General features: G+C 74.2%; 51 protein-coding genes and 3 riboswitches (2 of these 54 cut by a window edge). Of the genes, 30 read left to right on the plus strand and 21 right to left on the minus strand.

Annotated features, from left to right (window positions below):
* On the plus strand, positions 1 to 543 hold the 3' portion of the coding sequence (locus tag ACFVVL_RS10750) for an Ig-like domain-containing protein (RefSeq protein WP_380294394.1). It extends 717 nt beyond the left edge of the window; the window shows 543 of its 1,260 coding nt (coding positions 718-1,260); the start codon falls outside the window, past its left edge; the stop codon is at positions 541 to 543.
* 7 nt (positions 544 to 550) lie between these two features.
* Here the strand turns inward: ACFVVL_RS10750 and ACFVVL_RS10755 are convergent, their stop codons facing one another.
* From ACFVVL_RS10755 to ACFVVL_RS10775, 5 genes are all read right to left on the minus strand, one after another.
* Positions 551 to 934: a GntR family transcriptional regulator gene (locus tag ACFVVL_RS10755; protein ID WP_380294393.1), complete on the minus strand. Its 384-nt coding sequence runs from the start codon at positions 932 to 934 to the stop codon at positions 551 to 553.
* Between the two features lie 127 nt (positions 935 to 1,061).
* Positions 1,062 to 2,720, minus strand: coding sequence for a cytochrome bc complex cytochrome b subunit (locus ACFVVL_RS10760; RefSeq protein ID WP_387673268.1), 1,659 nt, complete (start codon positions 2,718 to 2,720; stop codon positions 1,062 to 1,064).
* Positions 2,717 to 3,775 carry a Rieske 2Fe-2S domain-containing protein gene (locus ACFVVL_RS10765; protein ID WP_387673271.1) on the minus strand — a complete coding sequence of 353 codons (1,059 nt, stop codon included), beginning with the start codon at positions 3,773 to 3,775 and terminating at the stop codon, positions 2,717 to 2,719. Before ACFVVL_RS10765 ends, ACFVVL_RS10760 begins: the two co-directional genes overlap by 4 nt.
* Before the next feature lie 8 nt (positions 3,776 to 3,783).
* Positions 3,784 to 4,593 carry a c-type cytochrome gene (locus ACFVVL_RS10770; RefSeq protein ID WP_380294390.1) on the minus strand — a complete coding sequence of 270 codons (810 nt, stop codon included), beginning with the start codon at positions 4,591 to 4,593 and terminating at the stop codon, positions 3,784 to 3,786.
* 187 nt (positions 4,594 to 4,780) lie between these two features.
* A complete protein-coding gene (locus tag ACFVVL_RS10775) occupies positions 4,781 to 5,401 on the minus strand; it encodes a heme-copper oxidase subunit III (protein ID WP_380294389.1) in 621 nt (206 codons plus the stop codon).
* A gap of 393 nt (positions 5,402 to 5,794) precedes the next feature.
* Between ACFVVL_RS10775 and ACFVVL_RS10780 the strand changes: the two genes are divergently transcribed.
* The 3 genes from ACFVVL_RS10780 (at position 5,795) to ACFVVL_RS10790 (ending at position 9,096) form a co-directional block, all read left to right on the plus strand.
* Positions 5,795 to 6,220 carry a hypothetical protein gene (locus tag ACFVVL_RS10780; protein WP_380294388.1) on the plus strand — a complete coding sequence of 142 codons (426 nt, stop codon included), beginning with the start codon at positions 5,795 to 5,797 and terminating at the stop codon, positions 6,218 to 6,220.
* 157 nt (positions 6,221 to 6,377) lie between these two features.
* Entirely contained in the window at positions 6,378 to 7,454 is a 1,077-nt protein-coding gene (trpD, locus tag ACFVVL_RS10785) for an anthranilate phosphoribosyltransferase (RefSeq protein ID WP_387673276.1), read from the plus strand.
* Positions 7,455 to 7,562: 108 nt separating this feature from the next.
* Positions 7,563 to 7,680, plus strand: a riboswitch (SAM riboswitch).
* Positions 7,681 to 7,731: 51 nt separating this feature from the next.
* Positions 7,732 to 9,096, plus strand: coding sequence for an aminotransferase class V-fold PLP-dependent enzyme (locus tag ACFVVL_RS10790; protein WP_387673278.1), 1,365 nt, complete (start codon positions 7,732 to 7,734; stop codon positions 9,094 to 9,096).
* A gap of 40 nt (positions 9,097 to 9,136) precedes the next feature.
* Here ACFVVL_RS10790 and ACFVVL_RS10795 read toward each other — a convergent pair whose 3' ends face one another.
* Both ACFVVL_RS10795 and ACFVVL_RS10800 read right to left on the minus strand, forming a co-directional pair.
* A complete protein-coding gene (locus ACFVVL_RS10795) occupies positions 9,137 to 9,418 on the minus strand; it encodes an Lrp/AsnC ligand binding domain-containing protein (protein WP_350566755.1) in 282 nt (93 codons plus the stop codon).
* Positions 9,415 to 10,263, minus strand: a complete 849-nt coding sequence (locus tag ACFVVL_RS10800; RefSeq protein ID WP_380294385.1) for a rhomboid family intramembrane serine protease — start codon at positions 10,261 to 10,263, stop codon at positions 9,415 to 9,417. The genes ACFVVL_RS10795 and ACFVVL_RS10800 overlap by 4 nt, the downstream gene beginning before the upstream one ends.
* Positions 10,264 to 10,464: 201 nt before the next feature.
* On the opposite strand from ACFVVL_RS10800, the gene ACFVVL_RS10805 reads away from it, so the two are divergent.
* The 6 genes from ACFVVL_RS10805 (at position 10,465) to ACFVVL_RS10830 (ending at position 17,874) form a co-directional block, all read left to right on the plus strand.
* Positions 10,465 to 10,728, plus strand: coding sequence for a hypothetical protein (locus ACFVVL_RS10805; protein ID WP_380294384.1), 264 nt, complete (start codon positions 10,465 to 10,467; stop codon positions 10,726 to 10,728).
* Positions 10,729 to 11,097: 369 nt separating this feature from the next.
* Positions 11,098 to 12,399, plus strand: a complete 1,302-nt coding sequence (locus ACFVVL_RS10810; RefSeq protein ID WP_387673548.1) for an NYN domain-containing protein — start codon at positions 11,098 to 11,100, stop codon at positions 12,397 to 12,399.
* Positions 12,400 to 12,609: 210 nt separating this feature from the next.
* Positions 12,610 to 13,653: an NlpC/P60 family protein gene (locus tag ACFVVL_RS10815; protein WP_380294383.1), complete on the plus strand. Its 1,044-nt coding sequence runs from the start codon at positions 12,610 to 12,612 to the stop codon at positions 13,651 to 13,653.
* Positions 13,654 to 14,014: 361 nt separating this feature from the next.
* A riboswitch (cyclic di-AMP (ydaO/yuaA leader) is annotated at positions 14,015 to 14,167 on the plus strand.
* 10 nt (positions 14,168 to 14,177) lie between these two features.
* Entirely contained in the window at positions 14,178 to 15,353 is a 1,176-nt protein-coding gene (locus ACFVVL_RS10820; RefSeq protein WP_387673282.1) for an NlpC/P60 family protein, read from the plus strand.
* 251 nt (positions 15,354 to 15,604) lie between these two features.
* Complete coding sequence (locus tag ACFVVL_RS10825) at positions 15,605 to 16,669, plus strand: NlpC/P60 family protein (protein ID WP_380294381.1); 1,065 nt, start codon at positions 15,605 to 15,607, stop codon at positions 16,667 to 16,669.
* 200 nt (positions 16,670 to 16,869) lie between these two features.
* The gene (locus ACFVVL_RS10830) at positions 16,870 to 17,874 is read left to right on the plus strand and encodes a hypothetical protein (protein ID WP_387673285.1); all 1,005 of its coding nucleotides are present in this window, start codon (positions 16,870 to 16,872) and stop codon (positions 17,872 to 17,874) included.
* Between the two features lie 31 nt (positions 17,875 to 17,905).
* Here ACFVVL_RS10830 and ACFVVL_RS10835 read toward each other — a convergent pair whose 3' ends face one another.
* Entirely contained in the window at positions 17,906 to 19,369 is a 1,464-nt protein-coding gene (locus ACFVVL_RS10835; RefSeq protein WP_387673288.1) for a glycosyltransferase 87 family protein, read from the minus strand.
* Positions 19,370 to 19,623: 254 nt separating this feature from the next.
* Here ACFVVL_RS10835 and ACFVVL_RS10840 point away from each other — a divergent pair, with 254 nt between their 5' ends.
* On the plus strand, positions 19,624 to 20,760 hold the full coding sequence (locus tag ACFVVL_RS10840) for a glycosyltransferase family 4 protein (protein ID WP_380294378.1): 1,137 nt from the start codon (positions 19,624 to 19,626) through the stop codon (positions 20,758 to 20,760).
* Positions 20,761 to 20,837: 77 nt separating this feature from the next.
* On the opposite strand, the gene ACFVVL_RS10845 is transcribed toward ACFVVL_RS10840, so the two are convergent.
* On the minus strand, positions 20,838 to 22,631 hold the full coding sequence (locus tag ACFVVL_RS10845) for an AMP-dependent synthetase/ligase (RefSeq protein WP_380286887.1): 1,794 nt from the start codon (positions 22,629 to 22,631) through the stop codon (positions 20,838 to 20,840).
* Between the two features lie 341 nt (positions 22,632 to 22,972).
* Between ACFVVL_RS10845 and ACFVVL_RS10850 the strand changes: the two genes are divergently transcribed.
* The 5 genes from ACFVVL_RS10850 to ACFVVL_RS10870 all read left to right on the plus strand — a co-directional run bounded on the left by ACFVVL_RS10850 (position 22,973) and on the right by ACFVVL_RS10870 (position 27,185).
* Positions 22,973 to 23,428, plus strand: coding sequence for an SRPBCC family protein (locus ACFVVL_RS10850; protein ID WP_380286886.1), 456 nt, complete (start codon positions 22,973 to 22,975; stop codon positions 23,426 to 23,428).
* A 34-nt stretch (positions 23,429 to 23,462) separates the two neighbouring features.
* Positions 23,463 to 24,635, plus strand: a complete 1,173-nt coding sequence (locus tag ACFVVL_RS10855) for an ArsA family ATPase (protein ID WP_387673292.1) — start codon at positions 23,463 to 23,465, stop codon at positions 24,633 to 24,635.
* A gap of 98 nt (positions 24,636 to 24,733) precedes the next feature.
* On the plus strand, positions 24,734 to 25,108 hold the full coding sequence (locus ACFVVL_RS10860; protein ID WP_380286884.1) for a DUF5304 family protein: 375 nt from the start codon (positions 24,734 to 24,736) through the stop codon (positions 25,106 to 25,108).
* A gap of 192 nt (positions 25,109 to 25,300) precedes the next feature.
* The gene (locus ACFVVL_RS10865; RefSeq protein ID WP_380286883.1) at positions 25,301 to 26,245 is read left to right on the plus strand and encodes an ROK family glucokinase; all 945 of its coding nucleotides are present in this window, start codon (positions 25,301 to 25,303) and stop codon (positions 26,243 to 26,245) included.
* 181 nt (positions 26,246 to 26,426) lie between these two features.
* Positions 26,427 to 27,185, plus strand: a complete 759-nt coding sequence (locus tag ACFVVL_RS10870) for an endonuclease/exonuclease/phosphatase family protein (protein ID WP_380286881.1) — start codon at positions 26,427 to 26,429, stop codon at positions 27,183 to 27,185.
* 8 nt (positions 27,186 to 27,193) lie between these two features.
* On the opposite strand, the gene ACFVVL_RS10875 is transcribed toward ACFVVL_RS10870, so the two are convergent.
* Entirely contained in the window at positions 27,194 to 27,997 is an 804-nt protein-coding gene (locus ACFVVL_RS10875; RefSeq protein WP_387673295.1) for a hypothetical protein, read from the minus strand.
* A 10-nt stretch (positions 27,998 to 28,007) separates the two neighbouring features.
* Positions 28,008 to 28,802 carry an alpha/beta hydrolase gene (locus tag ACFVVL_RS10880; RefSeq protein WP_387673297.1) on the minus strand — a complete coding sequence of 265 codons (795 nt, stop codon included), beginning with the start codon at positions 28,800 to 28,802 and terminating at the stop codon, positions 28,008 to 28,010.
* A 266-nt stretch (positions 28,803 to 29,068) separates the two neighbouring features.
* Here ACFVVL_RS10880 and ACFVVL_RS10885 point away from each other — a divergent pair, with 266 nt between their 5' ends.
* The 3 genes from ACFVVL_RS10885 to ACFVVL_RS10895 are packed head-to-tail and all read left to right on the plus strand — an operon-like array spanning position 29,069 to position 31,956.
* On the plus strand, positions 29,069 to 29,905 hold the full coding sequence (locus ACFVVL_RS10885; protein WP_387673551.1) for a lysophospholipid acyltransferase family protein: 837 nt from the start codon (positions 29,069 to 29,071) through the stop codon (positions 29,903 to 29,905).
* A 38-nt stretch (positions 29,906 to 29,943) separates the two neighbouring features.
* Complete coding sequence (macS, locus tag ACFVVL_RS10890; RefSeq protein ID WP_387673300.1) at positions 29,944 to 31,194, plus strand: MacS family sensor histidine kinase; 1,251 nt, start codon at positions 29,944 to 29,946, stop codon at positions 31,192 to 31,194.
* 51 nt (positions 31,195 to 31,245) lie between these two features.
* The gene (locus tag ACFVVL_RS10895) at positions 31,246 to 31,956 is read left to right on the plus strand and encodes a response regulator (protein ID WP_380286875.1); all 711 of its coding nucleotides are present in this window, start codon (positions 31,246 to 31,248) and stop codon (positions 31,954 to 31,956) included.
* Between the two features lie 48 nt (positions 31,957 to 32,004).
* Here ACFVVL_RS10895 and ACFVVL_RS10900 read toward each other — a convergent pair whose 3' ends face one another.
* The gene (locus tag ACFVVL_RS10900; protein WP_387673303.1) at positions 32,005 to 33,987 is read right to left on the minus strand and encodes an anthranilate synthase family protein; all 1,983 of its coding nucleotides are present in this window, start codon (positions 33,985 to 33,987) and stop codon (positions 32,005 to 32,007) included.
* Between the two features lie 306 nt (positions 33,988 to 34,293).
* Here ACFVVL_RS10900 and ACFVVL_RS10905 point away from each other — a divergent pair, with 306 nt between their 5' ends.
* Entirely contained in the window at positions 34,294 to 35,631 is a 1,338-nt protein-coding gene (locus tag ACFVVL_RS10905) for a class II 3-deoxy-7-phosphoheptulonate synthase (protein ID WP_380286873.1), read from the plus strand.
* A 197-nt stretch (positions 35,632 to 35,828) separates the two neighbouring features.
* The gene (locus ACFVVL_RS10910; RefSeq protein ID WP_387673306.1) at positions 35,829 to 36,095 is read left to right on the plus strand and encodes a bacterioferritin-associated ferredoxin; all 267 of its coding nucleotides are present in this window, start codon (positions 35,829 to 35,831) and stop codon (positions 36,093 to 36,095) included.
* Positions 36,096 to 36,124: 29 nt separating this feature from the next.
* Here ACFVVL_RS10910 and bfr read toward each other — a convergent pair whose 3' ends face one another.
* Entirely contained in the window at positions 36,125 to 36,604 is a 480-nt protein-coding gene (gene bfr / locus ACFVVL_RS10915; protein ID WP_380286871.1) for a bacterioferritin, read from the minus strand.
* A gap of 257 nt (positions 36,605 to 36,861) precedes the next feature.
* Between bfr and ACFVVL_RS10920 the strand changes: the two genes are divergently transcribed.
* The gene (locus ACFVVL_RS10920) at positions 36,862 to 37,491 is read left to right on the plus strand and encodes a sulfite oxidase-like oxidoreductase (protein ID WP_380286870.1); all 630 of its coding nucleotides are present in this window, start codon (positions 36,862 to 36,864) and stop codon (positions 37,489 to 37,491) included.
* 50 nt (positions 37,492 to 37,541) lie between these two features.
* Here the strand turns inward: ACFVVL_RS10920 and pknB are convergent, their stop codons facing one another.
* The 4 genes from pknB to thiO form a co-directional block, all read right to left on the minus strand.
* On the minus strand, positions 37,542 to 39,329 hold the full coding sequence (gene pknB / locus ACFVVL_RS10925; RefSeq protein WP_387673554.1) for a Stk1 family PASTA domain-containing Ser/Thr kinase: 1,788 nt from the start codon (positions 39,327 to 39,329) through the stop codon (positions 37,542 to 37,544).
* A gap of 125 nt (positions 39,330 to 39,454) precedes the next feature.
* Positions 39,455 to 40,252, minus strand: a complete 798-nt coding sequence (locus ACFVVL_RS10930) for a thiazole synthase (RefSeq protein ID WP_380286869.1) — start codon at positions 40,250 to 40,252, stop codon at positions 39,455 to 39,457.
* A 3-nt stretch (positions 40,253 to 40,255) separates the two neighbouring features.
* Positions 40,256 to 40,477: a sulfur carrier protein ThiS gene (gene thiS / locus ACFVVL_RS10935; RefSeq protein ID WP_380284762.1), complete on the minus strand. Its 222-nt coding sequence runs from the start codon at positions 40,475 to 40,477 to the stop codon at positions 40,256 to 40,258.
* Positions 40,474 to 41,637: a glycine oxidase ThiO gene (gene thiO, locus ACFVVL_RS10940; protein WP_387673312.1), complete on the minus strand. Its 1,164-nt coding sequence runs from the start codon at positions 41,635 to 41,637 to the stop codon at positions 40,474 to 40,476. Before thiO ends, thiS begins: the two co-directional genes overlap by 4 nt.
* Positions 41,629 to 41,741, minus strand: a riboswitch (TPP riboswitch). It overlaps the preceding gene by 9 nt.
* Before the next feature lie 259 nt (positions 41,742 to 42,000).
* Between thiO and ACFVVL_RS10945 the strand changes: the two genes are divergently transcribed.
* The 3 genes from ACFVVL_RS10945 to thiE are packed head-to-tail and all read left to right on the plus strand — an operon-like array spanning position 42,001 to position 44,310.
* Complete coding sequence (locus tag ACFVVL_RS10945) at positions 42,001 to 43,230, plus strand: NAD(P)/FAD-dependent oxidoreductase (protein WP_387673315.1); 1,230 nt, start codon at positions 42,001 to 42,003, stop codon at positions 43,228 to 43,230.
* 58 nt (positions 43,231 to 43,288) lie between these two features.
* Positions 43,289 to 43,654, plus strand: coding sequence for an Rv2175c family DNA-binding protein (locus ACFVVL_RS10950; protein ID WP_380286865.1), 366 nt, complete (start codon positions 43,289 to 43,291; stop codon positions 43,652 to 43,654).
* Positions 43,651 to 44,310, plus strand: a complete 660-nt coding sequence (gene thiE / locus ACFVVL_RS10955) for a thiamine phosphate synthase (RefSeq protein WP_380286864.1) — start codon at positions 43,651 to 43,653, stop codon at positions 44,308 to 44,310. The genes ACFVVL_RS10950 and thiE overlap by 4 nt, the downstream gene beginning before the upstream one ends.
* A 121-nt stretch (positions 44,311 to 44,431) precedes the next feature.
* Here thiE and ACFVVL_RS10960 read toward each other — a convergent pair whose 3' ends face one another.
* On the minus strand, positions 44,432 to 45,538 hold the full coding sequence (locus tag ACFVVL_RS10960) for a polyprenyl synthetase family protein (RefSeq protein WP_380286863.1): 1,107 nt from the start codon (positions 45,536 to 45,538) through the stop codon (positions 44,432 to 44,434).
* A gap of 222 nt (positions 45,539 to 45,760) precedes the next feature.
* Between ACFVVL_RS10960 and metF the strand changes: the two genes are divergently transcribed.
* Positions 45,761 to 46,675: a methylenetetrahydrofolate reductase [NAD(P)H] gene (gene metF / locus ACFVVL_RS10965; RefSeq protein ID WP_387673319.1), complete on the plus strand. Its 915-nt coding sequence runs from the start codon at positions 45,761 to 45,763 to the stop codon at positions 46,673 to 46,675.
* Positions 46,676 to 46,797: 122 nt separating this feature from the next.
* Positions 46,798 to 47,667: a hypothetical protein gene (locus ACFVVL_RS10970; RefSeq protein WP_387673322.1), complete on the plus strand. Its 870-nt coding sequence runs from the start codon at positions 46,798 to 46,800 to the stop codon at positions 47,665 to 47,667.
* 1,089 nt (positions 47,668 to 48,756) lie between these two features.
* Here ACFVVL_RS10970 and ACFVVL_RS10975 read toward each other — a convergent pair.
* Positions 48,757 to 50,262, minus strand: a complete 1,506-nt coding sequence (locus ACFVVL_RS10975) for a phytoene desaturase family protein (RefSeq protein WP_387673325.1) — start codon at positions 50,260 to 50,262, stop codon at positions 48,757 to 48,759.
* A gap of 10 nt (positions 50,263 to 50,272) precedes the next feature.
* Positions 50,273 to 50,938, minus strand: a complete 666-nt coding sequence (locus ACFVVL_RS10980) for a DUF4126 domain-containing protein (RefSeq protein WP_387673328.1) — start codon at positions 50,936 to 50,938, stop codon at positions 50,273 to 50,275.
* A 486-nt stretch (positions 50,939 to 51,424) separates the two neighbouring features.
* Between ACFVVL_RS10980 and ACFVVL_RS10985 the strand changes: the two genes are divergently transcribed.
* The 3 genes from ACFVVL_RS10985 (at position 51,425) to ACFVVL_RS10995 (ending at position 53,739) form a co-directional block, all read left to right on the plus strand.
* Positions 51,425 to 52,069 (plus strand): SAV_6107 family HEPN domain-containing protein, encoded by a 645-nt coding sequence (locus tag ACFVVL_RS10985; protein WP_387673330.1) that lies wholly within the window; start codon positions 51,425 to 51,427, stop codon positions 52,067 to 52,069.
* A 97-nt stretch (positions 52,070 to 52,166) separates the two neighbouring features.
* The gene (locus ACFVVL_RS10990; protein WP_380286856.1) at positions 52,167 to 52,919 is read left to right on the plus strand and encodes a methyltransferase domain-containing protein; all 753 of its coding nucleotides are present in this window, start codon (positions 52,167 to 52,169) and stop codon (positions 52,917 to 52,919) included.
* Positions 52,920 to 53,349: 430 nt separating this feature from the next.
* Entirely contained in the window at positions 53,350 to 53,739 is a 390-nt protein-coding gene (locus ACFVVL_RS10995; protein WP_380286855.1) for a DUF3040 domain-containing protein, read from the plus strand.
* Positions 53,740 to 53,934: 195 nt separating this feature from the next.
* On the opposite strand, the gene ACFVVL_RS11000 is transcribed toward ACFVVL_RS10995, so the two are convergent.
* Positions 53,935 to 55,732 carry the 3' portion of a transglutaminaseTgpA domain-containing protein gene (locus ACFVVL_RS11000; protein WP_387673334.1) on the minus strand. The gene runs 665 nt beyond the window's last position, so the window shows 1,798 of its 2,463 coding nt (coding positions 666-2,463); its start codon lies beyond the right edge, outside the window; the stop codon is at positions 53,935 to 53,937.

Below are 55,732 nucleotides of genomic sequence, written 5' to 3' on the forward strand. Positions count from 1 at the left end.
CGCGTGGAGACGGTGGTGGACGCGGCCGCGCACGAGCTCACGCTCAAGCGCGACGGCCAGGCGGTCCGGACGATACCGGTGACCACCGGCAAGCCCGGCTTCGACACCCGCAACGGCGTCAAGGTGGTGCTGGGCCAGGAGCGCAAGGTCCGGATGAGCGGCGAGACGATCGGCATAGCGGCCGGCAGCCAGGAGTCCTACGACCTCGACGTCGAGTGGGCCACCCGGGTGACCTGGAGCGGCGAGTACGTGCACGCCGCGCCCTGGTCGGTGGGCTCCCAGGGGGTGGAGAACGTCAGCCACGGCTGCACCGGGATGAGCACCGACAACGCCCGCTGGTTCTACCAGAACACCAGGGTGGGGGACCTGGTGACGGTGGTGAACAGCCACGGCAAGTCGATGGAGCCGTTCGGCAACGGCTTCGGCGACTGGAACATCGCCTGGAGCGAGTGGGTCAGGCACAGCGCCCTGGGCGGGCCCGTCAGCACCACCGCCCCGGCCACCCGGGCGCCGGCCACCGGAATGATCGCCCCGCAGCTCTGAGGGCCGTTCAGCCCGCCGCGGAGTCGTCCCGGTACGCCACCCGCAGCGCGCCGTCCACGACGCGCAGGGCGTCGGCCGCCGGCACCCCGAGGCGCCGGGCCCGCTCGGCGTACTCGGCGGCCGCCGCGGCGGCCAGCCGGTGCGCGGAGTCGCCGGTCGCGGCGATCAGGGTGCCGCGCCGGCCGTGGGTCTCCACCACCCCGTCCGCCTCCAGCTCCCGGTAGGCGCGGGCGACCGTCCCGGCGGCCAGCCCGAGCCGCTCGGCCAGCGCGCGGACGGTGGGCAGCCGCAGCCCGGTGGCCAGCTCGCCGCTGCGGGCCTGCTCGGCGATCTGGGCGCGGATCTGCTCGTACGGGGGAGTGGCGGAGGCCGGGTCGACGGACAGCTGCACGAGGGGCTCCTGACGTGACGGTGCGGACGGCGGGGGAGGGGGAGCGGGTACGGCAAAGCCCGAGGGCCGCCGACCAGAAGAACTCTGGTCAGCGGCCCTCGGGTGCGACGCGGGGGTGCGTACGGGATCAGTGGTGGCCGTGGCCGCTGGTGATCTCGTGGTGTTCCTCGGCGGTCGGCTTGGGGATCTGGCTGCCCTCGCCGTAGAAGCCGCGGGAGAGCTTCGCCCGGGTCCGGGTGAGGACGCCGGCCTTGCGGGCCACGCCGTTCTCGTCCGTCGCGGCCGGCAGCTCGACCGGCTGCACCTGCTCGTGCGCGGTGAGCTTGTGCAGGTCCTGCTGCGGCAGCTGGGCGTGCACCTCGATGAACTCGCCGTGCGGCAGGCGCTTGATGACGCCGGTCTCGCGACCGTGCAGCACCTTGTCCTTGTCACGGCGCTGGAGGCCGAGGCACCAGCGCTTGGTGATGATGAAGACCACGACCGGGACGACGAAGAAGCCGACGCGGACGGCGTAGGTGACCGAGTTGATCGACAGGTGGAGGTGGGTGGCGAACAGGTCGTTGCCACCGGCCACCAGCAGGATCAGGTAGAGGCTGATCCAGGCGGCGCCCAGCGCGGTGCGGACCGGGGCGTTGCGCGGACGGTCCAGGATGTGGTGCTCGCGCTTGTCGCCGGTGATCCAGCCCTCGATGAACGGGTAGACCGCGATCGAGACCAGGACCAGCGGGAAGATCGCCAGCGGAACCAGGACACCCAGGTTGAGGGTGTGGCCCCACAGGCCGATCTCCCAGCCCGGCATGAGGCGGATCAGACCCTCGGAGAAGCCCATGTACCAGTCGGGCTGGGCGTCGGTGGACACCTGGTCCGCGCGGTACGGGCCGACCGACCAGACCGGGTTGATCGTGGCGATCGCCGAGATGACGGCGATGAGGCCGAACACCAGGAAGAAGAAGCCACCGGCCTTGGCCATGTAGACCGGCATCAGCGGCATGCCGACGACGTTCTTCTCGGTCTTGCCCGGGCCCGCCCACTGGGTGTGCTTGTGGTAGAAGACCAGGATCAGGTGGGCGACCAGCAGGCCCAGCATGATGCCCGGGATCAGCAGCACGTGGATGGTGAAGAACCGGGGCACGATGTCGGTGCCCGGGAACTCGCCGCCGAACAGGAACATCTGGATGTAGGTGCCCACCAGCGGGACGGCGAGGATCGCGCCTTCCATGAAGCGGATACCGGTGCCGGAGAGCAGGTCGTCGGGCAGCGAGTAGCCGAAGAAGCCGTCGAACATGCCCAGGATCAGCAGCAGGAAGCCGAAGACCCAGTTGATCTCGCGCGGCTTGCGGAACGCGCCGGTGAAGAAGACGCGCATCATGTGCACGAGCATCGCCGCCACGAAGACCAGGGCGGCCCAGTGGTGGATCTGGCGGACCAGCAGACCGCCGCGCACCTCGAAGCTGATGTCGACCGTCGAGGCGTAGGCCTCGGACATCGGGAGGCCCTTGAGCGGCACGTACGAGCCGTCGTAGATGACCTCGCCCATCGAGGGCTTGAAGAACAGCGTCAGGTAGACGCCGGTCAGGATGATGATGATGAAGGTGTAGAGGCAGATCTCGCCCAGCATGAAGGACCAGTGGTCCGGGAAGATCTTCCGCAGGTTGGCCTTGGCGAGGGAGTAGATCCCCAGCCGGCCGTCCGTCCAGTCCGCTGCCTGCTCCCACTTGTTCGCGGGCTTGGCGCGCGTGCTGGAGGGCTTGGCGGCGCCGGAGGTGGTGCTGCTCGCACTGCTCATCGAGCACGCTCCCAGAAGCTCGGGCCGACGGCTTCGTCGAAGTCGCCGTGGGCGACCAGGAAGCCCTTCTCGTCAGTGGTGATCTTCAGCTGCGGCAGCGGGTGGCCGGCCGGGCCGAAGATGACGCGCGCGCCGTCCGCCAGGTCGAAGGTCGACTGGTGGCAGGGGCAGAGCGCGTGGTGGGTCTGCTGCTCGTACAGGCTGATCGGGCAGCCGACGTGGGTGCAGATCTTGGAGTAGGCGAGGATGCCCTCGAACCCCTTCTCCTTGGACTTCTCGTCCTTGATGTCCTCCGGCGCGATGCGCACCAGCATGAGGGCGTCCTTCGCGATGCGAACCTGGAAGTCCTCGGAGTGCGTGGTCAGGCCCTCGGGCATCGCGAAGGTCAGCGACCCCTGGATGATGTCCTCGGCCTTCATCGGCAGGTTGGTGTTCATGTTGATCAGCTGCAGCGGCTTGGACTCGGTGGCCTCGTCCCAGCCGGTGTGCTGCAGCTTGTCCTCGGGCAGCGGGCCCAGGTCGCGGAGCAGGACCACGCCGGAGAGCGGGACCAGCGCCATCGAACCGATGAGGGTGTTGCGGATCATCTTGCGGCGGCCGAAGCCGGACTCCGCGGCACCGGTCTTGAACTGCTCGATGACGTCCGCGCGGACCTCGTCGTCGGCCTCGATCGGGTGACGCTCGGCCGGGATCTCGTGGTCCGACATCAGGGTGCGGGCCCAGTGGACCGCACCGGCACCGATGAGGAACAGCGCGAGGCCCAGGGTCATGCCGAGCGCGAAGTTCAGCGCGCTGACGTGGCCCAGCGGCCAGATGTAGACGATCTTGTCCGGGTCGATGGCCACGTACGAGGCGATGAAGCCGACGGTGGCGATCATCGACACGACGAACATCAGCGACACCTGGCGCTCGGCCCGCTTGGCGGCCCGCTCGTCGATGTCGGTGCGGCGCGGCTCGTGGGCCGGCAGACCGGGGTCGGCGAACGGGTCGCCGTGGGCGGCCACCTCGTGGTGCCCGGCGGAGCCGTGCGACTCCGGGAGCTTCTCTTCTGACATGTCGTGGCTCATGACTTCTTGGCCTTGGTGGTGTGGGCGGCGACCCAGATCGCGACCAGGATGAGCGCGCCGAGACCGAAGATCCAGCCGAACAGGCCCTCGGTCACCGGACCGAGGCTGCCGAGCGTGAGACCGCCGGGGTTGGGCTCATCGTTGGTGGTGTGGCGGACGAAGGCCACGATCTGCTTCTTCTGCTCCTCGGGCATGGTGCTGTCCGGGAACGACGGCATGTTCTGCGGGCCGGTCTGCATGGCCTCGTAGATGTGCTTGGCGTCCACGCCCTCCAGCGACGGGGCGTACTTGCCCTGGGTGAGGGCACCGCCCTGGCCGGAGAAGTTGTGGCACTGGGCGCAGTTGGTGCGGAACAGCTCGCCACCCTTGGCGAGGTCCTCGGGGTTGGTCGAGGTGAGCTGCTCGTCGGTGGGCGTCACCGGGCCGGGGCCGAGCGAGGCGACGAAGGCGGCGAGCTGGTCGATCTCCGCCTGCGAGTAGATGTTCGGCTTGCGCGGCACCTGGGCGCCGGGCTGCTGGGCCGGCATGCGGCCGGTGCCCACCTGGAAGTCCACCGCGGCGGAACCGACGCCGACCAGGCTCGGACCGTCGCTGGACCCCTGGCCGTTCAGGCCGTGGCAGGAGGAGCAGCCCACGGCGAAGAGCTTCTTGCCCTCGTCGATCGCGAGCGACTGCGCGGCGACGTCGGCCTGCGCCTTGTCGGCGGGCGCGAACGCGGCGTACAGCCCCCCGGTTGCCGCCAGGGCGAGAAGTAGGACGACCAGCGCCGCCAGTGGGTGGCGCCGTCGTGCGGAGAGCTTTTTCACGGAATAACCCCGGTGTCAGGATCTGGTCGACTGGTGGGTGCACCCGGCGGCCGGTCTGGCCGGCACGAGGCTGCCTGTCTAGGGCTGCGCGCGCGGTCGGTCGGTGGGAGCGTCGGCACCGGCGAAATCGGGCCGTCGCCGGTGAGGGCGGGACCCGAGGCCGGTGGCCAGCGACCTGATCAGCTGGTTACTTGATCAGGTAGATGGTCGCGAACAGGCCGATCCACACGACATCGACGAAGTGCCAGTAGTACGACACCACGATGGCGGCGGTGGCCTGCTCGTGAGTGAAGCGCTTGGCTGCGTACGTCCGTCCCAGGACCAGCAGGAAGGCGATCAGACCACCCGTCACGTGCAGACCGTGGAAGCCGGTGGTCAGGTAGAACACCGTGCCGTACGGGTCGGAGGACAGCGAGAGGCCGTCCTTCTTGACCAGCTCGGTGTACTCGAAGATCTGGCCGCCGATGAAGACCGCGCCCATCACGAAGGTCAGGACGAACCACGAGCGGAGCTTCTTCACGTCCCCGCGCTCGGCGGCGAAGACGCCGAGCTGGCAGGTGAGCGAGGAGAGCACCAGGATCGTGGTGTTGACCGAGGAGAAGGGCACGTTGAGGGCGTGCGCCTTCTCGGTCCAGAACTCCGGCCCCTTGACGGAGCGGAGCGTGAAGTACATCGCGAAGAGGGCCGCGAAGAACATCAACTCGGAACTGAGCCAGACGATCGTTCCGACGCTGACCATGTTCGGCCGGTTGACCGATCCGTGCGCGTGCCCGGTTTCTACTGCTGTTGCTGTCGCCACGACGGACATTATGTCGGTCCCTTATTCCGTCTTCACGCCGGGGGGTGTCCCTCGGAGTGTCCGGTGCGTGCGATATGCCCCCCTGGCACCCGGACGGCTGTGCGTACCCCTGCTGAGCAGCCCGGTGTCCCTTTTCTGACGGTTCCTCGAAGGGGCCCTTCAGGGCCCCCTGCGGCGTGTCGCGGCGGGCCCGCGGGGCCGTCGGTAGTAAGGGGAGAGACCACCCGTCCGCCGTACGGGTGGTCCGTGCGGGTGGGGGTGACGCGCCGTGCTCCGCCCGGACCAGTGGCGGGCGCGGCGGGTCGGGAGGGATCTCGCGGGAAGGGCTCGGCGGCGGGTGATCGGGAGTAGCATCCGGGGAGAGGCGAACGTGGTCCGGATCACACGTGAGGGAGCAGGCCCATGGCGTACACGACCGACGAGACGTTGACCGTTCTGGTCTACAGCCACGACCGCACCACCCGCGAGCAGGTGCTGACCGCTCTCGGCCGGCGGCCCGCGGAGGACCTTCCGGAGCTGGCGTACCTGGAGTGCGCAACCACTCCGGCGGTGCTCAAGGCGCTGGAGAAGGGCGGCATCGACCTCTGCGTCCTGGACGGCGAGGCGGTGCCGGCCGGCGGGCTCGGGCTCGCGCGGCAGCTGAAGGACGAGATCTACGGCTGCCCGCCGCTGCTGGTGCTGATCGGCCGGCCGCAGGACTCCTGGCTGGCGGCCTGGAGCCGGGCCGACGCGGCGATCTCCCAGCCGGTGGACCCGGTGGCGCTGGCGGAGGCCGTCGCGACCCTGCTGCGGGCCCGGATGGCCAAGCGGGCGCCCGCCGCGCGCTAGGCCCGCAGCCCGGGGGTCCCGCCCGGCGTCCCACCCCGGCGTCTCACCACAAGAGAAGAAGGGTGAACGGCGGGGCCCCGGCACCCCGCCGCTCGATAGGCTGACCGACGTCCCTACGTCCTTCCCCGTCCGCGGGGAGCGAGAGCTGGAGTCAGCCATGGTGAACGTGAACCCTGCGAACGGCGGTAGCGAGCCCGCGCAGGTGGTCCGCACCTGGCCGGACATCCTGTCGGCGCTGCTGAGGGGGGAGGACCTCGACCGCTCGGCCACCGCGTGGGCGATGGACCGGATCATGAGCGGGGAGGCCTCCCCGGTGCAGATCGCCGGCTTCATGGTGGCGCTGCGGGCCAAGGGCGAGACGGTCGACGAGATCTCCGGCCTGGTCGACTCGATGTACGCGCACGCCGAGCCGCTGACCATCCCCGGCCCGGCGGTGGACATCGTCGGCACCGGCGGCGACCGGGCCAAGACCGTCAACATCTCGACGATGTCGGCGATCGTGGCCGCGGCGGCCGGCGCCAAGGTGGTCAAGCACGGCAACCGGGCCGCCTCCTCGGCCAGCGGCTCCTCGGACGTGCTGGAGAAGCTGGGCATCAGCCTGAACCTGCGGCCGCGCCGGGTCGCCGAGGTGGCCGAGGAGGTCGGGCTCACCTTCTGCTTCGCGGCGACCTTCCACCCGTCGATGCGGTACGCCGGCCCGGCCCGCAGCGAGCTCGGGGTGCCGACCGCCTTCAACATCCTCGGCCCGCTCACCAACCCGGCCCGGGTGACCGCGCACGCCGTCGGCTGCTTCGACACCCGCCTCGCCGGGCTGATCGCCGGGGTGCTGGCGCAGCGCGGAGCCAGCGCACTGGTCTTCCGGGGCGACGACGGGCTGGACGAGCTGACCATCACCACCACCTCGCGGGTCTGGATCGTCCGGGACGGCGAGGTCACCGAGACCTCCTTCGACCCGCGCGAGGTCGGCATCGAGCCGGTCGGCATCGAGGCGCTGCGCGGCGGGGACCCGGTGTACAACGCGGACGTCGCGCGCCGGCTGCTGGCCGGGGAGCGCGGGCCGGTGCGCGACGCGGTGGTGCTGAACTCGGCGGCCGCGCTGGTCGCGCTCGACCTGACCGGCGCGCCGCTCGCCGAGCAGCTCGGGGCGGCGATGCGCCGCACCGCGGCGGCCATCGACTCGGGTGCCGCGCAGGACCTGCTGAAGCACTGGTCCGAGGCCACCGCCCGGGCGTGACACGGGAGTCGGGGCCCGCCGGGAGTCCTTCCCGGCGGGCCCCGACCCATGTCCGGGATGCGGACGCCCGTTTGACCGCGGGACGGCCGCGACCTAGAGTCTTCGCCAGGTCATGAGCGACAGCGTCAAGCCCCAGCTGGCTGTCCGGCAACCCTCCGTCCGTGGCGGGGTGCCCTGGGTGAGGACCGGGTCACGTGGCGATGGGTCCGCGTGGCAAGCGCGGACGCCGGACAGATCGCACTCCCGGGGTCCCTGACCCGTACAGGAGTGCATCCTCATGTCCCTCTCGACCTCCCTCTGCGCCCCCCTCGCCGTCCTCGGCCACGACGTCCAGGTCCCGCTGGCCAACGGCGAGAAGGTCGACTACGCGGCGCTCGACTACGCCGCCAGCTCCCCGGCGCTCCAGCGGGTCTGGGACGACGTCGCCGCCTACGCCCCCTACTACGGCAGCGTGCACCGCGGCGCCGGCTACCTCTCGCAGCTCTCCACCGACCTGTTCGAGCAGAGCCGCCGCACCGTCGCCGAGTTCCTCGACCTGCGCGAGGGCGACCAGGTGGTCTTCACCCGCGCCACCACCGACTCGCTCAACCTGCTGGCCGGCGCCGTCCCGGCCGGGACGCAGGTGTTCGCCTTCGAGACCGAGCACCACGCCTCGCTGCTGCCGTGGGCGCACGCCGGTCTGCCGGTCACCTACCTGCGCGCCCCCCGCTCGCACGCCGAGGCGGTCGCCGCCTTCGACGCGGCGCTCGCCCAGGCGCCGGAGGGCCCGAAGCTGCTCTGCGTCACCGGGGCCTCCAACGTCACCGGAGAGCTCTGGCCGGTCGCCGAGCTGACCCGCACCGCCCACCGCCACGGCGCCCGGGTGGTGCTGGACGCCGCGCAGCTGGCCCCGCACCACCGGGTCTCGGTGCGCGAGCTGGACGTCGACTGGATCGCCTTCTCCGGCCACAAGCTGTACGCGCCGTTCGGCGCCGGGGTGCTGGCCGGCCGGGCCGACTGGCTGGACGCGGCCGACCCCTACCTGGCTGGCGGCGGCGCCACCCGCACGGTGGCCCGGGAGGCCGACGGTTCGGTGGCCGTGCAGTGGCACACCGGTCCGGCCCGGCACGAGGCCGGCTCGCCCAACGTCATCGGCGTCTACGCGATCGCCTCGGCCTGCCGGGCGCTCACCGAGGCCGGGTTCGACGCCCTGGAGGCCCGTGAGCGCGCGCTGGTCGCGCGGCTGAAGGCCGGGCTGGCCGAGGTCCCCGAGGTCCGGGTGCTGAACCTGTTCGGCGCCGACTCGGACCGGGTGGGCGTGCTCTCCTTCGTCGTCCGGGGCTGGAACAGCTCGCACTTCTCGGCCGCGCTGTCCGCCGAGTACGGCATCGGGGTCCGCGACGGCCTGTTCTGCGCCCACCCGCTGGTGCGCACCCTGCTCGGCGACGAGGAGGCCGCGCCCTCGGAGTGCGGCGCCCCGGAGCCCTCGCTGCCCGGCGAGCGCAGCCTGAACGCGATCCGGGTGAGCTTCGGCGCCGGCACCCCGGACGAGCACGTGGACCGCTTCCTGAAGGCCGTCCGCGAGCTGGTCACGGACGGCGCGGCCTGGACCTACCGCAACGAGGGCGGCCGCTGCGTCGCGGACACCCGCCGGGAGGGCTGAGCGGCCCCGGCCCGCACTCGTCCCGGGCCACTTGTCCGGGTCACTCGTCCAGGCCGATCGCGAACGCGGCCTCCAGGTCGTGCTGGGAGTAGGTGCGGAAGGCGATCTGGGTCTCGGTGTGGGCCACGCCCGGGACCTTGTTGAGCCGGCCGGGGATCACCTCGGCGAGGTCGTCGTGCCGGCCCACCCGCACCATCGCGACCAGGTCGTAGCCGCCGGTCACCGAGTAGACCTCGCTGACGCCCTCGATGGCGGCGATCGCCTCGGCGATCTCCGGGATGCGGTCGACGCTGGTCTTGATCAGGACGATGGCGGTGATCACGGTGGCGTACTCCTTTGTGAGGTGCCGCCAGCGTATCGGGCGCCGCCGGTGCCGTCGCGGGGGCGGGTGGCGCGGGGACGGCGCCCGCCGAGGGTGCAGGCGTAGAGGAAACCGGACGCGAAGCCGATCACGTGCACCAGGTACGCGACACCGGGCCCGGCGGAGTGCACCGACCACCACTGGAGGGCGAACCAGAGCCCCAGCACCAGCCAGGCCGGGAAGCGCAGCGGCAGGAAGAGCAGCAGCGGGACGAGCGTGGTGACCCGGGCCCGCGGGTGGAGGCGCAGATAGGCGCCGAGGGCGGCGGAGATCGCCCCGGAGGCGCCGATCAGCACCCTGGTCGCGTCCGCCGAGTGCGCCTCGGCCAGGGCGAAGCCGTAGGTGGTGAGCGCCCCGGACGCCAGGTAGAAGAGGAGGAACCGGGCGCGCCCCAGCCGCCGCTCCACGGTCGGGCCGAAGACGTGCAGGAAGAGCAGGTTGCCGAGCAGGTGCAGCCAGCCGGCGTGCAGGAAGAGCGCGCTGAGCACCGACAGCGCCGGGTGCTTGCCCGGGGTGGGCGCGGCCGGGCAGCCCGGCACCGGGTCGGGGGCCTCGGCGAGCTGGCCGGCGGTCAGCGGGTGTCCGGTCAGCAGCTCGGCGGGGACGGCCCCCCAGCGCTGCTCGTAGCGCTGCTCCGCGCAGACCCGGCTCTGGCCGCGGCCGTAGAGCGGGTTGAGCCCGGCGGCCGGTCCGAGCAGGAACACCGCGGTGTTGAGCGCGATCAGGGCGTAGCAGACGGCCGGGGCACCGGCGGCCGGCCGGCCGCGGCGGGTGCCGGCACGGGCGGGCAGGACCGGGAGCGCCATGGGCCCCAGCATCCCTCCGGGAGGGGACGGGCACCGCGCGGTTGCGGCAGGTGGGCTACTGGTGGCGGCCGGTCGGCCGGTGGCCGTGAAGGTTGCCCCAGGCAATAGGCTTGGGGCGGGCATTCCCGCCTCCCGCCGCCGACGCCGGGGCTCCGGGGGGAGCGCCTGAGCCCATTCAGGGACCACCCGAGAGGACCCCCGATGACCGTCCCCGCTCTGACCGCCGAGACGCGCTGGCGCTGCACGCTCTGCGGCAACCTGACCCGCTTCGACGTGACCCGGACCGCCCGGGTCACCGAGTTCCTCCACTTCGACCTGGCCGGCGAGTCCAAGGTCGAGGAGACCCAGGTGCACAGCGAGACCGTCGAGTCGGTGCGCTGTCGCTGGTGCAACGCGGTGGACCAGGTCGAGCTGGTCGCCCGCCCGGGCGCGGCCGACGGCGCCGAGGCCGTCGAGCAGGCCTGACCGCCTGATCCGTGCGGCGGGCGGTGCGGGGCGTGGCCGCCCGCCGCACGGGACAATACAGAGAGAACGCACGGAGTGTGACGGGGGCGGCGGCCGGGGGCCGTACCCCGCTGGACCAGGATCGGAGCCGAGGACGTGGTGGACGCAGCGAAGGAGCCCGCCGGGCCGCAGGGGCGGCAGCCCGCTGTGGACGCGCAGGCGCCGGACGCGGCAGGGGCCGCCCCCTCCGGCACCGACGCCCCGGCCGAGCCGGCCGCCGGCGAGGAGTCCGGCACCGGTGAGGACCCGACGGCAGCCGTCGACGGGCGGGCGCCGCGGACGGCGGGCGCCGAGGCCGCCGGGGACGGCGCGGCGGGCAGCGCCGAGACGCTGGACCGGCCGCTGCCCGAGGGCGTGCGCCGGCGCGTGGTGGGTCTCGCCTCCGACGCGCTCGGCGGGCTGCCGCTCGGGGAACTGCCCCAGTCGCTGCGCCAGTACGCCAAGTTCACCCCCGCGCGCCGGGCCAAGTACGCGGCGACCGCGCTGGCGGCGGCGCTGGAGGCGGAGCCGGCCTTCCGGTCGCGGATAGCGGAGCGGCTGCGGCTGGGCCAGCCGGACCTCGTCAAGGCGCTGGAGTCGGGCACCGTGCCGGGCGCCGCCGACCCGATGGACGTGGCGGCGGCCGCCTATCTGGTGCGCTCCTCGGGGTGGAGCCGGCTGGTGGCCGCGGTCGGCGAGGAGGCCGATCGGGCGGGTGCCGAGGGCGCGGCGGCCGAGGCGGCCCGGCTGGTGGAGAAGCTGCAGGCCGAGCTGGCCGAGCTGCGCTCCGCGGCGCGGGCCGACCTGGAGCGCCAGCGGGCCGAGTCGGAGGACGTCCGGCGGGAGGCCGACTCGCTGCGCCGCCGGCTGCGTTCGCTGGAGAGCGACACCCGCCGGGCGCAGGCGGAGACCCGCAAGGTGACCGGCGAGCTGGAGGCGCTCAGGGCGCAGGCGGCGGCCGAGCGGAGCGCGGCGGAGACCGAGGCGCGCCGGCTGCGGCACCGGATCACGGAGCTGGAGAACACCGCCGAGCAGGGCCGCCGGTCGGCCCGCGAGGGGCGCAGCGTCGAGGACATGCGGCTGCGGCTGCTGCTGGACACCGTGCTGCAGTCGGCGCAGGGGCTGCAGCGGGAGCTGGCGCTGCCGGTGTCCCAGATCCGCCCGGCGGACCTGGTGGAGGCGGTGGTGCCGGGTGCGGCCTCGCCGCACGACGTGGCGCGCCGCGGCCTGGCCGAGGACGATCCGGCGCTGCTGGACCAGCTGCTGGCGATCCCGCAGGTCCATCTGGTGGTGGACGGCTACAACGTGACCAAGACGGGCTATCCGACGCTGCCGCTGGAGCAGCAGCGGATCCGGTTGCTGGGCGGGCTGGCGATGCTGGCGCAGCGCACCCAGGCGGAGGTCACCTGTGTGTTCGACGGCCAGGACCTGGACGTGCCGGTGATCATGGCGCCGCCGCGCGGGGTGCGGGTGCGGTTCAGCCGGACCGGGGAGACGGCGGACGAGCTGATCCGCCGGCTGGTCCGGGCCGAGCCGCAGGGGCGTCCGGTGGTGGTGGTCTCCACCGACCGGGAGGTCGCGGAGGGCGTGCGGAAGGCCGGCGCGCGCCCCGTCGCGTCGGTGCTGCTGCTCAACCGGCTGGCCCGGCCGTAGCCCGTTCCCGGGGCGGCCCGGCCGGTATGACGGCTGGTCAGCGCCGGGATTGCGGTGTTGTGCGTGTTTTGTGAAGTCAGATGGACGGTTCGGGTTCACGCGAACGGGGGAGTGGCGCGAAGCGTGGATCTTCACTAGGGTCTGGCGTCAAACCTATTTTCCGGATTCTCACCCGTTCGGGTGAGGCCATTGGAAGAAGGAGCCGGTCCCTTGGCCTCCCACCGCCGTCCCAAGCAGCCGAGCCGCGCGCGGGTCTCCGTGCTCACCGCTGCCGCTGCGACCGCGGTCGCCCTCTCCGCCCAGGTCGCCGCCCACGCCGCGCCCAGTCCGTCGCCCAAGAAGGACGACGTCAAGGCGCAGATCGACCAGTTGCAGGAAGAGGCCGAGCAGGCCACCGAGAAGTACAACGGGGCCAAGGAGCGCGCGGACCAGCTGCGCAAGCAGGCGGACCAGCTGCAGGACCAGGTGGCCCGCGGCCAGGAGCAGATGACCCAGCTTCAGGCCGGGCTGGCCGAGGTGGCGGGCGAGCAGTACCGCACCGGCGGCATCGACCCGTCCGTGCAGCTGATGCTCACCTCCGACCCGTCCGGCTACCTGGACAAGGCCTCCAGCGTCCAGCAGGCCAGCTCCAGCCAGGCCGAGGCGCTCAAGGGCCTCCAGGACCAGCAGCGCCGGCTCGACCAGCAGAAGGCCGAGGCGGCCGCCGTGCTGGCCTCGCTGGACAGCACCACCAAGGACCTGAACCAGACCAAGGCCGAGGTCAACAAGAAGCTCCGGGAGGCCCAGGAGCTGCTGAACTCGCTCAGCGCCGCCGACCGCGCGGCCCTGAAGGCGGCGCAGCAGCAGGCCGACCGCGCCTCCCGCGGCTCGGAGCGCACCGACCTGGGCAGCCTGCCGCAGGCGAGCGGCAAGGCGGGCTCCGCGGTCGCCCTCGCGATGAGCAAGCAGGGCTCGCCCTACGGCTGGGGCGACGTCGGCCCGAACACCTTCGACTGCTCCGGCCTGATGGTCTGGGCGTACGGCAAGGCCGGCGTCTCGCTGCCGCGCACCTCGCAGGCGCAGGGCAACTACGGCACCCGGGTGCCCTCCCTGGCCGAGGCCCAGCCGGGCGACCTGGTCATCTACCGCGACGACCGCAGCCACGTCGGCATGTACATCGGCAACGGCATGGTGGTGCACGCGCCGCGCACCGGTGACGTGGTGAAGGTGATGAAGGCCGACGCCATGAAGATCAACACGATCCGCCGGGTCTGACGGCGGGCCGTCTGACGGGTCGCCACGACACGCCCGGAGGCCCGTTCCGGCTCCTGTGATCAGCGCCACCCCCGGCCGGGGGTGGCGCTGACGTTTCGGCCGCGCATTCGAACGTCTGACGGAGAATGATCAGCCCGATGTGGGGATGTGATCACGTTCGGTCATTTTCACAAGGGAACTTGGGTATTCTTCCGACTTTTTTCTGACAAGGATTTGAACGGATCACGGATCTGTTACTAGGGTCGTGCCTCGAACCACGCACAGTCGATCACCCAGCCTGGGTGGCGGCGGGGTTCGCCGCCGAGTTCGTGAAGCAGCGGGAGGGCGCCTTCGGGTCGTCCCTCCGAGTGAAGGCCCAGCAGTCGGGGGTCCGCTGTGGAACGGAGCCGGGGAACCACGTTCCTCCGGGGTGAATCGGCGCCAGGCCGGCCGCGCGAGCGGCGGGTGAGGCGTCGTAGGGCACGCTTCCGCCCGAACCCGTCAGCTCACCCGGTAGGCGGATGAGGAAGAAGGAGTCCGCCTTCGTGGCGTCCCATCGTCGTCCCAAGCCCGCCGGCCGCACCCGTGTCTCGATCCTGACCGGTGTCGCCGCCGCTGCCGTCGCCCTCTCCGCGCAGTCCGGCGCCCACGCCGACCCGACGCCGACCAAGGACCAGGTCAAGGAGCAGGTCGACCAGCTCAACGAGCAGGCCGAGGTCGCCACCGAGAAGTACAACGGCGCCCAGGCCAAGCAGCAGGAGCTGCAGAAGCAGGTCGCCGAGCTGCAGGACAAGGTGGCCCGTCAGCAGGCCTCGGTCACCGAGGCGCAGGGCGGCCTCGCCGAGATCGCCGGCGAGCAGTACCGCACGGGCGGCATCTCGCAGACCGTCCAGCTGATGCTCTCCGCCAGCCCGGACAACTTCCTCAGCCAGGCCGACGCCCTGAACCAGGCCGGTTCCACGCAGTCCGGCGCGCTGAAGGAGCTCCAGGAGCAGCAGCGCAGGCTCGACCAGGACCGCACCGAGACCCAGGCCAAGCTCGCCGAGCTGGAGGTCACCACCCAGCAGCTGAAGTCCTCCAAGGAGGACGTCCAGGGCAAGCTGCAGAAGGCCCAGGACCTGCTCAACACGCTCACCGAGCAGGAGCGCCAGGCGCTGCGCGCGGCCGAGGAGAAGGCCGCCGCCGAGGCCAAGGCCAAGGCGGACGCCGCCAAGGCCGAGGCCGCCAAGGCCGCCAAGGAGAAGGCCGACGCCGAGCGCGCCTCCCGCGACGCCAACCGCACCAGCCCGAGCGCGCCGTCCACGGCCGCTCCGGCGGCCCCGGCCGCCACCGCCAAGCCGGCCGCCCCGGCGGCGCCCGCCGCCAACGGCTCGCGCGCCGCCGCCGCGATCGCCGCCGCGGAGAGCAAGCTCGGCTCCCCGTACGTGTACGGCGCCACCGGCCCGAACTCCTTCGACTGCTCGGGCCTCACCGGCTGGGCGTACGCCCAGGCGGGCGTGTCGCTGCCGCGCACCTCGCAGGCGCAGGCCACCGCCGGCACCCAGATCGGCTCGGACATCTCCAAGGCCCAGCCCGGCGACCTGGTGATCTTCTACGGCGACCGCCACCACGTGGGCATCTACGTCGGCGGCGGCCAGGTCATCCACGCCCCGAAGCCGGGCGCGTCGGTCCGCTACGAGGCCGCGTCCAACATGCCGGTCAACACCATCGTGCGCCTCTGACCCACGGTCGGCAGGCTCCGCCGGGCCCGGTTCCCCCGCACGGGGGGACCGGGCCCGCGGCATTCCCCGGCCCGCCGGGACGCTCGGTCCGCGAACCGATCTGATGTCCGACGGGTGTCCGAATATTCGGGTTCGGAGGGGTTTGGAATCGGTTGCCCCGACTCGCTAACGTCTGCCACCGGACGCCCGCTTCGACAGCCGCCCGCTCCGGTGCGGCGGCGGGCCGGGCCCAGGATCGGAGCCGACGTCGCATGGCCGTGCACCGCCGTTCCCCGCTGTCAGGTGCGCACGTGCTCGCCCGGGCGCTGGTGCTCACCGCGGCGGCCGCCACCGCGTTGGGCGTGTCGGCCGGCGGCAGCGCCCGGGCCGTGCCCGGCTCGCCGGACGCCCCGGCCGACCGCAAGGACGTCAAGGCACAGGTGGAGCAGCTCTACGACGAGGCCGAGCAGGCCTCCGAGCGCTTCAACGCCGCCCAGGAGGCCCAGCAGCGGCTCCAGCACGAGACCGGCGATCTGCAGCAGCAGATCGCCGTCTCCCAGGACGAGCTCAACCGGCTGCGCGGCGAACTCGCCACCGTGGCCGGCGCCGAGTACCGCGGCGGCGGGATGACCCGGACCGTCCAGCTGATGCTCTCCACCGACCCGGAGGCCTACCTCTCCCGCGCCCGGGCCCTCGACCAGAGCGCCGAGCGGCAGAACGAGACCCTGCACGAGCTGCGGGGCCGTCAGCGGGTGCTCGACCAGCGCCGGGCCGAGACCACCGCCAAGCTCGCCGAGCTGGAGCAGACCCGCAAGGCGCTGGCCGAGAGCAAGCAGCAGATCCAGCAGCGGCTCGCCAAGGCGCAGCGGCTGCTCAACGGCCTCGGCGCCGTCGAGCGCGCCCGGCTCGCCGCCCAGGACGCCCGTGAGGCGGAGCAGCGGGCCACCCGGGGCACCGACCGGCTGGACTTCGGCACCGCCCCGCCCGCCTCGGAACGCGGCGCCGCCGCGCTGGCCGCCGCGGTGCGGATGATCGGCGCGCCCTACGTCTACGGATCCACCGGGCCCAAGGCGTTCGACTGCTCCGGTCTGATGTACTGGAGCTGGCGGCAGGCCGGAGTGACCCTGCCGCGCACCTCGCAGGCCCAGGCGTACGCCGGGCGGCGGGTCAGCCTCACCGAAGCGCGGCCGGGAGACCTGGTGATCTTCTACCGGGACATGCACCACGTCGGGATGTACGCCGGCGGCGGGGTGATCGTGCACGCCCCCTACCCGGGCGCCAAGGTCCGCTACGAGGCCGTCAACGCGATGCCCGTCTCGGGGGTGATCCGGCTCTGAGCCGCCCGGATCCCGCCGCCGGCCGCCGGCCCTCGCGGCGCACCGCCCTGCTGCTCGCGGCCGGCGGGCTGGTCCAGCTGTCGCTGCCCGGGGCCGCCCCGGCGCGGCCCGCCGCCGCGGCCGCGGACGAGCACGCCGAGGTCCTGGCGCTGCTCGACGGGCGGGCCCGGGCGCTGACCGCCGGGCCGCCCGCGCTGCCGGTGCGGGCCGGCTACCGCAACCTGCTGCTCGGCCCGGTGGACCGGACCGGGCGGTGCGCCGCCACCGCCGAGCTGACCGTCGAGGTGACCGGGTACGACCGGCAGCCGGTGGTCCACCCGCGCCGGCTGGCGCTGGCCCGCTCCGCGGCCGGCTGGCGGGTCGAACGGGAGGAGGGCGCGGGCGGGCCGCCACCGCTGTGGGACCTCGGCGCGGTACGGGCCGAGGCGGGCGCGCGCTGCCTGGTGCTCGGGGTGGACGCCGGGGGCGCTCCCGCGTCCGCCGGACCCGCCCCCGCCGGACCCGCCCCCGCCGGACTCGCCGCCGTCGGCGACCGGGCGGCGGCGGCCGTCGAAGCGCTCTGGGGCACCGCCTGGGCGGGCCGGCTGCTGCTCGAACTGCCCGCCACCCGGGAGCAGTTCGCCCGGCTGGTGGCGGACGACCGGCCCGGCTGGTCCGGGATGGCCGCGGTCACCGTGGCGGCGCCCGGCGCGCCGCTGAACGCCCCGGCCGACCGGATCCTGCTCAACCCGGAGACCTTCGCGGGCCTGAGCGACTTCGGCCGGCAGGTGGTCGTCACCCACGAGGCGGCGCACGTGGCGACCCGGGCCGACACCCGCGCCTGGACGCCGCTCTGGCTCTCCGAGGGCGCCGCCGACTGGACCGGCTACCACGACTCGGGCCGCACGGCCCGGCAGATCGCCCCGGAGCTGGCCCGGGACGTCGCCGCCGGCCGGCTGCCCGCCGCGCTGCCCGAGGACGCCGCCTTCACGGCCGGCGGGGAGGGCCTCGCCCAGGTCTACGAGCAGGCCTGGCTGGCCTGTGACCTGATCGCCCGCCGGTTCGGGCCGCAGCGGCTGGTGGCCCTCTACCGGGCGGTCGGCGCGGCGGCTCCGGGCCCGGACCGGCAGGCCTGGCTGGACGGGCTGCTGCGGGACCGGCTCGGCGAGGGCCTGGCCGAGTTCACCCGCCACTGGCTGGCCGAGGTCCGGGCACTGGCCGCTTGAGAGCGGCCCCTTGAGAGCGGCCCCGGGGACGTCAGGGGCGGCCCTGGGGCCGGGCCGAGGGCCTGGCGCCCTGGCGCCGCTCGCCGGGGGCGCTCCGCGGCCGCTCGATGCCGTCCAGGAGGTCCTGCTCGTAGGCGATGCCCGGGCGCACCGAGAAGGCGGCCGCCGGCACCGGCTCGGTGCGGGTCAGCACCACGGTCTCCGGGAGCCGCTCGGCGCGCCGGGTGGAGCGCCAGAGCCGGACGCAGGAGAGCCCGGTGGCGGCCAGCAGCAGCAGGTTGCGCGCGGCCAGCACCGCGATCGCGCCCGGCCGGCTGGCGACCACGTCGCCGAAGAGCAGCGGGAACTCCGCCAGGGTCAGCGGGGTGGCGGCCAGGATCAGCAGCGCCACCGGCCGCTGGCTGGTGCCGCGCACGGTCAGGCAGACCGCCGCCACGCCGACCAGCCAGACCAGGTACTGCGGGCTGATCACCCGGCTGGTCACGGTGAAGATCAGCAGCGCGGCGAGCGCCGCGTCGTACATGGTGGCCGCGTTGCGCCGCTTGGCGGTGAAGCGCCACAGCAGCAGCCAGCCGAAGCCGATGACGGTGCCGGCCAGCATCACCTTGCTGACGACGTCCACCCACGGCCCGAGCATCTCGACCGAGCCGTAGTTCATCATCACCTTGCCGTCCCAGGCCCCGGTGATCCGGGCGAGGTGGATCGGCAGCGCGCCGACCGACTCCACCTCGATGCCGCGGTCCTTCTGGAACGTCAGGAACTCGAAGGCGCCGTTCATCCCGGCCGCCAGCAGGAAGCCGACCGCGGCGGCCGCGGCGGCCGCGGCCGTCCAGGAGCGGCGGGTGCGCCGGCCGGAGGGGGTGCCGATCAGACCGAGCAGCGGCCAGATCTTGACGATGCCGCCGAGGCCCAGCAGCAGGCCGCCGATCGCCGGGCGGCGGATCAGCGCCAGCAGGCCGGCCACCGCGATCGCGGTGACGATCACGTCGTAGCGGTTGTAGATCATCGGGCCGAGCAGCGGGACGCCGGCCACCCAGACCCAGGCGCCGGTCAGCGCCCGGCCCTTGCGCAGGCCGGTGCGGACCAGCAGGGCCATCGCGGCGGCGTCGGCGATCCCGCAGATCACCCAGAACGACACCAGGTACGACCAGGGCAGCAGGCCCGGCAGCAGGATCACCAGGGCGGCGCCGGGCGGGTACTGCCAGGTGACGTCGTCCAGCGGGAAGGTGCCGGTCTGCAGCACGCCGTACCAGCCGTGGTAGATCAGCCAGACGTCGGCGGTGATGTCCCCGCCGGGCATCCGCAGCACGCCGGTCACCAGCAGCAGCAGGAGCGTCCGGGTGGCCACCCAGCTCGCTCCGAGCGCCATGAGCGCGCCCGAGCGTCCGGAGGGGCGCGTGGTGCTCTGCGCCGGCTCGCGGCGGACGGCGAGCGCCGTGCCGGAGCCCTCGGCGCCGCTGGATGTACCGGACTCGGTGGCCGGGGCCAACTCCACTGCGCTCCCTCGTTCGTCTCGGACGTCCCGTCGGCGGCGCCGCGCGACAGGCGCCCGGCGGTCCGGGCGGCTCGGCGCCGGGCCGCCGCCACGGGGCCGGACCGGCCACGCCGACCGCCCTGGTACTAGGACAGACCCGGGGGTGGAACGGTTGCCGTGCGTGGATCCGTTCCCGGCGGGTCGTGGTGTTGACCTATCGTACGGATCACCCAGCGGTACACCGAGCACCCCCCGACCGAGCGAGCCGTGGCCTGATGCACAAGACCTTGATCGTGACCAACGACTTCCCGCCGAGGCCCGGCGGCATCCAGGCCTTCGTCCACAACATGGCCGTCCGTCAGCCCGCAGGGAGCGTCGTGGTGTACGCCTCCACCTGGCGCGACGGCACCGAGGTGGCGCGCTTCGACGCCGAACAGCCGTTCCCGGTGATCCGCGACCGGACGAAGGTGATGGTTCCCACACCCCGGGTCACCCGGCGGGCCGCCGAGATCCTGCGGGCCGAGCGCTGCGACTCGGTCTGGTTCGGCGCCGCCGCCCCGCTCGGGCTGATGGCCCCCGCGCTGCGCCGGGCCGGCGCCGGGCGGCTGCTCGGCATGACCCACGGCCACGAGGCCGCCTGGGCCCAGCTCCCGGCGGCCCGGCAGCTGCTGCGCCGGATCGGCACCGGCACCGACGTGCTCACCTACCTCGGCGAGTACACCCGCTCCCGGATCGCCGCCGCCGTCGGCCCGGAGGCCGCCGCGCGGATGGTGCAGCTGCCCCCCGGCGTGGACGAGCGGACCTTCCACCCGGACTCCGGCGGCGCCGCCGTGCGCGAGCGGCTCGGGCTGGCCGGCCGGCCGGTGGTGGTCTGCGTCTCGCGGCTGGTGCCGCGCAAGGGCCAGGACACCCTCATCGAGGCGATGCCGCAGATCCTCGCCGACGTGCCGGACGCCGTGCTGCTGATCGTCGGCGGCGGCCCCTACCGGGCGGACCTGGAGAAGCTGGTGGACGCCCGCGGCGTGCGCTCCGCCGTCCGGTTCACCGGGTCGGTGCCGTGGGAGGAGCTGCCGGCCCACTACGGTGCCGGGGACGTCTTCGCCATGCCCTGCCGCACCCGGCGCGGCGGGCTGGACGTCGAAGGGCTCGGCATCGTCTACCTGGAGGCCTCGGCGACCGGCCTGCCGGTGGTGGCCGGGGACTCCGGCGGCGCGCCGGACGCGGTGCTGGAGGGCGAGACCGGCTACGTGGTGCCGGGCGGCACGCCCGCGGCGGCGGCCGAGCGGATCGTCCGGCTGCTCAAGGACGAGGAACTGCGCCGCCGGATGGGCGAGGCCGGGCGGCGCTGGGTGGACCGCTCCTGGCGCTGGGACCTGCTCGCCGGGCGGCTGACCTCGCTGCTGGCGGGCTGAGGCGCCACCGGGCGTGTGCCGGCGAGGCCCGCCCCACCGTTCAGGGGGCGGGCCGCACCGGCGGCTCGGGGGAGCGGCTACCTCCGGTAGATCGCCTCGACGTCGGCCGCGAAGTCCTTCAGCACGACGTTGCGCTTGAGCTTCAGCGAGGGCGTCAGATGGCCGCTCTCCTCGGAGAAGACGGTGTCGAGCAGCCGGAACTTCTTCACCGCCTCGGCGTGCGAGACGGCCGCGTTGCCGTCGTCCACCGCCGTCTGCAGGGCGGCCAGCAGGTCCGGGTCCTCGCGCAGGTCGGCCACCGTGGCACCGGCGGGCTTGCCGTTCAGCTCCTTCCACTTGGGGAAGAAGTCCTCGTCGACGGTGATCAGGCAGGCCACGAAGGGCTTGCGGTCGCCGACCACCATGACCTCGCCGACCAGGGCGTGCGCCCGGATCCGGTCCTCGATCACCGCCGGGGCGACGTTCTTGCCGCCCGCGGTGACGATGATCTCCTTCTTGCGGCCGGTGATGGCGAGGTAGCCCTCGTCGTCCAGCGAGCCGAGGTCGCCGGTGGCGATCCAGCCGTCCTTGAGCGTCTCGGCGGTGGCCTGCGGGTTGTTCCAGTAGCCGGTGAAGACGTGCGGGCCCTTGAAGAAGACCTCGCCGTCCTCGGCGATCCGCACCGAGGCGCCGGGGACCGGCTGGCCGACCGTGCCGATCTTCGGCTTGTCCCACGGGTTGAAGGCGGTGGCCGCGCAGGTCTCGGTCAGACCGTAGCCCTCCAGCACGGTGAAGCCGATGCCCCGGTAGAAGTGGCCGAGCCGCTCGCCGAGCGGGGCGCCGCCGGAGATCGCGTGGGTGGCCCGGCCGCCGAGCGCGGCCCGCAGCTTGCTGTAGACCAGCTTGTCGAAGACGGCGTGCTTGAGCCTGAGCAGCAGCCCGGCGCCGCCCGCGTCCAGCGCCCGGCTGTAGGCGATCGCGGTGTCGGCGGCCTTGTCGAAGATCTTGCCCTTGCCGTCGGCCTGCGCCTTGGCCCGCGCCGTGTTGTACACCTTCTCGAACACCCGGGGCACGCCCAGGATCAGGGTCGGCCTGAACGCGGCCAGCTCGGCCGTGACGTCCCGGATGTCGGAGACGTGGCCGAGCTTGATCGGGGCCATCGCCGGGGCGATCTCGGCGATCCGGGCGAGCACGTGGGCCAGCGGCAGGAAGAGCAGGACGGAGCTCTCGCCGGTGCGGAACAGCGGCGCCAGCCGCTCCACCACGTTGCCGCACTCGGCCAGGAAGTTGCCGTGCGTCAGCTGACAGCCCTTCGGGCGCCCGGTGGTGCCCGAGGTGTAGACGATGGTGGCGATCGAGTCCGGGCCCGCCGTCGAGCGGCGCTCGGTGACGGTCGCGTCCTCGACCCCGCGGCCCGACTCGGCCAGCGCGGCGAGCGCGGTGCCCTCGATCTGCCAGCTGTGCCTCAGCTCCGGCAGGCGGTCGCGGACCTCGGCGACCACCGCGCTGTGCGTCGCGGCCTCGGTGAACACGGCGACCGCCCCGGAGTCACCGAGGATCCACTCGACCTGCTCGGCGGAGGAGGTCTCGTACACCGGCACGGTGATCGCGCCGGCCGTCCAGATCGCGAAGTCCAGCAGCGTCCACTCGTACCGGGTGCGGGACATGATGCCCACCCGGTCGCCCGGCTCGATGCCCGCGGCGATCAGGCCCTTCGCGGCGGCGTGCACCTCGACCAGGAACTGGGCGGCGGTCAACTCCTGCCACCGGCCGTCCACCTTGCGGCTCAGCACCGCGACGTCCGGGTGCCGCTCGGCGTTCTGGACCACGAGGTCGGAGAGGTTACCGCCGCTCGGTACCTGGTAGAGGGCCGGAAGGCTGAAGTCGAGCAAGACTGCTCCTCGTTCGCGACGCTGCGGGACGGCAGGACGTTACTGCCCGGTAGGCAGCTTCGACCAGGGGGGTCGGCTCCGGTGTTCGAAGTGTCACACCTTGACCCGTCCGACCAGGTCGGGACCGGGTCGTTCGAATGGCACCCTACGGCAGCCCGCAGGTGACCGGCCGGTAGCCGACGGGCGGGCCACGCACGCCCCGCCCGTCGCCGGAGCCCGGGCCCTTCAGGGGTGCACCACGGCACGGGCCGGATCGTGCGGCGCGGTAGCCTGCTCCGGGTGCACCCGGCCGAGCAGGCTCGGCCGGACCAGCAGCAAGGGACGACGCGGAGGGCCATTCCATGGCGGAGCACACCAGGTCGAGCATCACCATCGACGCGACCCCGGCGACGGTCATGGCCGTGATCGCCGACTTCGCCGCCTACCCGGCCTGGACCGGTGAGGTCAAGGAGATCGAGGTCCTGGAGAGCGCGGCGGACGGCCGCGCCGCCCAGGTCCGGCTGGTGCTCGACGCCGGCGCCATCCGCGACGAGCACGTGCTCGCCTACACCTGGGACGGCGACCGCGAGTGCGCCTGGACCCTGGTGCGCAGCCAGATGCTCCGCTCGCTCGACGGCTCCTACACCCTGGCCCCGCTGGGCGCCGACCGCACCGAGGTCACCTACCAGCTCGCCGTCGACGTCAAGATCCCGATGCTCGGCATGATCAAGCGCAAGGCCGAGAAGGTCATCATCGACCGGGCCCTGGCCGGTCTGAAGAAGCGCGTCGAGGACACCGCCGCCGGCAAGGCGCTCTGAGCGCGGCGGCACGGACGAACGGGGGCGGCACGGCATGACGGCGACTCGCACCATCCTGGTCAGCGGCGACCGGGCGGCGCCCGTGGTGGCCGCCGCCACCGCGCTGCACGCCGCCCGCCGGGGCCTGCGCACCGTCCTGCTGGCCGCCGACGACCCCCACCGCACCCTGGACGCCGCCCTCGGCGTCCGGCTGGAGGCCGCACCGACCGCGTACGCCCCCGGCCTGACCGTCGCCCGGACCGACGAGCAGGCCGCCTTCCGGCACGCCCTCGGCGAGATCGGCGGCCGGCTGAAGCCCGCGCTCGACCTGCTCGGCGCCGACCCGCTCGACCCCGAGGAGCTCACCTCCCTGCCCGGCACCGCCCGGCTCGCCCTGCTGCGCGCGCTGCCCGCGGCCGACGCGGACGTCCTGGTGGTGCTCGCCCCGCCGCCCGCCGACCTCATCGCCACCCTCGCGCTGCCCGAACAACTGGAGCGCTACCTGGCCCGGCTCGTCCCCGAGCAGCGCCAGGCCGCCCGGGCGCTGCGCCCGCTGCTGGCCGGCCTCGCCGGGGTGCCGATGCCCGCCGACTGGCTGTACGAGGCGCGCGGCAAGGCGGCCGGCGCACTCGCCGCCGCGCGCGCCGCGATCACCGCGCCCGGCACCAGCGTCCGCCTGGTCACCTCCGCCGACGCCCACCCCTTCGACGAACTGCGCCGGATCCGCGCCGGACTGGCCCTGCACGGCCACCTCCCGGACGCCGTGGTGGTGCACGGCGTGCTGCCGGACGCCGCGACCGGCTCGCCCGACCCCTGGCTGGCCGCCCTGGCCCGCCGCCGGCAGGACGAACTGGCCGCGCTGGCCGCCGGCTGCGCGGACCTCCCGGTGCTCACCACCGGGCCCGCCGAGGCCACCCCGGAGGCCGTTGCCGACCGCCTCTACGGCACCGGCCCGGGCCCCGGGCCGCGTCCGGCCGGGCCCTGGACCGTCGAGGACCGGCTGGCCGCCGACGGCCTGCTCGTCTGGCACCTGGACCTGCCCGGTGCCGACCGCGCCGACCTCGACCTGGTGCGGCGCGGCGACGAACTGGTGGTCGGCCTCGGCGCCCACCGGCGGGTGCTCACCCTGCCCTCGGCGCTGCGCCGCTGCACGGTCGCCGGCGCGGGACTGCACGACGGCGTCCTCGCCGTCCGCTTCACCCCCGACCCCGCCCTGTGGCCCCGTTAGCCCGCACCCGTTCGGGGGCCGGGCCCCCTTCCCGGTCCGGTAGCGTCGGGGCGGGTGGCCGCGGGTGCGGCCGCCGCTGCTGAGGAGGCGTGCGCGAGATGACCACCACGGACCGGACCGAGCCCACCGCCGAACAGGACGGGAGCCCGCACCCGTTCGGCCCGGAGCTGGGCCCGCTGGTGGACGAGGTGCGCCGGTTCGCCTCCGTCGTCGGCGAGAAGGCCCAGGAGGCGAGCGCCGGGACCCTGATCTCGCTGGCCGGGCTGGCCGACCGGCTGCGCGAGAAGCAGCCCGAGGTCTACGGCCACCTCGCCGCCGCCGGCACCGGTCTGGCCGCCGCCGGCTCCGAACTGCTGGCCGCCTACCGGGCCGCGGTCGCCGGCCACGAGCACCGCTGGACCGCGGGCGCCCCGGCCCGCAGCGAGCGGGTGGACCTGGACGACACGCCTGAGGACCCGTCCGACAAGCAGTGAACCCCTGACGCCCCCGGGGGCGTGTTCCGGCTTCACCTTGCGACGTGACGGCCGAAAATGTACGACTTTTGAAGGGGCTCGGCCGGGTTGGCGCCGTATTGTCTTCGGTTAATGTAGGCGGCGGTGTGTACGGGGGCATGGTTGGGCGGTACCGTTCCGTCCAGCGGGAACGAGTGAATAGCTGAGGGACACATGGCTCTGACCATCGGCGTCGACGTCGGCGGGACCAAGATCGCGGCAGGTGTGGTCGACGAGGCCGGCGAGATCCTCGCCCGGACCAGGGTGCCCACCCCGGCCGACCCGCAGTGGGCGGTCGACGCGATCGCGCAGGCCGTGCGCGAGCTCAAGGAGCAGTACCCCGACGTGACCGCGGCCGGCGTCGGCGCCCCCGGCTTCGTCGACCGCAACCGCTCGACGGTGATCTTCGCCCCCAACATCGCCTGGGAGGACGAGCCCCTGCGCGGCCGGATCGAGGAGCTCACCGGCCTGCCCGCGGTCATCGAGAACGACGCCAACTGCGCCGCCTGGGCCGAGTACCGGTTCGGCGCGGGCACCGGCCACGAGGACATGGTGCTGATCACCGTCGGCACCGGCATCGGCGGCGGCCTCGTCCTGGACGGCCGGCTGCACCGCGGCCGGTTCGGGGTGGCCGGCGAGATCGGCCACCTCAACATGGTCCCGGACGGCCTGCCCTGCGGCTGCGGCGGCAAGGGCTGCTGGGAGCAGTACGGCTCCGGCCGGGCGCTGCGCCGCTACGGCCGCGAGCGCTCCGCCGCCGACCCGCTGCGCGGCAAGCGGATGCTGGAGCTCAACGACGGCGTTGCCGAGACGATCCGCGGCATCCACATCACCCAGGCCGCCGAGGAGGGCGACCCGCTCGCCCTGGAGTGCTACGCCGAGCTGGCCGACTGGCTGGGCCGGGGGATGGCCGACCTCGCGGCGCTCTTCGACCCGGGCGTCTTCGTGCTCGGCGGCGGGGTCTCCGACTCCGGCCGGCTGCTGCTCGACCCGGTCGCCAAGGCGTTCGAGCACTACCTGACCGGCGGGGTGCACCGTCCGCGCGCCGAGGTGGTGCTCGCCTCGACCGGCTCGGCCGCCGGCATCGCCGGCGCGGCCGACCTGGCCCGCACGGTCTGACCCGCACGGTCTGACCCGCCCGCCCCGGCTCCACCGCGGCCCGTCCCTCCGCCCGGAGGGGCGGGCCGCGCCGCGTGCCGTCCTGTCGTACGGTCGTCACCGAGGACACCGAGGACACCGAGAGCACCGAGGACACCGAAGCCGCCGGGGACGTCCGGGGCGCCCGGGGGAGGACACCGCGATGACCACCGCACCCGCCGAACTGCCGCCGCCCGCGCCCGGCCGGCTGCGGCTGCTCAGCTACAACGTCCGCTCGCTGCGCGACGACCGCCGCGCGCTGGCCCGGGTGATCCGCGCCTGCGCGCCCGACCTCGTCTGCGTCCAGGAGTCACCGCGCTACTGGCGCCCCGAGGGGCAGGCCGGCGGGCTCGCCCGGCGGACCGGCACCGTGGTCCTCGCCGGCGGCGGCCGGACCGCCGCCGGGCCGCTGGTGCTCGGCCGCCCCGGCGTGCGGGTGCTGGCCGTCCACGACCGGCTGCTGCCGAAGACCCGCGGCCTGCACGCGCGCGGCTTCGCGACCGCGCTGGTCGAGGTGCCCGGTGCGGTGCCGTTCACCGTCACCAGCTGTCACCTCAGCCTGGACGCGGACGAGCGGCGGCGGCAGTTCGACCTGCTCGCCGGGCAGCTGCGGCACGCCGAACTCGGGGTGATCGCGGGGGACTTCAACGAGCACCCGGACGGCCCGGGCTGGCGTTCGCTGGCCGGCCGGCTCCAGGACGGGCACGTGGTGGCGCCCTGGGGCGGCGAGATGACGTCCGTCCCGGAGAACCCCTACCAGCGGCTGGACGCCGTCTTCGCCACGCCGGGCATCGAGGTGCTCGCCTGCGGCGTCCCGCACGGACTGCCCGGCGTCACCGGGGCCGACCTGCGGGCCGCCACCGACCACCTCCCGGTGCTCGCCGTCCTGCAGCTGCCCGTCACCGGGGAGCCGCGGCCGTAGCGGCGGGGTCAGACGACCGCGCCGCCGTGCGGGTCCTCGGGCTCGTCCTCGTCGCGCTCCTTCATCCGGACCACCAGCGTGGCGAAGCCGCCGAGGAAGGCGGCCACCCCGACCCAGGCGGGCCAGCCGGAGACCTCGCGCCAGACGACCGCGTCGAAGAGCAGCAGCGCCGGACCGCCGAGCACCGCGAGCCAGGCGAACTTGGCGGTGGTGTCGGCCGGCGGCAGCGGCGGCGGCTCGGGCGGCTCGAAGTGGCCGTCGTCGGTCTCCTCGGCCAGCTCGAAGTCGCGCGGGCCGGAGCCGGCGGCCGGCATGACCGGCCGGCCGGAGCGGGGGCGCGGCTGGGGCGCCAGGTCGGAGAGGTCGCCGGGCTCGCCGGGGCGGCCGTCGGGCTCCTTGAGGCCCTTGAGCTCGCCGCGCGCCCGGAGGTTCTCGATCTCCGGCCAGTTCGGGTTGTTGAGGTCGACCGGGTCGTCGAACTGGGCGATCAGCGCCGCGAAGATCTCGTCCTGCTCGGCCTGGCTGCGCTCGGGCGCGCGACGGGCCCGGGGCGACGGCCCGGCCGCGGTGCCCGTACCCCCCTCGCCGGCCGCCCCCGTCGCCGCGGGAGCGCCCGCCGCTCCGGAAGCCCCGGACTCGCCGCCCGCCGGGGCGTCGTCGGCGGCGGCAGCGTCCGCCACCTTCTCGCCCGCCGGCCCGCGGCCCGTCTGCTCGCCGTCCGTCCGCCCGGCGCCCGGCCGTGCGCCGCCGGTGGTCGCACCCTCCTCGCGGGGCGTCTCGTCCTCGCCGCCCGCCGTGCTGCTCTCGTGCACTTCCGGCCCTTCAGCCTTGGTGGTGGTCGGATTTCGCCGGGGTGACGCCCGCCGCGTGCGCGGGCGCCAGCCGTCGGATGAAGTCCTGGGCGGTCGCGAATATTTCCGCCGCGTCGTGGTCCAGCGTCGCGACGTGGTAGCTGCGCTGGCACAGCCGCTCCGTCACATCGGTCGAGGATATCCGGGCCAGCACCAGCTCGGAGTTGGCCGCGGAGACCACGTGGTCCTGCGGGCTGCGGAAGAGCAGCACCGGCTGGGTCACCTGCGGCAGCCGCTGCTGGACCTCCTTCCACAGCCGGGCCAGCGACCAGGCGGCGTGCAGCGGCGTCCGGTCGTAACCCAGCTCGACCGCGCCGGGCCGGGCGATGTCGTTGGCGACCCCGGGCAGGCTCGGGAGCAGGTGCCGCAGCACCGGCAGAATGACACTCGCGGGGTTGTCCGAGCGCACCGACGGGTTGACCAGCACCAGGCCGGCGACCGCGGGCCCGTGCACCGCGGCCAGCCGCAGCGCCAGCCCGCCGCCCATCGACAGCCCGACGACGAACACCCGCTCGCAGCGCGCCGTGAGGTCCAGCAGCTCCCGCTCGACCTCGGCGTACCAGTCCTCCCACCGGGTCGGCTGCATGTCCTGCCAGCGGGTCCCGTGGCCCGGCAGCAGCGGCAGCGAGACGGTGTAGCCGGCGGCGGCGAGGTCCTCCGCCCACGGCCGCAGCGACTGCGGCGAGCCGGTGAAGCCGTGGCAGAGCAGGACGCCCACCGCTCCGCCCCGGTGGCGGTACGGTTCGGCGCCGGGCAGCAGCGGCATGGCGGACTCCTTCGCGGGCGAGGACGCTGGAGGGTGGCGCTGGTTCGTACGGGGGCGTGCGGGGCGCGCCGGTGCGGGAGGCTGCGGAATCCGCATCGTCCCACGGGCCCGCCCGCTCCGTACACCCCCGCCGGGATCCCGGCCCGACGCCCCGTCACCCGGGGGCGGGACACCCCGTCGGGGCGGGGCGGGGCACGGGCGGACACCACGGGGCATTAGGATCGACCGGTCCGCAATACAGGAGGCCCGGGTTGTTCTACCGACTGATGAAGATGATCGTCGCGCCGCTGCTGCGGATCTTCTTCCGGCCGTGGATCGAGGGTGAGGAGAACATTCCCACCGAGGGTGCCGCGATCATCGCGAGCAACCACCTCTCCTTCTCGGACTCCTTCTTCTTCCCCGCGCTGATCAAGCGGCGGGTGACGTTCATCGCCAAGGCCGAGTACTTCACCACGCCGGGCATCAAGGGCCGGCTGACCGCCGCCTTCTTCAAGGGCGTCGGCCAGCTCCCGGTGGACCGCTCGGGCGTGCGCGGCGCCGGCGAGGCGGCGATCCGCTCGGCGATCGCCGTGCTGGACCGCGGCGAGCTGTTCGGCGTCTACCCGGAGGGCACCCGCTCGCCCGACGGCAAGCTCTACCGGGGCAAGGTCGGCGGCCTGGCCCGCGTCGCGCTGGCGACCGGCGCGCCGGTCATCCCGGTCGCGATGATCGACACCGAGAAGGTGCAGCCGCCCGGCCAGGTGATCCCGAACTTCGGCATCCGCCCGGGCATCCGGATCGGCCGCCCGCTGGACTTCTCCCGCTACCACGGCATGGAGAACGACCGCTTCATCCTCCGTTCGGTGACGGACGAGGTGATGTACGAGATCATGCGGCTCTCCGGCCAGGAGTACGTGGACATCTACGCGACGGCCGCCAAGCGCCAGATCTCCGAGGACAAGAAGAAGGCCGACGCCGAGCGCAAGGCCGTCCAGAAGGCCGAGCAGGCCGCCGCCAAGGCCGAGAAGGCCGAGGAGAAGGCGGAGGCGGAGAAGGCCGCCGAGGCCGAGAAGGCCGCGAAGGCCGAGCAGGAGCAGCAGGAGAAGGGGACCGGGCAGGCCTGAGCAGGGGCCGGCCGGTCGCCGGGGGGAGGACGGCAGGGATGACGGACGGCGGCAGATCCGGGCCCGCGCCCGGCACGGTCGGCGCGGCGGTGGCGGCGGGCGGCATGTCCGTCGAGCTGCCGCTCTGGCGGGCCATCTCCTTCTTCCGGGTGCTGGCGCTCTGCTACGCGCTGCTCCGGTACTTCGACTCCTACCTGCAGTTCGTCCACCCGGTCGCCGGCTGGATCTACCTCGGCGCGCTGACCCTCTGGACGCTCGCCTCCACCCGGGCCTTCTCCGGCCCGCACCGCTGCACCTGGTACGTGCTCGCCACCGACCTCGTCCTCGCCGTCACCGGCATCGTGATGAGCGGCATGATCGACGAGCCGTCCCGGATCAGCCACGGCGCGCCGACCCTGCCCACCATCTGGGCGGCCGGCACCGTGCTCGGCTTCGCCGGACGGGGCGGCTGGCGCTGGGCGGCGGCCGCCGGTTCGGTGATCGGGGTGGCCAACATCCTCGGCCACGGCGGCCCGACCGGCGACAACATCCACAACATCGTCCTGTTGATGCTGGCCGGCTGCGCGATCGGCTACGTCATGGAACTCGCCCGGGCCAGCGAGGCGACGCTCACCCGGGCGCTCCAGGTCGAGGCGGCCACCCGGGAGCGCGAGCGGCTCTCCCGCGACATCCACGACGGCGTGCTGCAGGTGCTCGCCCTGGTCCAGCGCCGGGGCGCCGGGGCCCCGCCCGGCACCGCCGCTCCGGCCGACGGCGCGGACCTCGCCGAGCTGGGGCGGCTGGCCGGCGAGCAGGAACGGGCGCTGCGGGCGCTGATGAGCGGCGGCCCGCTGCCCGGCCGGCGCGAGGCGGAGCAGCCGCAGCGGCCGGAGCAGCCGCATGACCTGCGCGCCCTGCTCGCCCGGTACGCGGACGAGCGGGTCACGCTGTCCGCCCCCGGCACCCCGGTGCTGCTGCCGGCCCCGGCCGCCGGTGAGCTCGCCGCGGCCGTCGGCGCCGCGGTGGACAACGTCCGCAAGCACGCCGGTCCCGCGGCGCGGGCCTGGATCCTGCTGGAGGACGAGCCGCAGGCGGTCACCGTCTCGATCCGCGACGACGGTCCCGGCTTCGCGCCCGGGCGGCTCGGCGAGGCCGAGCGGGCCGGGCGGCTGGGCGTCTCCCAGTCGATCCGCGGCCGGCTGCGGGACCTCGGCGGAACCGCCGAGCTGTACTCGGCGCCCGGTGAGGGCGTCGAGGTGGAACTGACGGTCCCGCGCGCCGGCTCCGACGCCCCGGCCGGTCTCCGGTGAGCCCCGGGTGAGCCCCGCCGTGCCGACCCCTCCCCTGAAAGGGCCCCGAGCATGACCACCGAGCAGCCGATCGAGCAGCCGATCGACCGTCAGGCGCCCGCCGGGCGGCCGGTGCGGGTCATGGTGGTGGACGACCACCCGATGTGGCGCGACGCCGTCTCCCGCGACCTCGCCGAGGCCGGGCTGGACGTGGTGGCCACGGCCGGCGACGGCGAGGAGGCCGTCCGCCGGGCCCGCGCCTGCTCCCCGCAGGTCGTGGTGCTCGACCTCAACCTGCCCGCCCTGTCGGGCGCCGAGGTCTGCCGCCAGGTCGTCGCGCACGACCCGACGGTGCGCGTCCTGGTGCTCTCCGCCAGCGGTGAGCACGCGGACGTGCTGGAGGCGGTGAAGTCCGGTGCCACCGGCTACCTGGTGAAGTCGGCGGGGCGGGAGGAACTGCTGGACGCGGTGCGCCGCACCGCCGTCGGCGACGCGGTGTTCACCCCCGGCCTGGCCGGCCTGGTGCTCGGCGAGTTCCGCCGGCTGGCCGCCGAGCCGCCCGCCCCGGCCGCGCCGGTCGTCCCGCAGCTGACCGCCCGGGAGACCGAGGTGCTGCGGATGGTCGCCAAGGGCCTGTCGTACAAGCAGATCGCCGACCGGCTGGTGCTGTCGCACCGCACGGTGCAGAACCACGTCCAGAACACCCTGGGCAAGCTCCAGCTGCACAACCGGGTCGAGCTGGTCCGGTACGCGATCGAACAGGGGCTGGACGACGAGATCTGACGGCCGGCCGGGCGGGGAGCGCAAACGGCGCCCCGCCCGGCGCGGCGGTCAGCGGGGCGCGGCCACCGCTTCGCGCAGCAGCCCGGCGACGATCTCCACGCCCTCCCGGGTGAGCACCGACTCCGGGTGGAACTGCAGCCCGGCGAAGCCCGGCCCGCGCAGCGCGTGGACGTCCCCGGTCAGCGGGTCGCGGGACACCTCGACGCCCTCGGCGGCCAGCCGGGCGGCGTCGGCGTCGTCGCAGCGGGCGGTGAAGGCGTTGTAGAAGCCGACCGTGCGCCGCGTCCCGAACAGCTCGATGCTCTCCTGCGCGCCCTGGTACGGCACCGCCTTGCGGACCAGCGGCAGCCCGAGCGCGGCGGACAGCAGCTGGTGGCTGAGGCAGACGGCGAGCAGCGGGGCGGTGCGCCGGCCCGCGCGGACGGCGGCCAGCGCGTCGGTGACGACCGGGCGCAGCACCGCCATCTTGGGATCGCCCCCGGCGGCCGGGTCGCCCGGGCCGGGGCCGAGCACCAGCGGGCCCCGGTGGGCGGCGACCCGCTCGCGCAGCCCCGGCTCGTCGTAGCGGACCACGGTGACCCGGTGGCCGAGCGAGGTCAGCAGGTGGGCGAGCATCGCGGTGAAGGTGTCCTCGCCGTCGACGACCAGGGTCTCCAGGTCCTCGGTGACCCGGGCCGGCTGCTGCATCCGCAGCCAGAACGGGGCGAGCCCGGCCCGCCGGGCGTCCAGCGCGGCCTGGACGCGGTGGTCGTCGGCCAGCCGCGGGCCGTTCGGGCCGGCCGGGCGGTCGGGGGCAGGGCGGGCGCCGATCGCGGTGAGCACCCCGGCGGCCTTGGCGTGGGTCTCGGCGACCTCGGAGAGCGGGTCGGAGTGGCGCACCAGGGTCGCGCCGACCCGGACGGCGAGCCGGCCGGTGGCCGGGTCGATGTCGGCGGTGCGGATGCAGATCGGCGAGTCCAGCAGCTGGCCGCCGCTGGCCGAGCGGCCGATCAGGGCGAGCGCGCCGGAGTAGTAGCCGCGCCCGCCGCGCTCGTAGCGCTTGATCACCCGGGTGGCGTTCTGCACCGGGCTGCCGGTGACGGTGGCGGCGAACATCGTCTCCTTGAGCACCTCGCGGACGTCCAGCGAGGTGCGGCCGCGCAGCTCGTACTCGGTGTGCGCGAGGTGGGACATCTCCTTGAGCCGGGGGCCGAGCACCTGGCCGCCGAGGTCGCCGACGGTGCACATCATCTTGAGCTCCTCGTCGACCACCATGGTCAGCTCCTCCAGCTCCTTGGGGTCGTGGAGGAAGGCGAGCAGCGAGTCGAGGCCGGCGCCGGAGGCCGGGTAGCGGTAGGTGCCGGAGATCGGGTTCATCACGACCGTCCCGCCGCTCTGCCGGACGTGCACCTCGGGGGAGGCGCCGACCAGGCAGCGGCCGGGCAGGCCGTCGGCCGGACGCTCGCCGGTGTGCACCAGGAAGGTCCAGTAGGCGCCGCGCTCCTGCTCCAGCAGCCGGCCGAACAGGGTGAGCGCGAGCGCGGACGAGCAGTGTCCGTCACCGGCTCCGCCGGGGGCCTCCAGCGTCGCGGTGAAGTCGCGGCGGATGACGAAGTTGGCGCCCTCGCCGCGGCCGATCTCCTCCTCGATCACCCGGCGGACGATCTCGGCGTACTCGGCGTCGTCGACGTCGAAGCCGCCGCCGCTCAGCGTGACCGGCAGCCGGGGGAGCGCGGCGGCGACCTCGGCGAGCGGCAGGGCGTACTGCTCGGTGACGGCGAGGGCCCGGAGCGGGGTGGCGTCGTCGTGCGCCTCGAAGCCGCGCTCGCGGATCTGCCGGTAGGGGACGAGCGCGAGCAGGTCGTGCACGGGGCCGTCGGCGGGGACGCCGTGGCGGACCGGGAGGTCGGCCAGCCGCTCGTAGGCGTCGACGGTGCCGATCAGGACCTCGACGGTGTCCGGCGCGGTGCGCGGGGTGCGGCGGTGCAGCAGGGCGAAGGCCGGTGCGTCGGCGGCGGTGAGACGGGCGAGCAGGTCGGCGGCGCTGGTCACGGTAACGGCGTTCCTTCCGGGTGGCTTGCGGCGGTGGGGGATCCGCTCCCGGGAGGGCTGTCGGCCGGCTGGAGAAAGCCGACGGCCGCCCCGAGGGGCGGCCGGTCGTCTGCGTCTAGGAACGCGCGGGCTGTGGGCCACCCAGGGGGTCGGCCCACCACCAGGAGGAGGTGTGCGGCGTGTTCACGGGCCCGAGCCTAGCGGATGCCGGCCGGGAGTGAGGCCGGTCACCCGAATGTCCGCAAGGTGTCTCACCCCTCGGGCGGTGGTCACGAATCGGTTGTCGCACCCCGTAGCCTTGAGCCCGTGACCGTGACGAATCCCCACTCCTGGCAGTCCCTGCCCGCGGCGCAGCAGCCTGAATGGCCGGACCAAGAGGCTCTGCGCAAGACCCTTGCCGAGCTCGCCTCGTATCCGCCGCTCGTCTTCGCGGGCGAGTGCGACCAGCTGCGCGCCCGGCTCGGTGCCGTGGCCCGTGGTGAGGCGTTTCTGCTGCAGGGCGGTGACTGCGCCGAGGCCTTCGACGGTGTCTCGGCGGAGCACATCCGCAACAAGCTGAAGACCCTGCTGCAGATGGCGGCCGTGCTGACGTACGCGGCCTCGGTGCCGGTCGTCAAGGTCGGCCGCATCGCCGGCCAGTACTCCAAGCCGCGCTCCAAGTCGACCGAGACCCGCGACGGCGTGACCCTGCCGGTCTACCGGGGCGACTCGGTGAACGGCTTCGAGTTCACCCCCGAGTCCCGGATCCCGGACCCGGAGCGCCTGAAGCGGATGTACAACGCCTCCGCCGCGACGCTCAACCTGGTGCGCGCCTTCACCACCGGTGGCTACGCCGACCTGCGCCAGGTGCACGCCTGGAACCAGGACTTCGTGCGCAACTCGCCGGCCGGCCAGCGCTACGAGCAGCTCGCCCGCGAGATCGACAACGCGCTGGCGTTCATGAACGCCTGCGGCGTGGCGCCGGAGGAGTTCAGGACGGTCGAGTTCTTCTCGTCCCACGAGGCGCTGATCCTGGACTACGAGACCGCGCTGACCCGCGTGGACTCGCGCACCGGCGAGCTGTACGACGTCTCCGGCCACATGGTGTGGATCGGCGAGCGCACCCGCCAGCTGGACCACGCGCACATCGAGTTCGCCTCGAAGATCCGCAACCCGATCGGCGTGAAGCTCGGCCCGACCACCTCGGTCGACGAGGCGCTGACCCTGATCGAGAAGCTGGACCCGGAGCGCGAGCCCGGCCGGCTCACCTTCATCACCCGGATGGGCGCGGGCAAGGTCCGCGACCACCTGCCGGCCCTGGTGGAGAAGGTCACCGCCTCCGGCGCGCAGCCGGTCTGGATCTGCGACCCGATGCACGGCAACACCTTCGAGGCGTCCAGCGGTCACAAGACCCGCCGCTTCGACGACGTGCTCGACGAGGTCAAGGGCTTCTTCGAGGTGCACCGCGCGCTCGGCACCCACCCGGGCGGCATCCACGTGGAGCTGACCGGCGACGACGTCACCGAGTGCGTCGGCGGCGGCGACGAGGTGCTGGTCGACGACCTGCACCAGCGCTACGAGACGGCCTGCGACCCGCGGCTCAACCGCAGCCAGTCGCTGGACCTGGCGTTCCTGGTCGCCGAGATGTACCGCGGCGGCAACTGACCGGCCACGGACCGGCGCCCGCGGGCGCTCCGACTGTGACAGAAGCCTCCCCCGCCCGGGGTTCTCCCGGGCGGGGGAGGCTTTTGCGTACCCGGCACGGCCGGGTAAGGTGAGGCTTAGTGAACTGAGGCTTGCCTTAGTCAAGATCCGCTCCGCTTCACCGCTTCACCCCGGGAGAGACCGCAATGTACGTGTGCATGTGCCATGCGGTCACCGAGGACCAGGTGAAGCAGGCGATCGACGGCGGTGCCAACACCCCCCGCCAGATCGCCAAGGGCTGCAAGGCCGGGACCGACTGCGGTTCCTGCGTGCGGCGGATCCAGGCCCTGCTCGGCGAGCACGGCGCCCGGCCCTGCCCGACCGCCCGGCTCGCCGCCAGGCTGGGCCTGGCCGACCCGGAGGCCGGGGCCGCGTCCGCCGCCGCTCCGTCGGTGCCGGCGCGGGCGCCGCTGCGCGCGGCCTGACCGGAGCCCCGGGGCGGTGCCGGAGCCGGTCAGGACTCCGGCTGCTCGATCAGCTGGGCGATGTAGAGCGCCTCCCCGAGCTTCTCGACCAGTTCGAGCTGGGTGTCGAGGTAGTCGATGTGCTCCTCCTCGTCCGCCAGGATCGACTCGAAGATGTTGGCCGAGGTGATGTCGTTCTTGGCCCGCATCACCACGATCCCGCGCTTCAGCCGGTCGATCGCCTCGACCTCGACCTGCCGGTCGGCCTCGAACATCTCCTTGACCGTCTGGCCGATCCGGACGTGGAAGAGCCGCTGGTAGTTGGGCAGCCCGTCGAGGAAGAGGATGCGGTCGGTGAGCACCTCGGCGTGCTTCATCTCGTCGAAGGACTCGTGCCGGGTGTACTTGGCGAGCTTCGTCCAGCCGAAGTTCTCCTGCATCTTGGCGTGCAGGAAGTACTGGTTGATTGCGGTCAGCTCGGCGGTGAGCTGTTCGTTGAGGAACTCGATGACCTCTGCGTCGCCCTTCATGGCGCTGCCTTCCTGCTCGCGTGCGGGACCGGGACCGTTTACCCTCCGGCGTCGGCTCCAGGCATCCTGGCACCGAGATGGGACGAAATTCCAGTAAGTTCACACTCACTAGGACATGTGTCGGAATATCCGATTTGCCCCGCGCGTGAGGTGGCGCGCGGGAGGAGGGCGCTCCGCTGTTGACCCGTGCGAGCGGGCGCACGAGGTGATGAAGGGGCGCGCACCGGGCGTCGCCCGCCGTCTGTCACCATGGATCCATGGGTCAGTCCGAACAAGAACCGTCGCCGCCGTCTGACCCCGGGCTCCCGCCGGGCCAGCGCGTGCAGCGCGGCTGGCCCGCCCTGCACTACGGCCCGGTGCCCCGCTTCAAGCCGCTGACCTGGGACCTCCAGGTGTTCGGGGCGACCGCCTCGGCGGAGAAGCACAGCTGGGACTTCGCGGGCTTCAACGCCCTGCCCCGCACCACCGTCCGGGCCGACCTGCACTGCGTGACCAGGTTCTCCGTGCTCGACGGCGAGTGGACCGGGGTGCCCGCCGCCGTCCTGCTGGACCTGGTGCCGCCGGACACCGACGTCACCCACGTCATGGTCTGGGCCGAGTACGGCTACAGCGCCAACCTGCGGCTGGAGGACTTCGCCGCGCCCGACACCCTGCTCGCCACCCACCGGGACGGCGAGACGCTCACCGCCGAGCACGGCTTCCCGGTGCGGCTGGTGGTCCCGCGGCTGTACGCCTGGAAGGGCCCCAAGTGGGTCCGGGCGGTCGAGTACATGCGGGCCGACCGGCGCGGCTTCTGGGAGGAACGCGGCTACCACAACCGGGCCGACCCGTGGCGGGAGCAGCGCTACACCCACCAGGAGCAGCCGGGCGACGGACCGCTGCGCTAGCGGTGCGGTCCCGCCCGGCCGGTCCCGCCCGGCCGGTACCGGCCCCGGGCCTAGAGGAACGGGAAGTTGACCGTGACCACGGTGCGCTGCGGGCGGCGCTCGCCCGCCGCCGGGGACTGGCCGGTCACCTTGCCGGTGCCGAACAGGTTGACCCCGTTGCTCTGCATCGAGAACCCGGCCGCCTGGAGCGCCTTCTCCGCGGCCTCCTTGGACATCCCGGTGACGTCCGGGACCGGCACCATGCCCTTGCTGACCACCAGCGCGACCGGCGTGTTCTCCGGCACCTGCTGCCCGGCCGCCGGCGAACTGCTGATCACCGAGCCCTCGGCGACGGTGTCGTTGTAGGTCTCGGTGACCGTGCCGGCCGTCAGCTGCGCCCCGGTCAGCGCCGACGCGGCCTGCGCGGACGGGCGGCCGACCACGTCGGGCACGGCGATCCGCTTGGGCCCGCGCGAGACGGTGAGGGTGACGGCGTCGCTCTTCCTGGTCCGGGTGCCCACCCCGGGGGTGGCCGCCATCACCTGGCCGGCCGGGACGGACTCGCTGTACACCTCGGAGACCTTGCCGTGCATGCCGGCGGCGTCCAGGATCCGCTCCGCCTCGGTCCGGTTCTTGCCGAGCACGCCCGGCACGGTGCCGTACACGGCGCCGGAGATCGCGTACGTCGCCCCGCCGACCAGCAGGGCCACGGCGAGGACCACGGCCGTCCAGATCAGCGGTCCGCGCGGCAGCCGGCGGGCGCCGGAGCGGGTGCGCCGGGCGCGCGGCGGGCGCGGGGCGCGCTCCGGCGGCGGCTCGTCGTACGGGCGCGGCTCGGTGAGCAGCTGGTCCATGACGTCCGGCGGCACGTCCAGCACGCTGGTGCGCTCGACCGGGGGCGGCAGCAGCACCGGGGTGAGCACCGAGGTCGCCTCGCCGGCCGGGTACCCCGGGCCGGGGCGGGTGGCGGCGGGCGGTTCGGCGTCCAGCTGGTCCGGGGTGAGCCCGCGGCGGACCCGCTGGAGCGCGGCGAGCAGCTCGACCGCGTCGTGCGGGCGGTGCGCGCGGTCCCGGGCGCAGGCGCCCGCCACTATGGCGTCCAGCTCGGGCGTCACCCCGGGGACGGCGGCGGACGGCGGCGGAATGTCCTCGTGCAGGTGGCGGTACATCACCTGGACGGGGTTCTCGCCGGTGTGCGGGCGGGAGCCGGTGAGCATCTCGTACAGCAGGATGCCCGCCGCGTAGACGTCCACCCGCTGGTCGGTCTCGGCGCCGGGGCGGATCTGTTCGGGCGCGAGGTAGGAGACGGTGCCGAGCACGGTGCCGGCGGTCGCGGTGGTGGAGGTGGTGGCGCCGTCGGCGGCGTTCAGCACCCGGACCAGGCCGAAGTCGGCGACCTTCACCAGGCCGTCGTCGGTGATCAGCACGTTCTCGGGCTTGACGTCGCGGTGCACCAGACCGGCCCGGTGGGCCGCGCCGAGGGCGGCGAGCACCGGTTCCAGGACGTCCAGGGCGGCCCGGACGGAGAGCGCGCCGCGGTCGCGCAGGAGGTCCCGCAGGGTGCCGCCGGGCACGTACTCCATGGCGAGGAAGACGTGCCCGGCGTCGGCGCCCTGGTCGAAGACGTTGACGACGTTGGGGTGGGCGAGCCGGGCGACGGCCTTGGCCTCGCGGATGAAACGGGTGGTGAACGCGGTGTCGCCGGCCAGCGAGGGGTGCATCACCTTGAGCGCCACGATCCGGTCGAGCCGGGTGTCGTTGCCCTGGTAGACGGTGGACATCCCGCCCGCGGCGATCCGCCGCTCGACCCGGTACCGGCCGTCGAGCAGGGTACCGATCAGGGGGTCGCGCAATGCCATGTCCACCCGGCGAGTCTAGGGCGTGGGGGTGCGCCGGCCCCGGGGGACACCGCCCTCGGGGCCGCTCTGTGCCCGGTTTGTGACACCAGGATGATGATCGGATCTTTATCCGGAATGTCGGTCGCTCAGAAAGCCGGGTGCTCGCGGGTGTCCAGATCGGCGCGGCCGGCCATCGCGGAGGACGCCTCGGCGTGGAACCGGCGCGGGATCCGGCCGGCCCGGTGGGCGAGGCGGCCGGCCTCGGCGGCGTGCCGCATCGCGTCGGCCATCAGCACCGGGTCCTGGGCCCGGGTGACGGCGGACGCCAGCATCACCGCGGCGCAGCCCAGCTCCATCGCCAGCGCCACGTCCGAGGCGGTCCCGGCGCCGGCGTCCAGGATCACCGGGACGCCCGCGCCCTCCACGATCAGCTGGAAGTTGTGCGGGTTGCGGATGCCGAGGCCGGAGCCGATCGGCGAGCCCAGCGGCATGATCGCCGCGCAGCCGACGTCCTCCAGCTTGCGGGCCAGCACCGGGTCGTCGTTGGTGTACGGCAGCACGGTGAAGCCGTCGTCGACCAGCGTCTCGGCGGCGTCCAGCAGCTCGATCGGGTCCGGCAGGAGGGTCCGCTCGTCGGCGATCACCTCCAGCTTCACCCAGTCCGTGCCGAGCGCCTCGCGGGCCAGCCGGGCCGTCAGCACGGCCTCGCCGGCGGTGAAGCAGCCGGCCGTGTTGGGCAGCACCCGGATGCCGTTGCGGGTCAGCACGTCGAGCACCGAGCCCCGGGTGCCGGCGTCCACCCGGCGCATCGCCACCGTGGTCAGCTCGGTGCCGGACACCCGGAGCGCCTGCTCCAGGACCTCCAGGCTGGGGGCGCCGCCGGTGCCCATGATCAGCCGGGAGGAGAAGGACGTCCCGGCGATGGTGAGAAGGTCGTCGGCCATCGGTCAGCCCCCCTGGACGGCGGTGAGGATCTCGATCCGGTCGCCCGCCGACAGCGGCGTGCGCGGCCATTCGGCACGCGGCACCACGGCCTCGTTCAGCGCGGCCGCGACGCCGGAGTGCGCCTGGCTGAGGGTGGCGACCACCTCGGCGAGGGTGGTCGAGGCGGGCACCTCGCGGGGCTCGCCGTTGACGCTCAGGGGGATGTCGCTCGTGCGGGGGCTCATGCCGGGACCTTCGTGAATCGGGTGGGGGAGAACGGGAGGGCGAGCTCCGGCAGGGTGCCGGTGGCCAGGTACTCGGCCAGCACGTCGCCGGTGACGGGCGTCAGCAGGACGCCGTTGCGGTAGTGGCCGGTGGCGGCGACCAGCCCGGGCAGCGCGGTCGGGCCGAGCAGCGGCGCGTTGTCCGGCGAGCCGGGCCGCAGCCCGGCGCCGGTCTCCACCAGTGGCAGCTCGGTGATGCCGGGGACCAGCTCGTGCGCGTCGCGCAGCAGCTCGTACACCCCGCCGGCGGTCACCGTGGTGTCGTGGCCCTGCTCCTCGGTGGTCGCGCCGACCACCAGCTCGCCGTTCTCGCGCGGCACCAGGTAGAGGTGGCCGCCGCGGACGACGGCGCGCACGTTGCGGGAGAGGAACGGCCGGTACGCCTCGGGCACCCGCAGCCGCAGCACCTGGCCCTTGACCGGGCGGATGGCGGGCAGCACGCCCGGGGGCAGGCCGGGCAGCAGATGGCTGCGCGAGCCGGCCGCGAGCACGACCCGGTCGGCGGTGACGCTCTCCCCGGTGGCCAGCCGGGCGCCGGTCGCCCGGTCGTGCTCGACCAGCAGCTCGGCGGCCTCGGTGCGGTGCACCACCACGCCGGTGCGCCCGCACGCGTGCAGCAGGGCCTCGGCCAGCCGGCGGCCGTCGACCTGGTGGTCGTCGGTGACGTGCAGGCCGCCGCGCACGCCGGGGGCGAGCATCGGCTCCAGCCGGCGGGCCTCGCGACCGGTGAGCCACTGCGAGTCCAGGCCCAGCCGCTGGTGGAAGGCGTGCAGCTCGCGCAGCTCGGCGCGGTCGTCGGAATCCAGGGCGACGGCCAGGGTGCCGCACCGGCGGTAGCCGGTGTCCGTGCCACCGCTCGCCTCGGTGAGTTCGGCGGCGAAGGCCGCGTACCGCTCGTTGGAGGCCATCCCGAGGCGCAGCAGCGGCTCCTCGCCGTACTGGAGTTCGGTGACCGGGGCGAGCATGCCCGCCGCGACCTGGGCGGCGCCGTGGCCCGGCCGGGGGTCGACCACGACGACGCGCAGTCCGCGCTGGGCCGCCCGCCAGGCGACGACGAGTCCGATGATCCCACCGCCGATGACCAGCACCTCGGCGTGGGCGCCCCGTCCCAGGCGTGTCAAAGCTGTTCTCCCTTCGCCGGAATGACCCGGATCAGGTTCGGACGGTCGCAGGCCGTGCCAGCCCGCCTCTCAGCCCGGTGCGCCGGGCTCCCGTGATGGTGCCCCCACCTTAACTCCGGGCGGCGTCGCCCCTGAAGGCGCCCGCGAAGGGGGCGGCCCGGACGGGCCCCGGGGCCCGTCGTCGGGCCCCCGCCTGCCGGGCGGCGCGCCGCCGGCCCTGCGGCCGGGAGGTGCCCCCCGCCTCCGCTTCGGGACGCACGCACCCGGACGCCGCCCGGCCCGCCCTCCGGGCGGACGACGACGGGGGTGTGAGGACGAGCCCTCGGTCCGGAGAGCTCGGACCGGGCTCAGTACAGTGACGGCGTGGCTGAGCTGAGCGGAACGGGACAGACGGATCGGGTGGTCGTGGTCGGCGCCGGGCTGGCCGGGGCGCAGTGCGCCGCGGTGCTGCGGCGCGACGGCTTCCAGGGGCGGATCACGCTGGTCGGCGAGGAGCCGCACGCGCCGTACGACCGGCCGCCGCTCTCCAAGGACGTCCTGCTCGGCAAGGCCGACAGCACCGCCCTGGACCTCGACTTCGCCGGGCTCGACGTCGAACTGCTGACCGGCCGCCGGGCCACCGGCCTCACCCCCGGCGGCCCCGGCGGCGCGGGCGTGCTGCACACCGACGCCGGGAACGAGCCGTACGCCGCGCTGGTGATCGCCACCGGCGCCGAGCCGCGCGCCCTGCCCGGCGCCGAGCGCGCCCACCTGCTGCACAACCTGGACGACGCGCTCGCGCTGCGCGCCCTGCTCCGCCCCGGCCTGCGCCTGGTGCTGGTCGGCGCGGGCTGGATCGGCGCCGAGGTGGCCACCGCCGCCCGGACGGCCGGCTGCGAGGTGACCGTCGTCGAGGCCGGCCCGGCGCCCGTCCCCGGCGCGCTGCCCGCGGAGGTCGGCCGGGCGATGGCCGCCTGGTACGCCGAGGCCGGGGTGGACCTGCGCTGCGGCACCGGCGTCGCCGCCGTCGAGCCGGGCGCGGTGCTGCTCGCCGACGGCTCGCACCTGCCCGCCGACGAGGTGGTGGTCGGCATCGGCGCCCGCCCGGCCACCGGCTGGCTGTCCGGCACCGGGGTCGCCCTGGACGCGGCCGGCGCCGTCCTGGTCGACGAGCGGCTGCGCACCACCGTGCCCGGCGTCCTCGCGGCCGGCGACTGCGTCAGCTACCCCTCGGCGCGCTCCGGCACCCGGCTCACCGTCCAGCACTGGGACCACGCGCTGCAGTCCGGCGAGGCGGTCGCCGCCACCCTGCTCGGCGCGGACGCGCCGCCGTACGACCCGGTGCAGTACTTCTGGTCCGAGCAGTTCGGGCGGATGGTCCAGTACGCCGGGCGGCACGGCGCGGACGACGAGCTGCTGTGGCGCGGTTCGCCGCAGGACCCGGACTGGTCGGTGCTGTGGCTGCGCGACGGCGTCCTGCGGGCGCTGCTCGCGGTGGACCGGCCGCGCGACCTCACCCAGGGCCGTCGGCTGGTCGAGCGCGGAGCCGTGCTCGACCCGGCCCGCGCCGCCGATCCGGCGGTCCCGCTGAAGGCGGCCCTGGCCGCCGGGTAGCGCGGGGCGGCGGACCCGTTGGTGCGCGGCGGGCCGCCGAGGTGGCAGTCTGGTGCTTGTGAGTGAGATCGAAGCCAAGATTGAAGCCCTGGTCCCCGCGTGGCTGTACCTCCCCGACATCTCCGAGAAGTGGGGTGTGGTGGTCACCGAGGTCCGCAACATGGTCAAGAAGGGTGACCTGATCGCCGTCCGGCGCGGCCCCAACAAGTCGCTGCAGGTCCCGGCGGCGTTCATCGACGAGACCGGCCCGGTCAAGCACCTGGTCGGCACGCTGACGGTGCTGCGCGACAGCGGGTTCAGCGACGAGGAGGCCCTCGTGTGGATGTTCACCGAGGACCCGTCGCTGCCCGGCACCCCCGTCCAGGCGCTCTGGGAGAACCGGGCCACCGAGGTCAAGCGCCGCGCCCAGGCGATGGCGCTGTGACCGACCCGGCCGCGACCGACCGCCGCGCCCGGCTCGCCGGCGCCCGGCTCTACCTGTGCACCGACGCCCGGCGCGAGCGCGGCGACCTCGCCGAGTTCCTGGACGCCGCGCTGGCGGGCGGCGTGGACATCGTCCAGCTCCGGGACAAGGGCCTGGAGGCCCGGCAGGAGCTGGCGGCGCTGGAGGTCTTCGCCGACGCCTGCCGCCGCCACGGCAAACTGCTCGCCGTCAACGACCGCGCCGACGTCGCCCACGCGGCCGGCCCGGACGTGCTGCACCTCGGGCAGGACGACCTGCCGGTGCCCGCCGCCCGGGCGATCATCGGCGAGGACGTGCTGATCGGACGGTCCTGCCACGCGGAGTCCGAGGTGGACGCGGCCGCCGCCGAGCCCGGCGTCGACTACTTCTGCACCGGGCCGGTCTGGCCGACCCCGACCAAGCCGGGCCGCCCCGCGCCGGGCCTCGGCCTGGTCGAGTACGCGGCGAAGCTGGGGACCGCGCGGCCGTGGTTCGCCATCGGCGGCATCGACCTCGGCAACCTGGACGAGGTGCTGGCCGCCGGCGCCCGCCGGGTGGTGGTGGTGCGGGCCATCACCGCCGCGGAGGACCCGGGGGCCGCGGCCGCCGAGTTCGCCCGCCGGCTGCGCGAGGTCTGACCGGCGGGGCCGCCGCCGTCCGTTCCGTACGCGCTGCCCCGGGGGCGCCCGGCGCCCTTCCCGGCTGCGTGTCAGTCCCGGCAGGTACCTGCCGGTATCTGTCAGTACCTGCCGGTACCTGTCAGTACTTGCGGACGGTGGCGGCCTCGGCCAGCGCCAGCAGCGTCGTGCGGGCCGCCGGGTCCGCCAGCGGGGCCGCCTCCAGTGCGGCCAGCGCCTGGCGCAGCAGCTCCTCGATCCGCTGCTCCACTCGCTCCGGCGCGCCGCTGCGGGCCACCAGCTCCCGCAGCCCGGCGACCTCCCCGGCGGTCAGGTCCGGCGCGCCCAGGCGCTCGTCCAGGTGCCGCGCCTCACCGGCCGGCAGCCCCCGCATGGCGTGCGCGACCAGCAGCGTCCGCTTGCCCTCGCGCAGGTCGTCGCCGGCCGGCTTGCCGGTGACCGCCGGGTCGCCGAACACGCCGAGCAGATCGTCCCGCAGCTGGAACGCCTCGCCCAGCGGCAGGCCGAACGCCCCGTACGCCTCCACCAGCCGGGACGGGGCGCCCGCCAGCAGCGCGCCGACCTGCAGCGGTCGCTCGATCGTGTACTTGGCCGACTTGTAGTGCAGGACGGTCTGCGCCCGCTCCAGGGCGCCCTCGTCGGCGGAGTCCCCGGCGACCGGCTCCAGGACGTCCAGGTACTGGCCGACCATGACCTCGGTGCGCATCAGGTCGAACACCGGCTTGGCGGCCAACACCGCGGCCGGCTCCAGGCCGCAGTTCAGGAACAGCTCGTCGCACCAGATCAGCAGCAGGTCGCCGAGCAGCACCGCCGCCGAGGCGCCGTACTGCTCGCGGTCGCCGCGCCAGCCGCGCTCGCGGTGCATCCCCTCGAAGCGGCGGTGCACCGAGGGCAGGCCGCGGCGGGTGTCGCTGCGGTCCATGAGGTCGTCGTGGACGAGCGCGCTGGCCTGCAGCAGCTCCAGGGCCGCCGCCGCCCGGGCGATCCCCTCGCCGGCCGCCGGGCCGCCGGCACCGCGCCAGCCCCAGTAGCAGAACGCCGGGCGCAGCCGCTTGCCGCCGTCCAGCAGGAAGTCGCGCAGCGCCTCGGTGACCGGCTCCAGCTGCGGGGAGACCTTGCCGAGCAGGGCCGACTGGCCGTCCATGAACCCGGCGAGGGCGGCGTTGACGCGCTCGCGCACGTCCTCCACGTCGATCGGATTGGCCGGCCGCTGGCTGGACGAGGTCACGATGGGGCTCCGGAGGTAGCTGGGGTGCAGCGCAAGCGTATCCGGGGTGGAGGGGAACAGCCGTACGCACGAGGTCAGGCCCCCGCGCGCCGGGTGGTGTTCGTACGGACACCACCGCCGGGGGCGGCGTCGTCCATCCGGAGTCCACCCCTCGTCCATCCGGCGTCTCAAAGGCTGGAACCGAGTTGTCCGTGCCCTTCCGCCGACGGCTAACCTGCCATCATGGCACTCGGTATCGCTTCGACCAGACCGGACCGCGCACAGACGGTCCGCGACCTCCTGGCAGCCGGAAAGCGGTCCTTCTCCTTCGAGTTCATGCCGCCGCGCACCGAGGTCGGTGAGCAGAAGCTCTGGGACGCCATCCGGCGGCTCGAACCGCTCGACCCCAACTTCGTCTGCATGACGTACGGCGCCGGCGGCTCCTCGCGCGAGCGCACCGTGAACATGGTCGGCCGGATCGCCACCGAGACCACGCTCACCCCGGTCGCCCACCTGACCGCCGTCGACCACTCGGTCGCCGAGCTGCGCAACATCATCGGCCAGTACGCCGACCAGGGCGTGCGCAACGTCCTCGCGGTGCGCGGCGACCCGCCCGGCGACCCGATGGGCGAGTGGATCAGCCACCCGCAGGGCGTCACCTACGCGTACGAGCTGGTCGAGCTGATCAAGGGCATCGGCGACTTCTGCGTCGGCGTGGCGGCCTCGCCCAACATGCACCCGCGCTCGACCAACTGGGACGACGACATCCGGCACTTCGTGGCGAAGATCCGCTCCGGGGCCGACTACGCCATCACCCAGATGTTCTTCGAGGTCGACGACTACCTGCGGCTGCGCGACCGGGTCTCGGCCGCCGGCTGCGACACGCCGATCATCCCGGAGATCATGCCGGTCACCAACGCCAAGCAGCTGGAGCGGTTCCCGCAGCTCAGCGGCTCGGCGTTCCCGCCGGATCTCGAAGCCCGGCTGCGCGCCGTCGTCGACGACCCGGCGGCGCTGCGCGCGATCGGCATGGAGCACGCCACCGCGATGTCCGAGCGGCTGCTCGCGGAGGGCGTCCCCGGGCTGCACTTCATCACGCTGAACCACTCGACGGCGACCCTGGAGATCTACCAGAACCTCGGTCTGCACCGGCGCTGAGCTGCGCCGCATCGCGTTCCCGCGGAGGTCGGGAACGCGATGCGGTACCCGGGCCGTTGAACCGGTACAGTCGCCGCACACGCGCGGCGGGCGCGGGCACGCGACTGGAGGTAGCGGGCGGGATGGGCATCGGATACCTGCTGCTGTACGCCGCGTTGGCGGTGGTGGCGCTCTGGCTGGTCGCCGAGCTGCTGTTCCAGAACCGGGCTCCGCTGCACTGGCGCGGACTCGCCCTCGGCGGCTTCCTCGCGGTGGCCGGCGGGATGGCCGTCGGCTCGGTCCCGGTGATCGGCGCGGGCGCCGCGATGTTCGCGGTCGGGCAGACCTTCGTGACGCTCTCGGTGAAGCGCGGGTACGCGGCCGGGTGGTCGCTGCGCGCGGCGGACGGGAGCCTGCCCGGGCCGCTCGCCAGGGTGCCGTTCCTCGGTGCGCTCACCGGTGGGGGCGCGGCGGTCGCGGCGGCGGCGGTCGCGGTGGAGCAGGTCGGCGAGGTCGGCGCGGTCGAGGAGGCCCCGGCCGCGGCGCCGGTCGCGGAGGAGACGGCCGTCGAGCAGACCGCCGCCTTCGAGATGCAGGAGCTGGCCGCCGACGGCGTGTACGCACCGGCGTACTACGAGCAGCAGCCCCAGCCCGACCCCTACGCCGCCTACCAGCAGCAGCCGCAGCCGCAGCATCAGCAGTACGGCTACGAGCAGCAGCAGTGGCAGCAGCCCGTCGGCTACGACCAGGGCTACGGCGGCTACCCCCAGCAGCAGCAGCCGCAGTACGGCTACGAGCAGCAGCCCCAGCCCGACCCCTACGCGGCCTACCAGCAGCAGCCGCAGCAGCATCAGCAGCAGTACAGCTACGAGCAGCAGCAGTGGCAGCCCACCGAGCCCCAGCCGCACCCCGACCAGCCCATCACCGGCATCCCCCAGCAACCCCAGCCGCCGCACTACGACCAGTACGGCTACCAGCAGCAGCACCCCACCTCCTGGCAGCAGCAGCCCTGACCCCCCGACTCCTGCGCGAGAAGTCGATCTACCCGACTTCCCACTCCCACGAGAGAATCTACGCGCATAGATTCGCCCGCCCGGAGCAGAAAGTCGGCCCGCCCGACTTCCCACTCCGGGCGCTCCGCCGCCGGCCGCCCGCCCCAAAAGTCGGCGAGCCCGACTTCCTACTCCGGGGTGTGGCCGCTGGCGGCCCTGACCTCGGCCAAAAAGTCGGTCCGCCTGAATCCCTGTCCCCGCAGGGCTATCTACGCGCATAGATCTGCGGCGCCCGGAGTGGAAAGTCGGCCGGACCGACTTTCTGTGCAGGGTGCCCCGCCACTGGCCGCCCGCCCCAAAAGTCGGCGGGCCCGACTTCCTGCTCCCGCAGGTGCATTTATGCGCGTAGATTCATCCGGCCCGGAGCGGAAAGTCGGCCGAACCGACTTCCTGCTCCGGGTGCCCCGCCACTGGCCGCCCGCACCAAAAGTCGGCGGGTCCGACTTCCTGCTCCGGGGCGTGGCCGCTGGCGGCCCTGGCCTCGGGCAAAATGCCCGTCCGCCTGGATCCCCGCCCCTGCAGGGCAGTCTACGCGCATAGACTTGCGTTGCCTGGAGTGGGAAGTCGGTCGGCCCGACTTTCTGTGCCAGGTGCCCTGCCGCTAACCGCCTGTGCGAAAAGTCGGCGAGGCCGACTTCCTGCTCCGGGGTGCGCTTGCCGCGGCCGGCCTGACCTTGCGTGAGAAGTCGGCCTGCCCGACTTCCTGTTCCCGCGGGCTCGTCTATGCGCGTAGATTCATCCGACCTGGAGCGGAAAGTCGGCCGGCCCGACTTTCTGTGTCGAGTGCCTGCGCCGCTGGCCGCCCGCGCGAGAAGTCGGCGAGCCTGACTTCCTGCTCCGGGGTGCGCCTGTCGGTGGCCGGCTTGGCCTCGCGCGAGAAGTCGGCCCGCCCGACGTCCTGCTCCCGTGGGGCAATCTGCGCGCGTAGATTTGCGGTGTTTGGAGTGGGAGGTCGGCGGGGTCGACTTTCTGTGTCGGGGTGCATGCCTGCTGGGGTCTGGCCTCGGGCGGGGGTTTCTATGCGCGCAGATTCGGGCGGGCGGGCGGGCTTCAGGCGGGGCCGATGAGGTTGGCGACGATGCAGGCGGACATGCCCACGCGGGCGAGGCCGCCGCCGGGGTGGGCGGCGCCGCCGGTGAGGTAGAGGCCGGGGTGGTCCTCGTTGGGGGCCTGGAGGAGGTTGCCGTCGAGGCCGGCCAGGGCGGGGGGCGGGACGGAGCCGAAGAAGGAGCCGGCCTCGCGCTCGGTGTGCTCGGGGGTCCGGACCGCCCGCCAGAGCAGCCGCTCGCGCAGGTTCAGGCCGGCCGCGTCGACGTGGTCGAGCATCCGGTCGGCGAAGGCGTCCGCCACTCCCGGCGCGCCCCAGTCGAGGTCCAGCGACGGGGTGGTCGCGGTCAGCACCACGGCCTCGTGCCCCTCCGGGTGCAGCGACGGGTCGTCCGGCCGCAGCACCTGCACGGTCGGCCGGTCGGCGAGCGGCGCGCCCGGGTCGAAGACGCCCGCCAGCTCGGCCGCAGGGTCACCGGCGTGCACCACCGTGCGGTGCGCCGTGCCCTCCGGGCGGGCGCCGCGCAGCGCGAGCAGCACGCTCACCCGGCCCGGCACCCCGTGCAGCCGGCCGGCGGCGGCGGGCCACTCGTCGGAGCTCTCCGCCGGGCCCATCCACTGGGTGTGCAGCACCCGGGCGTCGATCGAGGAGACCACCAGGTCGGCGTCGATCCGGTCGCCCTTGGTCTGCACGCCGCACACCCGGCCGTCGCGGACGACCACCTTCGCCACCGGCGTCTGGAAGCGGAACTCCACCCCGCGCTGCTCGCAGCGGCGGTGGACGGCGTCGGCCAGCGCGCGCAGGCCGCCCTTGACGTACCAGACGCCGAAGGACTGCTCCATGTACGGCAGCACGGTCGCCCCGGCGGGCGCGGTGCGCGGGTCGAGGCCGAACCGCAGGGCGTGCTCGTGCAGCAGGGCGGTCAGTCCCGGGTGCCCGCCGAGCTGTTCGGCGGCGACGTCGGCGAGCGTCCACTGGCGCGGTGCGCGCCGCCGGCCGAACAGGCCGCGCCGTGCCGGGGCGGGCACGGGGTACGGATCGGTGTGCAGCGGCGCCGGGTCGGCGGGCAGCGGCTCCTCCAGCAGCGGACGGCGGGTGGCCTCCCAGACCGTGCGGCCGTGGTTGAGCACACCGGCCCACTGCTCGCCCGCGCCCGGGCCGAAGGCCTGGTCGAGGGCCTGGACCACGCCGCCCCGGGAGGCGTTGGGCAGGGACACGGCCGTCCCGTCGGGGAACAGGTGCCGGCTCTCCGGGTCGACCGGGCCGAGTTCGACCAGCTCTTCCAGCGGCTCCCGCCCGGTCTTCAGCGCGAGGTCGCGGTAGACGGCCGGCAGGGTGAGCAGCCCGGGGCCGGTGTCGAAGGCGAAACCGTCGCGCTCGTAGCGGCCGACCATGCCCCCGTAGGTGCCACGCGCCTCGCAGACCGTCACCTTGTGCCCGAGGGTCGCCAGCCGGGAAGCCGCCGCGAGCCCGCTCATACCTGCGCCGATGATGACGATCCGTGCCATGGTTCCGATCCTAGGACCGCCGGATGCCTCCCCCGGCCACCGGCTGCCCGGCGGCGGACCCGTCGGCCCCGCCGGACCCGGCGGTACGGGCGGCTCGGGCGGCGCGGCGCTCGCGGCGGCGGGCACGGAAGGCACGGATCCGGTTGATCGCGAACCACACCAGCAGGACGCCGGCCACCAGCAGGACGGCGGCGATCGAGGCGGCCAGCCACGGGTGGAAGATCGCCAGCGTGACCAGTCCGGCCACCGAGAGGTCCTCGGCGAGCGAGACCACGATGTTGCTGGCCGGCTCGGGGGAGGTGTTGACCGCCATCCGCAGCGAGGCCTTCACCAGATGGCTGACCAGCGCCGTGGTGCCGCCCATCGCACCCGCCGCGACCTCGCCCAGCGACCCCGGGTCGGCGGAGGCGAGCAGCGCGCCGACGGTCGCGCCCGCGACCGGCCGGATCACCGTGTGGGCGACGTCCCAGACGCTGTCCACGTACGGGATCTTGTCGGCCACCGCCTCCAGCAGGAACAGCGCCGCGGCCGCCAGCAGCACATCGGTGCGCTCCAGGGCGGCCGGCACCGACTCGGCCCCGGCGAACCGGCCCAGCAGACCGAGCAGCAGCACCACCGCGTAGGCGTTGATCCCGCTCGCCAGTCCGCTGGTGAAGATCAGCGGGACGATCGTCATCCGTTTCCCCGTCCGTTCCTGCTCGCAGTGCCCGCCGGGGTCGGCCCGGCTCGCCGTACCGTACCGGGACGCCGCCGGCGGGGCCGGTGGTTCCCGTCCGGACCGTCTGAGTACGGATACTCAGACGGTCGATTGAGTACCTGCGCGGATGCCCTCCGACCTGCGCGGACGCCACAGTGGTCACACCGGGTCGGCGGCGCGTCGGGCGCCCCGCCCCGGAGGAGCGGACGGCCGGCGCAACGCCGCGGGCCCGTCCGCACCGGAGCCGGCCGGAGGCTGCGCACCGCCGGCACGGGGCGGCGGAGCGGGCCACGGGGGAGCCGGCGCCCGGGGGGACCGGGACGTTCCGAAGCGCCGTCCGTGGGGGACGGCGCTTCGGGGACCGGCCGGGCGGGAGCACCGCGGGGCCCGATTGTCAGTGGTGCCGTTCACGATGGAGGGGCACGGGCCACCCGGCCCGCGCGCTGCCTCGGAACGGGGGAGACCATGACCATCAGCCACCCTGAGCCCGTCACCGCCCGCCTCCACTCCGCCGCCTACCGACCGGGGAGCGCCGCGCGCCCCTCCGCCCACCGGCCGTCCGCCGGTGCCGACGTGCACCCGGTGCTGCGCCGGAGCGCCGCCCCGCCCGCCGCGCTCGACCTGCTCGCCGAGGCCCACCGCACCCTGGCCCGGGCCCGCACCCTGGAGGACCCGCTGGAGCGGTACGCCGCCGCGCACCTCGCGGCGCTGCGCACCGTCGCGGCGGTGCTGGCCGTGCGCGGGCGTCCGGAGAAGAGCGAGCGGCGGCGCCGGGCAATCCGCAGCGCCTGGGAGGTCCTGCCCGAGGTGGCCCCCGAACTCGCCGAGTGGGCGCCGTACTTCGCGGCGGGCGCGCGCCGCCGGGCGGCCGCCGAGGCGGGCATCCGGGGTTCGGCCTCGGCCCGGGACGCGGACGACCTGGTCCGCAACTCGGCGCTGTTCCTGCGCCTGGTCGAGCGCCTGCTCGGTCTGCACGTCGCCCCGCCCGCCCCGCGGCTGCCGCTGGACGGCGTGGACGGCGTGGACGGCGTCGACGGAGCGGACGGCGTGGACGAGGCCGGCGGCCGGCCGTCGGACGCTCCGCCGGGGGAGGTGCGCGAGGCCGGGTGAGGGAAGCGGCGGCCGAACGGCGGCCGGGGCGGACCGTGCCTGGTGGCCTAAGGTGGAGGCAACCTGATCGACACTGCACGTGCCAAGGAGCCCCGCCTTGTACCCGACGCGTCCCCGCAGCGCCCTGCGTACCGCCGTGGTGTGGGAGGTGGTGCGCGCCGCCCTGGAGAAGCGGGTGGCCGAGCTGGACCAGCCGGTGCTCGACGTCGTGGACACCGGCGGCGGCACCGGCAACTTCGCCGTGCCGGTGGCCCGGCTGGGCCACCGGGTGACCGTGGTCGACCCGAGCCCGGACGCGCTGTTCGCGCTGGAGCGCCGGGCCGCCGAGGCCGGCGTGACCGATCTGGTGCGCGCCGTGCAGGGCGACACCCAGACCCTCCCCGAGCTGGTCGCGCCCGGCAGCGTCGACGCGGTGCTCTGCCACGGCGTGCTGGAGGTCGTCGACGACCCGGCCGAGGCGCTCGGCAGCCTGGCCGGCACCCTGCGCCGGGGCGGTTTCGTGAGCCTGCTGGCCGCCAACCGCAACGGCGCCGTGCTCGCCCGGGCGCTCGGCGGCCACTTCGACGACGCCCGCGCGGTGCTGGCCGCCGCCGACGGCCGCTGGGGCGCGAACGACCCGATGCCGCGCCGCTTCACCGCCGACGAGCTGGACCGGCTGACGGCCGGCGCCGGGCTGCGGGTGGAGTCGGTGCACGGCGTGCGGGTCTTCGCCGACCTGGTGCCGGGCGTCCTGGTGGACACCGAGCCGGGCGCGCTCGACGCGCTGCTCAAGCTGGAGGAGGCCGCCGCCGGGCAGCCCGCCTTCCACGCGGTGGCGACCCAGCTCCACCTGCTGGCCACCCTGGGCTGACCGGACGGCCGACCGCCGTTCGCCGACGGACTTCCTTCCGTTCGCCGACGGACTTCCTTCCGTTCGCCGACGGATCTCCGGCGCGCCCCCCGCCCGTCTCCCCGCCTTCTCCCCGGGATCTCCCCAGGTCCGGGCCGATTCCAACGGATCGGGCACTTGTCCGGCGTCCTCCGCGTTGGGGAGAGTGCGGCGAGGAGCCGCCGAAGTGGCCGGGTCCACGCGTGGTCGACCGCTCCGCGAAGGGCCCGTGGACCGTATGATCTGGGTAAAGCCGGAAAGCATGACCGCCGGATGCTCGGGGCATATGGACGACACGGGCCCGGGCCCCCGCACAGGCGTCCGACCGCGTGTTCTGAAGGCTGATTGGACTTGCCACCCCGACCGGGGCGGCGGACCGGTCGCACCCGCGACCGACGAGTAGGAGGACTCCGTGCCGCTCTCGGAGCACGAGCAGCGACTGCTCGACCAGATGGAGCGAGCGCTGTATGCCGAAGATCCCAAATTCGCGTCTGCGCTTGAGGGAAGCGGTCTGCGCACCTACACCCGCCGACGGGTCTACCTGGCCGTCGGCGGCTTCGTGGTCGGCATCGGCCTGCTGATGGGCGGCATGGTCGTCGACCAGATCTGGGTCAGCGTGGTGGGCTTCCTGGTGATGCTCGGATGCGCCGTCTTCGCGGTGACGGGCTGGCGCCGTGCCCCCGCCGGCCAGGCGCAGCGCTCCGGCGGCCAGGCCGCCGCGCCCCGCCGCAAGGCCGGGATGATGGACCGGGTCGAGCAGCGCTGGCAGCGTCGGCGGGACGAGCAGACCGGCGGGTTCTGAGGCCCGCGGCCACCCCGCGGCCATCCGGCGAACCATCCCACGGAGACCATCCCCCGGAGACCTCACGGCCCGTACCGCCGGACGGTACGGGCACCGGTACGCACAGCGGAACGGACACCTGAACGGACACCGGAACGCACACCGCGAGGGCGGGCAGTCGCTCGACTGCCCGCCCTCGCGGTGCGTCCGGGTCCGTCAGGACTCCCCGCCGCCCGGGCCGCGGCGCCGGCGCCGGGTCAGGACCCGGCGGACCGGTCCGGTGACCGCCCCGGCCGCCCGCGCGACCAGCGCGCCGGTCCGCAGCCGGACGGTCAGCACTGCGTCCGAGATCCGCCACCGCAGCTGGGCGGAGGACGGCGGCAGCAGCAGCGCCCTGATCCGGCCCCGTCGTCCGACCCGCGCCCGCAGTCCGGCCCGGGCGGTCCGGACGTCGGCCGCCAGCGGTTCGCCGACCTGCGCGGAGCGGGCGTAGAGCACCCGCTCGGTGGCCAGCGCCACCCGGCCGGCGGCCGCCGCCGAGGCCTCGTCCAGCTCGCCGGTCTCGACGATCCGGCGGGCGGCGGCGCGCGGGGTGCGCGATTCGTCCGGCGGGATGCCGAGGTCCCAGGCGGAGTCGATCAGCTCGTCCCAGGCGGCCAGCACCTGGGCGTCGGTGAGCCCGTCCGGTCCCGGCCCGCCCGGCCCGCCCGGCCCGCCGAGGCCGCGCCGCCCGCCCGTGCCGAGCCGGCGCCGCCGCAGCAGGGCGCGCCAGACCATCGGGGTGAGCAGGAGCACCAGCCCGAGCAGGGCGACGGCCAGCGCGGCCAGGGTCTTGCCGGAGGGCAGGGCGAACCCCTGGTCGGTGCCGGCCGCGGTGTCGCGCCGGTCGCCGCAGTCGCCGGTGCGGCGCAGCTTGGCGTCGCAGTCGGGGTTGGCGGACGGCGTGTCGACCGGCGCGGTGGCCTGCGGCTGCGGGGCCGGGGCGGTGGTCGGCTGGGTGGCCGGGGCGGAGACCGGGTCGGAGTAGTCGGGCTGGACGCCGCGGGTCGGGGTGGGCTCGAAGCGCAGCCAGCCGTAGCCCTCGAAGTACAGCTCGGGCCAGGCGTGGTACATCGCGTCGGTCACCGAGTAGACGTTGCCGCCCTTGGTGTCGCCGGGGGTGAAGCCGAGCGCGACGCGGGAGGGGACGCCGAGGTAGCGGGCCATCACCGCCATGGTGGAGGCGAAGTGGACGCAGAACCCGCGGCGGCGGGCGAGGAAGTCCGCCATCGCGTCGCCGCCGCTGTCGGTCCTGGTGGTGGCGTCGTAGGTGAACTCCGGGCCGGTGAACCAGGCACGCAGCGCGTCCATCTTGTCGTACTGGGTCGGTGCGTTCTTGGTGATGTCGAGCGCCGTCTGCTTGACCACGGGGGGCAGCTCGGGGACGTTGAGGTACTGCCGGGAGATCCGCTCGGCCGGCTTGGGCGCGCTGCGCAGGCTGGTGGCGGTGGGCTGCACCTCCAGGCCGGTGGCCGTGTACTTGAGGCCCTTGATCGCCTTGTCCTTGGCGGGGAGCACGCTGGCGGTGGCCGGGTCGAGCTGCCAGGCGGAGTTGTCGCGCAGGTTGACCGTCCGCGCCGGGTAGGGCAGCGGCAGCCAGGCGTCGTCCAGCCGGTTGCCGATCATGACCTCGGTCTTGGCCTCCGGCACGTCGACCGGCCCCAGGCCCTCGGGGGCGGGCAGGGCACCGGTGAACGGCACGGTGTTCGACGAGCCGCGCTTCCAGGTCTCGCCGTCGAAGACGTCCAGCGCCCCGGTGCGCAGGTAGGTGGAGCCGGCTGACTTGCTCTCCGACCAGTAGGTGAACAGCTCGATGTGACGGGGGTTGGGCAGCGCCCCGGTCAGCGCGACCAGCGGGTCGAGGCTGCTGGCGCCCGCGCCGCCGTGCCGGCCGGCGGCCGTGCCGGAGCCGCTGTGCAGCAGACCCGAGCCCCAGCGCGGCAGGAAGGCCGGCAGCAGCAGGGCGAGCACGAGC

It is taken from the genome of Kitasatospora sp. NPDC058115, assembly GCF_042884635.1.
GTDB lineage: Bacteria > Actinomycetota > Actinomycetes > Streptomycetales > Streptomycetaceae > Kitasatospora.

What these genes read in the sequence shown, in the direction of transcription:
- ACFVVL_RS10760 (WP_387673268.1), bottom strand. Translation starts at nt 2,720, where the DNA reads ATGAGCAGTGCGAGCAGCACCACCTCCGGCGCCGCCAAGCCCTCCAGC.
- ACFVVL_RS10765 (WP_387673271.1), bottom strand. Translation starts at nt 3,775, where the DNA reads ATGTCAGAAGAGAAGCTCCCGGAGTCGCACGGCTCCGCCGGGCACCAC.
- ACFVVL_RS10775 (WP_380294389.1), bottom strand. Translation starts at nt 5,401, where the DNA reads ATGTCCGTCGTGGCGACAGCAACAGCAGTAGAAACCGGGCACGCGCAC.
- ACFVVL_RS10780 (WP_380294388.1), top strand. Translation starts at nt 5,795, where the DNA reads ATGGCGTACACGACCGACGAGACGTTGACCGTTCTGGTCTACAGCCAC.
- trpD (WP_387673276.1), top strand. Translation starts at nt 6,378, where the DNA reads ATGGTGAACGTGAACCCTGCGAACGGCGGTAGCGAGCCCGCGCAGGTG.
- ACFVVL_RS10790 (WP_387673278.1), top strand. Translation starts at nt 7,732, where the DNA reads ATGTCCCTCTCGACCTCCCTCTGCGCCCCCCTCGCCGTCCTCGGCCAC.
- ACFVVL_RS10800 (WP_380294385.1), bottom strand. Translation starts at nt 10,263, where the DNA reads ATGGCGCTCCCGGTCCTGCCCGCCCGTGCCGGCACCCGCCGCGGCCGG.
- ACFVVL_RS10805 (WP_380294384.1), top strand. Translation starts at nt 10,465, where the DNA reads ATGACCGTCCCCGCTCTGACCGCCGAGACGCGCTGGCGCTGCACGCTC.
- ACFVVL_RS10825 (WP_380294381.1), top strand. Translation starts at nt 15,605, where the DNA reads ATGGCCGTGCACCGCCGTTCCCCGCTGTCAGGTGCGCACGTGCTCGCC.
- ACFVVL_RS10840 (WP_380294378.1), top strand. Translation starts at nt 19,624, where the DNA reads ATGCACAAGACCTTGATCGTGACCAACGACTTCCCGCCGAGGCCCGGC.
- ACFVVL_RS10850 (WP_380286886.1), top strand. Translation starts at nt 22,973, where the DNA reads ATGGCGGAGCACACCAGGTCGAGCATCACCATCGACGCGACCCCGGCG.
- ACFVVL_RS10855 (WP_387673292.1), top strand. Translation starts at nt 23,463, where the DNA reads ATGACGGCGACTCGCACCATCCTGGTCAGCGGCGACCGGGCGGCGCCC.
- ACFVVL_RS10860 (WP_380286884.1), top strand. Translation starts at nt 24,734, where the DNA reads ATGACCACCACGGACCGGACCGAGCCCACCGCCGAACAGGACGGGAGC.
- ACFVVL_RS10865 (WP_380286883.1), top strand. Translation starts at nt 25,301, where the DNA reads ATGGCTCTGACCATCGGCGTCGACGTCGGCGGGACCAAGATCGCGGCA.
- ACFVVL_RS10870 (WP_380286881.1), top strand. Translation starts at nt 26,427, where the DNA reads ATGACCACCGCACCCGCCGAACTGCCGCCGCCCGCGCCCGGCCGGCTG.
- ACFVVL_RS10880 (WP_387673297.1), bottom strand. Translation starts at nt 28,802, where the DNA reads ATGCCGCTGCTGCCCGGCGCCGAACCGTACCGCCACCGGGGCGGAGCG.
- ACFVVL_RS10885 (WP_387673551.1), top strand. Translation starts at nt 29,069, where the DNA reads ATGAAGATGATCGTCGCGCCGCTGCTGCGGATCTTCTTCCGGCCGTGG.
- macS (WP_387673300.1), top strand. Translation starts at nt 29,944, where the DNA reads ATGACGGACGGCGGCAGATCCGGGCCCGCGCCCGGCACGGTCGGCGCG.
- ACFVVL_RS10895 (WP_380286875.1), top strand. Translation starts at nt 31,246, where the DNA reads ATGACCACCGAGCAGCCGATCGAGCAGCCGATCGACCGTCAGGCGCCC.
- ACFVVL_RS10910 (WP_387673306.1), top strand. Translation starts at nt 35,829, where the DNA reads ATGTGCCATGCGGTCACCGAGGACCAGGTGAAGCAGGCGATCGACGGC.
- bfr (WP_380286871.1), bottom strand. Translation starts at nt 36,604, where the DNA reads ATGAAGGGCGACGCAGAGGTCATCGAGTTCCTCAACGAACAGCTCACC.
- ACFVVL_RS10920 (WP_380286870.1), top strand. Translation starts at nt 36,862, where the DNA reads ATGGGTCAGTCCGAACAAGAACCGTCGCCGCCGTCTGACCCCGGGCTC.
- pknB (WP_387673554.1), bottom strand. Translation starts at nt 39,329, where the DNA reads ATGGCATTGCGCGACCCCCTGATCGGTACCCTGCTCGACGGCCGGTAC.
- ACFVVL_RS10930 (WP_380286869.1), bottom strand. Translation starts at nt 40,252, where the DNA reads ATGGCCGACGACCTTCTCACCATCGCCGGGACGTCCTTCTCCTCCCGG.
- thiS (WP_380284762.1), bottom strand. Translation starts at nt 40,477, where the DNA reads ATGAGCCCCCGCACGAGCGACATCCCCCTGAGCGTCAACGGCGAGCCC.
- metF (WP_387673319.1), top strand. Translation starts at nt 45,761, where the DNA reads ATGGCACTCGGTATCGCTTCGACCAGACCGGACCGCGCACAGACGGTC.
- ACFVVL_RS10970 (WP_387673322.1), top strand. Translation starts at nt 46,798, where the DNA reads ATGGGCATCGGATACCTGCTGCTGTACGCCGCGTTGGCGGTGGTGGCG.
- ACFVVL_RS10975 (WP_387673325.1), bottom strand. Translation starts at nt 50,262, where the DNA reads ATGGCACGGATCGTCATCATCGGCGCAGGTATGAGCGGGCTCGCGGCG.
- ACFVVL_RS10980 (WP_387673328.1), bottom strand. Translation starts at nt 50,938, where the DNA reads ATGACGATCGTCCCGCTGATCTTCACCAGCGGACTGGCGAGCGGGATC.
- ACFVVL_RS10985 (WP_387673330.1), top strand. Translation starts at nt 51,425, where the DNA reads ATGACCATCAGCCACCCTGAGCCCGTCACCGCCCGCCTCCACTCCGCC.